This window comes from Pradoshia sp. TA40_28, from assembly GCF_059694525.1.
The window spans coordinates 1-57,671 of sequence record NZ_JCATZO010000006.1; the positions used below are offsets into that span (position 1 = coordinate 1).

The following is a 57,671-nucleotide window of genomic DNA, read 5'->3' on the forward strand; positions in this document are numbered from 1 at the left end:
CCGGTAAATTTAATTCTTCAATATCATTTTTCTGCTGGTGAGTTAAATCGCGTCCAGCTGAACCAAATTCAGTCTGATACAACCCTTTTTTCTGAATTCTTTTTAATATTTCACTTTCTTCCATGTCAATATGCTCTGCTAAAACCCTTGCTGTTTCTTCTTTATCTACCACATGCTTGGGCTTTTTCGGATTTTCTGTTATAGAAGAATCAAGAAGAGCAATCAGTTTATAGGTGGATGTATCCCTTGCAAGGACCTCTCCGTTTTTGTCAACGATTGTACCTCTTTGTGCTGATAATGTGCGGGTAACTTCATATTTATCCTGCGCTTTTGCTGCGAGCTCCTGCCCCCCTGCAACACCTGTATACTGGATGTACAAAAAGCGGAAAAATACTACACAAAAAAGCAGCCCAAATATTATAAATAAAAGTGCTGCTCCCCTATTACGGCTTTTTTTATTACTCATTAATCTTGCACTACCTTAACATTTTTATCTCTTAGCGTTAATCCCAATTCTTTCGCTTTTTCCCAGATTCGGTCATATGTACTTAACTCGCTAACTTGATCAGCATAATCTTTATTTGCCTTTTCTTGATTCTCTATTTTACTTTCAAGGGCAATAATTTCGTTATTGGTTGAGTAAATATTTGCTTGTGCAGAGACTATTTTTACAGCGAAGAAAGCGATAAACAAAGAGAATGTTAAATAAAGAACCTTCTCACCAATCGTTATGCCGCCTTTTACCTTAACCTTCTTTGTCTTTGCTCCTGCATGACGTTGCTGTTCCTGCTGAAGTTTTCTTGCTAAACTACTCAAGTTTATCCCCTCCCATAAATGGTATCTAACATTTCTATTTTATCTTTTCTGCCACTCTCAACTTAGCTGAGCGCGCTCTTTTATTTTCTTCTAATTCTTCCTCACTTGGTACTATCGGCTTTCTCGTAATCAGCTTTAATTCAGGCTCATATTCTTTTGGTATTACCGGTAACCCGTGCGGTAATGGAGGTAATTCCGATTGTTCTTTAAAAAAGCTTTTGCATATACGATCTTCCAATGAATGGAATGTAATAACGGAAATTCTGCCGCCCTTATTAAGTAGTGGAAGCACTTTTTCCAAAGACACTTCAAAAACTCTAAGTTCATCATTTACCGCGATTCGTATAGCCTGAAAAATTCGTTTTGCGGGATGTCCGCCTTTTCTCCTTGCCGGAGCAGGAATAGCATCTTTAATTATATCTACCAAGTCAAACGTTGTGCGAATTGGCTCAATCTCCCTGGCTTGTTCAATTTTCCTGGCAATTTGTTTAGAAAACTTTTCCTCGCCATATTTAAAGAAGATTCTAACCAAGTCTTCATATTTCCAGCTATTCACTACATCATAGGCTGATAAGGGAGAAGATTGATCCATTCTCATGTCAAGCTGTGCATCATGATTATAGCTGAAGCCTCTCTCCGGGGTATCAAACTGCGGAGATGAAACACCCAAATCATATAGTATTCCGTCTATTTTTGTAATACCGATTTCAGCAAGTTTTTCATCCAAATGAACAAAGTTGCTATTGATTAATGTTACCTTGTCCATGTATGGCTCAAGTTTCTTTTCAGCATGTTTTAAGGCAGTTTCATCCTGATCAAACGCTATTAATCTTCCTTGGTCAGATAAAGATTTAGCGATTAATTCACTGTGTCCTGCGCCTCCAAGGGTACAATCCACATAAATTCCGTCAGGTTTTATATTCAGCCCATCTACAGCTTCTTTTAATAGTACAGTCGTATGATTAAACATTTCTTCACCTTCCTGAAAGGAAGTATGCGCATTAAATATCAAAACCAATCATATTTTCAGCAATCTCTGAGAAAGATTCTTCGGAGTTCGAGAAATATTCTTCCCATATTGATTTACTCCATATTTCTATCCGGTTAGATACTCCTAAAACCACGCATTCTTTTTCCAATTTTCCATAGTTTAAAAGTGGTCCCGGGATGTTCACACGTCCCTGTTTATCAAGTTCACATTCAGTCGCACCTGAAAAAAAGAAACGGGTAAATGCTCTTGCATCCTTCTTTGTAAGTGGAAGGCCTTTTAGCTTTTCTTCAAGTTGAGACCATTCATCCAGCGGATATCCAAACAAACATTGATCAAGGCCGCGCGTAATGACAAACATATCTCCTAAACTTTCACGAAATTTAGATGGTATGATGATGCGTCCTTTTGAATCAATCGAATGATGGTATTCACCCATGAACATGTCCTTCACCCCACTTCTCCAATTTAGAGTACCACATCCCCCCACTTTTCACCACAATTTATACAAAAAAACTTTAATATTCGAATAAAATATCAGCTGAACAGAACAAAGTTTTCCAGAGGTCCAAAGGACAGAAAAAAAACTGCCTATTTAAGACAGTTTTTTAGAAATATTATTATCTAGTTTTTTAGTTGCTGATTCCATACACAGGACCCTTTTCGAGTCCGTATATATTGTCAAACCGGGCGAATTATTTCTTTTCTTCTTATCTATTTTTTATATAAATACGACATAATGTGAACCATCAAATTCGAGTGATTCCGCCAAAAGACTTTCTACCCATGATGTCCCATAGTGATTGAAAAAGTCAAACGGATTAAGAATTCTTTCCTGAAGACCACCTGACGGATGGAGCCTATTTTCGACACGATTATATTTTACAATCGTTTCTTCATTTTTTCTTTCTAAATGGCTCTCCACCTTTTTCTGCATAAATAAAAGCTGGTCCTTAATTATCTGGCGATTTTTTTCGAAAAGAGGCTCTAATCCTTTATCGAAATTAACCGCTTTATGTTGCCAGGTAAGATGGTCTTTTTCTAGATTTTTTATTATACTTCTATATGTATCTGGAGCCTGTTTATACAAATCATGCAGATACTTTTCCTTCTCGTCAGTACAACCTGTTTTTAATACTTTTTCTAAAGAAAGATTAAGTTCTTCTAATAACCTCTCCAAATTCCCTTCCAAAAGAGTAAAGGATAGTCGCGGCCATATTGGGGGCATCTTTTCTCCAATCATATTGAACGCAGGCTTAATTTCACTCCAGTAAGCAATCTCACCGGGTCCGGCTATAAATCCTAATACCGGAAAGAGTTTTTCTTGCAGAAGCGGCCGAGACACAACATTCGTACTGAAATATTCTGGATGCTGTGAAAGTAATCGATCCAGCTCAATTTGGGATAATTTAATCCCGCTTCCCTTCCCAACTAAATCACTCGTACCTTCTTCCCGTTCCAGCAGCAATCGATTAGCAGTGGTAGGTTCGTAATAAAACAGATTTGTACATCGTTCATCCAGCTCAATAATGGGATTGTATCCCTTTTCCTTCAAAAGACTTTGCTGTTTAATTACAGACCTGCTGATTTCGGTTTCAAAAATAATCTGCTGATAGAGTGGGCCGGCCAGCTTTCTAAAATCGGGATCACCTGAATCTACCAACAAGAGGCCTTGATCTTTAAACAAGTCGTTAATTAGGAAAGCAAAAAAATCTGTAAACGTTTCGGATTTTTCAAGCGCTTTTTCTGCCCAATCCATCAATTCATTCGTATGCTCTGTTTCTCCCCATAGAGAAAACACATCTTCCAGCCATTTTTTTGCTGTACCAGACTCCAATACCATATCAGATATCATTTTTTTCGATAAAGGTTTATCCGGATAGACAATTCTTTTTAATTCTGAGCCTTCTTCAGCGTAAACATGATTTACTTCCGGAAAATCATGGTCCTCACCAGCAATCCAAAAAACAGGGACGACCGTTTTATTTAATCGTTCACTCTGTTCCTTTGCCAGCTTTATAATTGAGATAATCTTATGAATTGAATACAACGGACCGGTCAATAAACCCGCTTGCTGACCTCCTACTATAACGAGAGCATCCTCACGCAAAGCATTGATATTTTCTTTAACTCGCTCTGATAATCCATATTTACTCATGAAAGACTGAATATAGGATGCCATTTCCATTCGTGGATAAGTCCGTTCCTCCAGCCAATCAACCCGATTTTGTATATGGCTCTCATTCTTCCAATCATACTCTGTAAAAGATTTATTTATTTCTCCTTTGATATAGTCTGATGCAAAACTATTCAAAGCAGGAATATTCATTTTTATGTATTCCATCAAGGCTGTCTCCTTTTGAACAAATTCATATAACAGTATATCATTCCCTTCGATGCCTTAAAAACCTATTGCACTCACCTATATAAAAACATTAACAATTCTCTCTGCAATCCCAATAAAAACCAATAAAAAATAACCGATTGAGAATAGTAAAAAAGAGGCTCTCCAAAAGCTTGTGAAAACTCTTTTTAAATTAATCTCTTCCCTTACTTTATAATGCATAAACAAGACAACTGACGCTAATAAAATAAGGATAATCATAATAATCCAAAGATATGAACGTTCAAAAAGGGCAATGACAGCATAATGAACTGCCATAATCAGAAAAAGCGTCGTAATATCTGCAGATAGCCTCACTGCTTTTTTGTTATTTTTAAATTTCTGGCGTGATAGGGTATACACTGCCATATACACAATTACCGGCATGATCACACAAGCAGCAATAAGTCCTGCTAGTAAACTGTCCAATCAAATCTCCCCGCTTTCTTCCATTCCACGTATCATCGTATACAGCAGCTGACATTGAGGTGAAGGAAGACCATGTTTCTTAGCTTCCCGAATGCAATACCCTAGTATTGTGTCTATTTCTGTTTTTCTGCCTAACTCAAGATCCCTTAACATAGAAGATTTATTCTTTGCTGTATGATCACATATTACGGAAATTTTTTTTAGATATGCTTGATGCTCCGCCCGTGGAATTATAAGTGAATCACAAACCTCACGGCAAATGGATTCCATCAACTTAACATAATATATATTTTTTATTAATTCTCCATTACAAACTCGCAAGACACTTGTAAGAGGGTTGATCACAGAATTAACAATTAATTTTTCAATGTGAATGGGCCTAATATCCGGTATCACCTGGACTGGAAAGTCATCCACATCCAATGTTTCTATACCTTGGAATTCAGTTCCTTTAAAGAGACCTATTTTTATCGTACCCTTTCCGGTATGGCGAACAGTATAATCATTTTTCCGAAGAGCACCATGCTCAATAATACCGGTATAAATACTGGAAACCTGCATTTCAGGTAAATAATTAAAATGATCCATTCCGTTTTGCAGAAAGACCACAACAGCTGCATTCTCTTCCAGGATAGGCAATAGCTCCAAAATAGCAGACTGCTTTACGGTAAGGAGAATAACATCCTGATTCCGAATGGAATGCGCTGATTTTTCCATACACACAGCAGAAATATAATTATAATGATACTCGTAAGAGTCAGCAATCAGGGTAATTCCTTTTTCATTAATTTCTTTAGCTTGTCTTTGTGTATGTGTAAAAATCGTAATTTGATGATGACTACTTAGCTTTGCAGCTACTAATAATCCGACCGATCCGCCACCTATTATTCCAATTTTCATGGTATCCTCCAAGTACCTTTTGCAATAATTGTAACAAAAGGACAGTATGATGAAAAGATTACAAATCTCTGTTTTCTTCTTTATAGGTGTAAATGATTAAAAAATAGGATTTTTCAAAAAACTCAGCTATAATGGCAATATAAGTTAATTTTTTTCACGTACATATAAGGGGGATATGACATGAGTGTAAAGGTTGAAAAACTACTTGTTAATTATCGTACGCTTGAAGAATTCAAGAAGTTTAAAGAATATGGTTTACAAGAATTATCCATGTTCGAAGACTTACAGGCCAATCTAATAGAAGATAACAGCGAATCACCTTTTTATGGCATCTACTTTGGGGATAAATTAGTTGCCAGAATGAGCCTTTACAAAATCGATGCTAAGTATGATAAATATTTCGATCCACCTCAGGAATATTATGAAATATGGAAGCTCGAAGTCTTACCGGATTATCAGAAAAAAGGCTATGGCTCGTTATTGGTTCAATTCGCAAAAAATCTCGGTCTGCCGATTAAAACCAACCCAAGAGTACATTCACGTAATTTTTGGGAAAAACAAGGCTTCGAACATGTAGAGTATGATATGGAAAGAGACTTGGGCGAAAATCCACTTATCTGGCAGCCTAGTAAAAACTAATATATGTAGAAGAGCTTTCTATTTGAGAAAGCTTTTTTCTTATTTAAAATCAACAATAGAAGCATACCTCATAAGGCATGCTTCTAAAAAAATCTTCATTTTTCCTCCGATAATTGACGTGCACGATTCAGCAAATCAAGCAACCCATGATAATCCTTTTCCATTTGTTTAAATCGAATTTCCAATGTATCTCTCTCTTGAACCAAGTAATCTGTATGCTTTTTTAATTCTGAATACTCCTTAAGCAATTCCTCCGATGACTGGAATGATTGTTCTTCCAACCTACTTTTTAAATTGATTAAGTAAGCAATAACCCTTTCTAAAGACAGGCTGAGTTCGGCATCTTCATTTTTTTCGGCAGGTTTATGCGTCTCCTGATGTGGCAGTTCTGTTTTTAATTCAAGAGTGTCTATCGTTTTCTTCAAGTCCTTTCTTGCTTTTTTAGCTAACTCTATCCCTTCTAAATATTGTTTACGAACATATGAATTCCATCTAAACCCGCACGCAGCTGACGTTCTCGATAACCCTTTGCCGACTTCTTCAAACGCTTTCAATTGTGTGCTTCCCTCACGAATATGGCGTAATACTACCTCCGCCAAATAGACATCCTCGTCCTGCGACCACCCATCCTGCCTGGAGCCTGTCATCCTCTATTCCTCCCATCATGCAATCATAATATTTATTCATATGCATCTGGTAGGAAAGATAGAATAAAACAAGATTCTATTAACGCAATAATTGATTTTACTTTATCCCTTTTCTTTAAATCGTTTTACAGCTTCCATATGTGTTGGTAATACCCATAATTCTGAACATCGTTTAATTTCTTCCTGCATCCTTACGTGTAAATCAGAGGCCTTTCTTTTGCGAACCACGATCTCTTTATAAGCCATTAGTGCTTGAATATCATTCTTTATAATAGACTCAACTAGCGGGGTCATGATTTCCTCGTTTATTTCTGGCATGATGCTATTCACAAAGCCATGAGTATATGCCTCATTCACAGAAAATCTCTTTCCTGACATTAACCATTCCATTCCGATCCCTTCTGGTACCTTTTCCAGTAAAAGCTCTCCGCCTCCCCAACCGGTTGTAATCCCCTGCTGAATTTGAATAAAACCAATTACTGTCCCTTTCTTCGCATATCGAAAATCACATGCTGTAGCCAGTTCCAATCCGCCGCCAACAGCAGGTCCATTCAAAAAGGCAAAAACAGGCTTAGGCAAAGTAGCTATTTTATATAAGATATCTCCCATACAAGACAACATTTGCAAAGCATCCAGTTGGTTATCAAGTAGATGGAATTCTTTCAGATCACCACCAGAGCAAAAAACGTCACCTGCTCCAGTTATCACTAACGCTTTAAGGTTTACATCTTTTTTCACCCGTTCAATGGCTTTATCTAATATATTCATTACCTCAAAATTAATAGCATTTTTAACCTCGGGGCGATTCAACGTGACCAGTAAATAGTTCCCCTTTATCTCCCATTTCTCTTCATTGCGCATGATTATCTCCCCCTACAAACAAAAAGAACACAGGTTTCCCTGTGTTCTCCCGAGTTGATTATTTATTTACAACTTCTTTTCCTTTGTATGTTCCACATGCTTTACAGATACGGTGTGATAATTTCATTTCACCGCAGTTTGGGCATTCAACCATACCAGGGACTTGAAGTTTGAAATGCGTACGACGCAATCTCTTTCTAGTTTTCGAAGTTCTTCTGAAAGGTACAGCCATGTTTTACACCTCCTTAAAAAAACGATGGTTCTATGGAAGACTTATGTAGTCTTTCATTTTTCACTGTTATCATCATTGTTGTCAAAAAAATGGGCCAACTTTGCCAGTCTTGGGTCAACCTTTTTAACTTGCTGGTCTTCTGAAATCAATTCCCAGTCATCTCCAGCTTGCGGGGCACCGTTAACAGGTTGATCCGTATCACAAAATACCTGCAATGGAATTTCAGTGATAATGATTTCTTTGACTACCGGCGTAAGATCCACTACATCTCCCTCAGCCACATGATATTCTCCATCCTCTGTAACCATACCTTCATACTGATTAAAAAGATAGGTCTCTGTTGTTTGTACATCAATTGGGAATGGGACATCGACCAGGGTTCTTGAACATGGTAATGTTAATGTACCTGATATTTTCAGATGAAAAGTAACTCGATTGGAACTCAAGTCTGCCTTTCCAAATACACGAATTGGTGAAATATCACGAATTTGTGGATCTGTTTCTTTTAGTTCAGATAAATCTGCTGTCTCATCTACATTAAACCCATTATCGCGAATTTTGTGCAGTTGTGGAATTGTCCATTTCATATTATATCACCTCAAGGCAACAAAGGTAATTATAGCTTTGGTAAATTCATTTGTCAATGTTTTTTCTTTACAGCCATATGTGATACCCTTATGCAAATTTTAAGCACTTGTCCACTTATTTTACCCGAATTATGTAGTTTTGAAAACAGAATAAATTCGAGTACCTATTTTTTCGTTCACTTGCTTCCTGATAACTCCATCATTTACTATTAATAAAACAACCATTTATAGGAGGTGGATTATGTGAATGCTTTGGGACTTGTTGTGGAATATAATCCTTTTCATAATGGACACTTATACCATTTACAACAATCTAAATCTATTACAAATGCTGACGTGACCATCGGCGTAATGAGCGGTAATTTTTTGCAGCGCGGCGAGCCTGCCCTCGTGGATAAATGGTCTAGGACTGCGATGGCATTGAAGGCAGGAATTGACCTAATTATTGAGCTTCCATTCGTTCATGCCGTCCAAAAAGCCGAATATTTCGCTGAAGCAGCTATTCTTCTATTGGAAGAAATCGGCTGTAAATCAGTTTGTTTCGGCAGCGAACAAGGCGAAATTGAACCTTTTATACATACATACACGATTATCGAGGAAAATTTAGACACTGTTGACCAACGGATTCAGTATTACAGCAAGGAAGGGTACAGCTATCCAAAGGCTGCTTCTCTGGCCTATAGAGAATTACAAACCCGGTATCCCGCTATGCTATCATTGGACCAGCCTAATAATATCCTTGGCTACCAATATGTATCCGCAATCTTAAAACATAACTTATCAATCGAGCCAGTGACAATTAAACGGACAGGGTCCGGATATCACGATCCCATTCTAATGCCCGGTAAGATTGCGAGTGCAACTGGCATCAGAAAAGAATTAATGGAAAATCGCAATCTGGACGCCATCTCACCCTATGTTCCTGAAACAACCTTTAAACTGTTGAAAGACTATATGATACGGCAAAGAATCCTTCACAATTGGGAGCTTTATTGGCCATTTTTAAAGGTTAAATTGATTACAACACCACCTGACACTCTGGCGCAAATATACGAAATGAAAGAAGGTCTGCAAAATCGATTAATTGAGGCAGCAGAACGTGCTGGTACTTTCGCGGAATTCATGTCACTCATTAAAACGAAGCGATATACCTGGACGAGATTACAAAGAATTCTCACCTACACTCTTTTAAACTTTACAAAAACAGAGATGCCTCAAAGCCTATTTCCGCCATATATACGCGTGTTAGGTTTCAACTCTGCCGGACAACAATATTTAAAGAGCATAAAAAAGGATAAAGGAAATCTTTTAGTTTCCCGCCTTGCTGCCTGTCAAAACCCTATAATTGAAATTGACAAGCGGGCTGCCATCGTTCATGCCGCTGTTCTTCCTCCTGAGTTTTCTATCATGGCTCAGAAACGTGAATTTATGGCACCAATTGTCTTGTCAAATTAAAAAAGAAAAGCCATCGATTCAAGTATGAATCAATGGCTTTTTCTTTTATTCAGCTTATTTTACTTCCATACCTTTCAAATAATTCAATGCATCATCTATTGTATCTACAGGGACAATGGTCATATCTGTACCAATTTCTTTTGCCGTTTTTATAGCCATTTGGTAATCGGATTCTTTAGCACCCTCTTGGTTCGGTGCAAAGAATATATCTGCATCTGCAGAATCAGCCGCTACAACTTTCTGATCTACACCTCCGATTGGACCGACTGTTCCGTCATCAGAAATCGTTCCTGTTCCTGCAATTTTCTTTCCTCTTGTGTAATCTTCTTCTGTTAGTTGATTAAATATTTCAAGTGAAAACATTAGCCCCGCTGATGGCCCACCAATACTATCAGCGTTTATCTCGATATCCCTGTCTGTTTTGACGCTTCGATCTTCAACCAATGTGATACCCACACCAACTTTTCCAGTTTCCTCAAGTAGCTTCAATTGTAGCGTTTTTTCAATGATTTTTTCATCACGCTTAATTTCTAATTTCACTTGATCCCCTGCCTTTTTCGAGGATACGTATTCTATGAAAAATTCACTTGACTTAATATTTTTTCCATCGACTTTAATAATTCGATCTCCAGGATTCAATACACCGTCCGCAGGTTTACCCTCAGCAATCTGCAACACGTATATTCCTTCTAATTTAACTTCGGCTTGATAGCCTGCTTTTTTGTATCCATTCAGTATAGCGGATGTCTGGGAATCATCCATCAGTTTTAGTTGCCTAACCGTATATTCTTCATCGGTTTCGTCCTCGCTCCTGATTTGGTCCAGTTTATAAATTTTATGATAATCAGCAAATTTAGCCCACGCATATGTATAAATATTCGCCCTGCCCATCCGGACCGTTGTCAGCATAAAAGAACCCTCTGCTTTTGTTCCGTTTTCGACCTCAACAAATTGCTCCAACGTTTCCGCAGATCCGGGGGTCGAGACATAATAAGGCAATTTATAAAAGGACGCAAGCATTGCCAGCAGTAGGACTGCTATCCCAATTTTGCCTAAATTGAACTTACGCTTCATCTATATTTTTCTCCTTCCAATGCTGTATGGCCTTTTTAATCTCCGGCAGCCTTTTTTTCGCTTCTTGTTCCCCCATCATAATAATTTCCTGTATGTTTGTAAATGCTCGCGAACTATAGATTTCAACCGGGGGCTGAATCATGACATCCGCATCAATCCCTTTCATTTTGACAATCTCCATTTGCAGAATATCTAAACTTTTAGAAATTACATCATAGATCGATTGAATCTCTGTATCTCCCTTTGTAGCAGAAACATCGCTTGCAATAACAATATCCGCACCCATTTCTTTCACAACCGAAACCGGAACTCGATCCACTACGCCCCCATCTACGAGTAATTTCCCGTTGATTCGTTTCGGTACGAATACACCGGGAATAGAGATACTGGCTCTTACTGCCTCATAAACCGGTCCATCCGTGAAAACAACCCTCTCTCCTCTTTCTATATCGGTGGCCACAACAGCCAAAGGGATTCCAAGGTCCTCCAGATTTTGATTCTTTGTAAACAAGCGAATATATTCTTCTATCCTTTTACCAGCTACAAATCCCAATCTCGGTACAGTCAGATCCATAAAGTATTTCCGCTTAAATTGCAAAGAAACTTTTTGTAATAATTCAAGATCTGAGCCACTTGCATAAAAGCAACCAATTAACGCCCCCATACTGCTGCCCGCTATATAATCAATTTCTATCCCTTCGCTGATTAACACTTTCAATATACCGATATGCGCAAACCCTCTAGCTCCGCCAGAACCCAGTGCCAATCCAATTTTCGGTTTCATTCCAAATGACACTCCTTTTTGCAAACTGATTCTATGCATGCCCCGTTAACCGGAGTCTTAGTTCTAAACTATTTTTCTTTGAGTATATTTTGATAATGGGGACAACCCAGTCACATCAAAACCTTTTACTATTTTACTAAATATATTTTAGCATTTGCTCATTTACTACGCTTAAATTTCATAAGGGAAGGGATTTAATTTGAATAAATCAATTATAAAATCAGCACTATTAGCGTTGATTGCAGTGATAATGGCATTAGCCTTAATATTGATGCCTCAGGAATCCTTTGAAGCCTCTGTTCGGGGTTTGAATATTTGGCTTGACATTGTTTTTCCTTCCTTATTACCTTTTTTAATCATCGCTGAAATGTTGATTGCATTCGGTGTAGTAAAATTACTGGGTGTTTTTTTAGAGCCGCTCATGCGCCCCTTATTTAAAGTGCCTGGAGTAGGCGGATTTGTCTGGGCAATGGGCCTTGCATCCGGCAATCCCTCCGGGGCGAAATTAACGGCCAGGCTGCGTGATGAAGGACAGCTAACTAGGATAGAAGCTGAACGATTAGTGTCATTCACCAGTTCATCGAACCCGTTATTTATTTTCGGAGCTGTATCTGTCGGTTTTTTTAATAACGCTAAGCTGGGAATACTGCTAGGATTGACTCATTATGCAGCAAATATATGTGTTGGGCTAATTATGAGATTCTACGGAAGAAAAGAAGAAAAGAATCAATTAGAACGTACTAAAAAAGAAATAACTATCTTTCCAATCATGACAGCTCTAAAGAGCATGCATCACACCCGCCTAAATGACAAACGTCCAATAGGAAAAATATTAGGAGATGCCGTTAACTCATCCATTCAGACACTTTTGATGATTGGTGGGTTTATTATTATCTTTTCTGTTATTAATAAACTATTGTTTCATTTACATATTACTGGCTTTTTCGCTTCCATTGTTAACAGTCTTTTCTACACTCTTCATATCCCGTCATCACTAAGCATCCCGTTTATTTCAGGGTTATTTGAAATTACATTAGGATCACAACTAACGAGTGAGGCTGTTGGTGCCACCTTATTGCCGCAAGCAATCATTGTCAGCGCTTTACTCGCATTTGGAGGATTTAGCATACAGGCTCAGGTCGCCAGTATTTTAGCCGAAACCGATATACGGTTTAAACCATTTTTTATTGCACGCCTACTCCATACTATTTTTGCAGCCATCCTTACATTAATTTTGTGGAAACCCATATATTTGAGGTTATCCACATCAGAAAACACATCTGTTTCTCAGTTTGTCTTCTCCATGGAAACACACGGATTATCTAATACGATTATAAATTTCTTCGTCAACTATGGTGCCTTAATCACGATTGGATCTTTGGCGGGATACACGATTTTATTATATATACAGTACAGAAAATCTCGATAAGTAAAAAAGCCAATCTCTAAGGATTGGCTTTTTCCCAATGTCATTATTCAGCCATCTTTCTACTCAGTCGCTCTTGAACACATTTAGGAACAAGTTCTGATATATCGCCACCATACTTTGCTACTTCTTTGACGATTGAAGAACTCAAAAAGGAATATTGATTATTTGTCATAATAAAAAACGTTTCAATTTGATCATTTAATAAACGATTCATAGAAGTAATTTGCATCTCGTATTCAAAGTCAGAAACAGCCCTTAAACCACGGATAACCGCATTCGCATTTTTTTCCTTTGCATAATCTACGAGCAACCCCTGAAAACTGTCCACCTTGACATTAGGTATATGGGCAGTTGCTTCTTCAATGATTTGAACTCTTTCCTCTACCGTAAATAAAGATTTCTTAGCGGAATTATGGAGGACCCCGACATATAATTCATCAAATATCTTTGCTCCTCTTTGGATAATATCCAGGTGTCCATTTGTGATGGGATCAAAACTTCCAGGACAAACAGCTATTTTCTTCACACTACTCCCCCCAATCCTTGTAATTAGTAGTTATCTCTCGAAAAAGGACACGACAGTAATTCCATACTTCTCTGTACGAAACTTTGTAAACCCGCCAATTTGTTCAGGAAGAGTTACTTCTTCTCCATGTTCACAAATAATCATCCCATTTTCCATCAATAATTCAGCATTTTCAATTTCCTCAATGAGAGCCGGGATGATGTTAGCTATTTTATATGGAGGATCCATAAAAATAAGATCAAATTTCTTATTTCTCTTACCGAGAGCTTTTAATGACCGCATCGCATCACTTCTGTGGACCTCTGCCTGGTTATCCATTTTACATGCCGTAATGTTTGTTTTAATGATTTGTATGGCTTTAGGATCCTTATCAACAAATACTCCTCTATCCATCCCTCGGCTCAACGCTTCTAGCCCAAGTGAACCGCTTCCTGAAAATAGATCAAGAACCTCTCCGCCTTCAAAATAAGGGCCTACAATATTAAATAAGGATTCTTTTACTTTGTCTGTAGTTGGCCGGGTCGTCATGCCCGGAACAGCCTTTAATGGTCTTCCTTTACAAGTACCTGAAATGACTCGCATAATAATCTGTCACCAAATTTCATATGTATTCAACTTTCTAAGATATCCTACCATAAAAATTCTTGTTTTCACAAATTGAAATCAAATTTCTTCTATTCATGAATAGTTCGATTTGTTTTGGCCATACTACTATCAACAACATCTTCAGAGGTGTTGTTGCCAACCGCGGAGAAGACTTACGTTTCCCCATAAGTTCTTCCTCCGGTTTCTCCTCTCCCTTTGCCTTCTGCCTTCTTAACGAAGGTATAGAAGGACCCTGCGATGAATGTCGCAGGGCTTTTTTATTTTATTCGTATCTTTTTTAAAGCTACCAAAAATTAATAGGAGAGCTTTATCACCGTTTTCTTACATATAACTAACTTCCCCGATAACCTGGCAGGATAATGTGGTACACTAAACCATATTGTTATACAGGAGGAAACTCGGAATGAATCAACGTTTTATCGAACTTGGCCCAGGATATTCTGATCTTTATGAGCTATTAGAATTAGCAAAAGCTAATCATTCTCGAATGAATTATTTTTTATGCTTACAATCAGAGAGTTCAAAAGGTAAGGTCATGTCATTTGTATTAGTCATGAAGAAATCAAGCTATGGTGACTTCATCCCAATCTATATTTGCAGGGAGGGAATTCCTGTATTAAAGAATAAACCAAGCAAGCGTTATGAATTATTTGAACAGGCTGCCAAAGACCAGAACAAAGAGGTTATATCGATGGAGGTCAGACATTCATCCACATTTGCTGATGCCGAGCTATACTATCAATATTTAATCGGTATACTTCGTATGAACCGTTTCTTACCCCCATTGCAATAAAAAAACCGGACCCATAAGGATCCGGTTTTTTAAATACCTATTTTATATTCTTCCTTTTCCTTCTCATGCTTTTTACTCTCAAATTCTGTTTTGATAAAAGGTTTTTGAGATACGTCTATTTTTTTGACAAAAGCATAGGAAGATAATTTTTCCGAAACAGCATCTATTTCGTCCATATTCACATATAATACAGCATATTTTAATTTGCGGGAAACATAATGCAGATTGCCAGTTTTACGCAATGTTTTCACTTGTTTTAGACTATGCAGCCATACAATCAGGCTTTGCCTTTCTACAAACATATACATACCCCTTTAGGATGCAATTTATATTTAGTGTACCATATTTTCAAAAGGTGTATCAATATTTAGTGAGAGAAGAACTAGGACCCAGTACTCCATTACGTGAGAGTTGTACCTATACCCGTTTATTTTTCAACAGATCGTTTAATTCCTGAGGTTGAGATAGACACTCTCACCAATATAGGCACATATCCTAACAAAGTTCTAACTGAGATGTAGTTAGGATCTCTCTTAGAATGAAGTCGCAGCTTATTCGTCCTTAATGAAAATGGTATTACTTTGAAAAATAGAAAATCTCTCTATTACAAAAGAAAAGGCAATCCCGATAAAACGGGATTGCCTTTTGTCTATACCGTTACGAACATCCACAGCTTCCCCCGGTGCCACATCCTCCACTGCAGGAGGATTCAAAGAACGGATTCCCTGTCGGTACTTTTATATGAGGAGATACTGAATGGCCAATAAGCATACTAATCTCATCCAGTAGTTGCTGCAAGTTTGTTTCAGCTTGTTTATATTCAATTACAGATGGGTGAAGGTCCATTTCTCTTTTAGCCTCACGGATTGCTTTTGAAATAGTTCGGTAATCAGGATGGTATCTCCCAAAACGCTGAACTTCCTCATAAGCATCCTTTAACGAATTAAAGGCATGTATTTTTTTCTGTGCAACCTGGTCCTTCTTCATCTGATTAAGACTTAAGTAGTATTGCTGAGCTATATCTGAATTCATTATTTCTTTAGCCAATTGTTCAGCATGATCAATGATTTGAACTGTTTCAACAGTAGCAAGCATGAAAATACTCACCTCCAACCATATCATACCATGTAAATCCCGAGGATGCTATAACTAGGGATAATATCCTTCCATTTTCAGGAACCTTTTTTTATGCTTGTCCTCTCTATATGGATAAGTAGACGAAGTAATTCGCTGCTGTGCTTGGCTACTTCATCTACCCCCACAGAATGTCCGCATCATTCATTACCGCTATTCATTGTTTGAAACATCGAAACCATCATAGATGCCATTTGAACACTGTTCGAAAGCTGATGAACCCGGTCTGGGATAGATTTTTTAAAAAAGTACTTCGCTTCCGTATCAAATAAGGCAAAATCCTGCGGATTTCTACATAACCGTCTATACCAGATTGGCTGTTGTCTTAAAAAGCTCAATAAGTCTTTATCAGCTTCGATCAATTCATAGATATCTTGTCTCAAATCCTCACTCCCGATCTTTATGAGCTAATCTTGTCTAAATCTGAAAGGATGATTATTTTGGACGGGAGGTGATGTTTTTTCTGTTTGTCCGGAAGATTGAAATTGAGAGATAACACCTTGAATTGCCCCTAACACTTTACTTATATTTCCAATTTGGTTTTGAATTTGATCTGGATCCATTTTTTTTAATTGATTAAGAAGCTGAGAAACAAACTCTCCCTTTTCTATTTTTTTATCCTCTTCCCCGCCTTTTTTTTCACCTTTATATTCGTTCCACACCTCATCCTCTTCTCCCAGTAAAGACCAATCTTCATAAATTTCTTGCCAAGTTTTCTTACCCATCCTTACATCTTTAACGATTTTTGGATTATCCTTAAGAAAATGCTTGAAATCCTGTACAGAAGGATGCAACTTGGAGTCATCCATATACCCTCACCTCATCACATGACATACGCCTAGGATAGTATATGTTTCCAGGAACCGATAAGTGAAGATTCTTATCAAAAAAATCAACTGACATAGGAGAGTTAGCAGGAAAAGTTTTTAACCAACCAGTACATAGGAACTGGTATGGTAACAGGTTGATTTTTATAAATTTATATTTCCTCATCAGATTGTTGACTATAGGACTAGTAGGTCGCTTACATTCTTTTCTTTTTGACTCCATTGGCCAAGGTATAATCACCGTTCCTCTAAATGAATAAAACACATGATGTCTCATTTTTTGCATATAAAAAAGAGCAATTGAAGTGAAGTAAGCCTACCTTCTTCATTGCTCTTTTCCAAGTTTAATCATGCAAAGCTACAAAGTTCTGTGTGTAATATTTTTTGTAAACCCCTACACCAAGTCGGGTAAAATCTTCATTTAACATAATATCTCTATGTCCCTTACTATTGAGCCATCCCTCAACTGCCGCAATCGCATCTGTGTATTGGGCAGCTATGTTTTCACCAGCGGAAGAGTAGGAGACACCGCCTTCCTTCAGACGATCGCCAACATCTTTATCTTCTGGAGAGACGTGATCGAAATATTCATTCCTCATCATATCTTCACTGTGCTTAAAGGCTACAGCCGAGATTTTTTCATCATACTCCAGGGGTGCTAAATCAAAGCGGTTTCTTATGATATTTGTCAAATCCAGGATTTGGCGTTGACTGCCTTCCTCTACCAATTCCCATTCTGCATCGGATAATTCTGTAGGTTCGTATAACTCGCCGCGATAAGTAAGTTCATACGGTTTATGCAAAACTAATGTTTCTGCATCCATAAATCGAACACCCGATACCTGACCAAGGATTTTATCCAAATAAACCTGCGCATACATATCACCGAGCTTTATTAGAGGTCGATAATGAAGATCTTCTTCCGATAACTCAAAACGATATTCAGTGTCTTTCCACTTGAGCTCGATATAACTATCCATATTTAATTCCTTATATAGAGATTCCACTGTTTGATCGATAAAGAATGGATATAAATTTATATCATCTGCGGAACTGAATAAGGTCACAATTTTTTTATCTTTTTCGTTTATTCCAAATTGTATATAGTTGCTTAATGTATCATTATAGATCCACCAATTATATCCATAAGCCGAAGGATCAATACGATTGGGCTCTCCATATTCCTCAAGCAATTGATTGCTCGTTTTACCAATCCATTTAGACACACCCTGTTCAGGTCTGGATTTGTTATCCGATAATTCTTTCGTCTTTTCAGATGTTTCTATTGTATTTTCATTAACGGAGTTGTGATCGATAATGGCCGTATTGTCTTTTCCATCATCTTTAACCGTTAGATAGATGCCAACAATCGTAATTAATACTAAACTAAATAATACCCTAAAAACCAATTTCAGAGGTAGTCCCTCCTGTCATTCTTACTGTATATTTTTTTTATTATACCATTAGAATCGGAACAAACCTATCACTTAAATCTAAACAATTATAATTAAGTAAATTATATACATATAGAATATTCATATAATCAGACCAACTTTTCCTTACAAGAAAGAACAATTTATTGCAGATAAGGAAAATTAATACTAAAATTAGATTAGAATTTCCAAAACTTGTTTCAAACTGAATTAGGGCATTTGCTAAAAGGGGATAGGAGGAAATAATATGAGATTTGAAAATACAGGACTTGAGAAATATCAAGTGAACTTAAACAGGCTTGATGAAGTCATGAATGAAAATGGATTGATAAGAGCTGAACAATGGGATTACGAACGTGTTTCCTACGACAAAAAATATGAATTAAAAGATGGTACATTCTATTTGCGCGTCTTTGGATATGCTACTGAAGGGGATGTAGGGGCACATCGAGCAACCATTCAATTAATGACGCCAGTCCTCGGCAAACACTATTACCCTCATGGTGTTGAATACGGAGAGAATGAGCATTTCCCAACATCGCTTCAGAAGCAATGCGAGACTGTTCTCGCAGCTGTTAAAGCTGAGTTAGATATATTCGTAGAAGTGGAATAAAGTATTTAAAGATAAGGCTGCAGGCGGTGACGATGAACCCTGCAGCCTTAACTCATGTGTTTTCTCATTAAGCAATAACAGCCGTCTTCCCTCTCAGGCTCGAATCCATACGTCTTTAATAGCTTTTTAAAATAGAACTGTTTATCTAAAACTTCTGTTTTCACTATTTCTGTAGTACCTAGTTTTTTAAAATAATAGAGAAGACCTTCCAAAACTTCAGACGCATACTCCTTTTCTTTTCTTTCATCTATAAAATTCAATGAAAAGGTTAAAGTTCCCCTTCTTGCAGGGTTTCCTTCAACCTCTAATTCACCAATAAATTGTTGATGTTTTAAATCAATAATAAAACAGATCCACAAACCTGCATCTACTTCCACTTCAAACAATTCAATTAAAAGCGGAAGTATACCTTTAATTCGATCAGATGGGAAACGTTCAGGAACCATTACGGGGGATACTCTTTTAAAATCTGCGGGGTATAAAATAAGTGATTTTGCCAATGATATAGAGCAAGGGATGATTAGAATTCGACTGGTCCTAATTTGTTTCATGATCACACCACCTCCGAATAATTGCATTATAGAATAGGGATACATAGATGTAGCTTATATAGCTCCTTAGACATTACCCTGGGCCTATCAAAATCTCAATCAACCTTCCCTACCCCCAATAAAAAAAAAGCCGTCTCTAATTCTATGAGACGACCTGTTTTATCTATGCACCTTTTATTTTCACGAACCCATAATCGCTTTAAAAACACTCGTGGTTTTTCCACCATGGTAAATAACATATAACAATAAATAGACAGTGACACCAGCTACAGAGTTAATCATCCATATGACACTCGTTACAGGAGCTATTTTTCGATGTTTCTCAATTTTCCCTTTATAGCCATAATATAGACTAATAATACCCATTACCGCTCCAATAGTTGCCAGGGTAATATGTGAGATTAGGAAAATCGTATAATATATTTTTATCGAATCGGGTCCCCCGAAAGCAGTGTTTCCTATAAACAATGTTCTGCTTGCATAAATAATAAAGAACATAATGGCAAAAATCGCTGCCCAAAACATAAATTTTTGATGAATCTCTATATTGCCTTTTTTAACTTGCCATACTCCAAAACCTACAAGAATAGCACTGATTACGATACATGCTGTACTGATTGTAGGCAGCAGGGGTAATGAACTGCTCATAATAGTAGAACCTCTCTTTACTAATTCTGTTAACTCTTCAATTGTAAAATATTATATTTGAAAACTCAAATTTTACTATAAAGTTCACTAAAGTTTCAATATTTACTTATTAATTTCCTAAATGCGGATTAGCTTCCATGAAACGTTTTGTCTCTGCATCTGCTTTTTGAGTATCATCTTTATACCAATTAAAGAAGGTAAACGCTAAGATGATTCCATAAACGATTTCCTGGATGATTTTCATAATGACACCGCCTGTTTGCTGATCTTCAACAACCGGCATGTTTATAAACATTTGAGGACCACTTAAATCAAGTCCGGATAAAGTACCAACCGGAACACACAGTTTCATGGCTTCCATCCAGACTGCTGGATCTGCATAAGTTGCATACATCGGCACCTTTGAAAAAATGATGAGCGCACAGGCTGGTGTAATTAATATTCCATTTGCAAATATATATCCAATTTTCTTCAATCCTGATAATCGTTGGCTCTCTTCTATTTTATTTACCAAATGCCACCACATAAAGAGTGAGGAAATAAACAGAACGGCTGTAAATAGACCATGAAGCAGCATATTAACTTTTACAACATCAAAAATGGATGGGACATGGTAAAAAGAAAACAGTCCATTAAAGAAAATCAGCGTTATCAATGGTTGTGTTATGAGGATAAACCATTTTTTAAATACAAATTTCTTTAATAACCAGTCCGGTATTCCCAATAGAAAAAACGGAGGTATAACCAAAAATAAAAATGCCATTTGAATCATATGAATCGTAAAAGAAAGATGCCCCAATAAATCTACTGGTGAACCTTTAATCACATATATAAGACTCATGGCTACAGTGAAATACACAGCCTCTTTCCCTTTGAATCGGTCACCCGCTTTATAATAAGTAATATAAAAATAGACGGCTACGATCAAAATTGTCACGAGAAGTAAGTACGGACTCCACAAGGCCCTAAATCCAAACATATCTAAATTCAATTCTCTCACCTCTTAATTAGATGTCCTGCCTCTATTATTGTTTTAAGAAAAATGGTCTCTGAATCTATCATTTAATCTTTTAGCACGGTTAATCTTAAATATTGATATTTATTCCTGACCTTTACTTTCAGCGGACGGTCCGGAGCCTCCCCTTTCTAAAAAGGAATCTTTAGGCCACCCACTACGATCAACCAAGTTTATCAAATCAACAATGAACTTTAATAAAGCCAATCTTTTAAAAAAAATCGGCTTAACAAGTTAAGCCGATCCCATCTTAAATCCACACAATCAATACAAACGCAAGAATAGTAGTTACACCAATAAGCAATCCGGTATACATAAATCCTGCCATTGTTCCGTGTCCTTTTTTATTCATATGCATAAAATAATAGAGTTGAAAAATGACCTGAATTACTGCAAGTAATAAGATGAATGGTAATACAAACCATCTGGAAAACCCATCATAACCTACTGCAAAGAACGCAATTAAAGTTAAGAAGATCATCATGATAAATGTAATAACCTGCATCTTCATATCTTCCGCATTTTTCTTCCGTCTATAGTTAAGTGCTTCCTTACTAAGATGTGTTTTAGGCTGATTTTCCATTTATCTTCACCCCACCATTCCCATTAAGTAAACGACTGTAAAAATGAATACCCAAACTACATCGATAAAATGCCAGTACAGGCTAGCGATATAAAATTTTGGTGCATTATATAGATTTAAGCCACGTTTTGAATTACGAAGCATCAAAGTAATAATCCAGAGTAATCCAAACGTTACGTGTGCTCCATGGAACCCGACCAATGTGTAAAAGGCAGAGCCAAATGCAGAACCTGTAAATGTGTGATGGTATTCGTGTACATAATGGTTAAATTCGTAAATTTCCAATCCCAGGAAGGCAGCTCCCAGTAATACAGTCATTAAAAGCCAAAACTGCATTTGTTTAAAATCATAGTTCCTCATATGATACATCGCATACACACTAGTTAAGGAACTGGTTAAGAGCAGCATGGTAGCAATAAACGCCAACGGCATATCAAACAAATCTTTAGCTAAAGTCATATCCTTATTAGGCGGTACACTATCTTTCAACGCTAAATACGTAGCAAATAATGAAGCAAATAGGACTGTTTCTGCAGCAAGGAAGAGCCAGAACCCTAAAAACTTATGTTTTCCTTCTGCTGTATATTTCTCAGGGTGAGATGGCCATGTTTCTGGTGTAAATTTTTGTTGTGCATCCATTACACCTCAACCCCCTTATCATTTTTGGGATTAGATGAAACTAATTCTTCTTTATGAATATGATATCCATGATCATCTTTGATGGATCGGTAGAGCATAGCTAAGAAAGTGATCAACAATCCAATGATCATAACCGGAACGGTCCATGCTTTATCTGTTGCATTATAGAGTGCACCAAAAGCAGCGATAAATAATCCAAAAGAAATAATGACCGGCAAAATGGAATTATTAGGCATATGGATATCTCCAAGCGGTTCTGCAGGAGTCATCCCATTTCTTCCTTCCACTTTTTCAAGCCACCAGGCATCATATCCACGTACCAGTGGTAATCTTTCAAAGTTGTACTCTGGAGCCGGTGATGAAATGGACCACTCAAGTGTACGTCCATCTTTCCATGGATCATTTCCAACCTTCACGTTTTTAACAGAAGTAACGACAATATTAACCAATAAGATAATGACAGCGACTGCCATCACGAATGCTCCAATAGTAGAAATTAAATTACCAGTCTCCCATCCCTGTCCATCTAAGTAGGTGAACACACGTCTAGGCATTCCCATTAATCCAAGGAAATGTTGAACAAAGAATGTTAAATGGAATCCAATTAAGAATAACCAGAAAGTAATTTTACCTAAAAATTCATTCAACACAGTACCAAATATTTTTGGCCAGTAAAAATGCGTACCTGCCAGTAAAGCCAGTACTACTCCACCTACGATAACATAATGGAAATGGGCAACAACAAAATAACTATCGTGATATTGATAGTCAGCCGGAGCTGCAGCATTCATAATTCCAGTTACTCCACCCATAACAAATGAGGGAATAAAAGCAACAGCATACAACATAGGCGTCGTGAACGTTATTTGTCCTCCCCACATGGTGAACAGCCAGTTAAATATTTTAATTCCAGTTGGTACTGCAATTGCCATTGTTGCTACAGCAAATATAGCATTTGCAACTGGACCAAGACCTACTGTAAACATATGGTGAGCCCAAACCATGAAGCCTAAGAAACCAATCAGAATGGTTGCAAAAACCATGGATGAATAGCCAAATAATCTTTTTCTCGAGAATGTAGGAATAATCTCTGAGAAAATCCCAAATGCAGGGAGAACTAAGATATACACTTCCGGATGTCCAAAAATCCAGAATAAATGCTCCCATATAATCGTATTACCACCTAAAGCCGTTACAAAGAAGCTGGATCCAAACATGCGATCAAACATCATTAATGTTAATCCGACTGTAAGCGGCGGGAAAGCGAATAAAATCAAGGCAGATGCCACGAATGTTGTCCATGTAAAAAGCGGCATACGCATAAACGTCATTCCAGGCGCTCTCATATTAATAATTGTGGCCAGGAAGTTAATTCCCCCAATTAACGATCCCATACCAGATATCTGAAGTCCAAGTATGTAAAAATCTATTCCGTGACTTTCAGAAGCCAACGAAAGAGTTGCATAAGATGTCCACCCGGCATCAGGCGCACCACCCATAAACCAGGATAAGTTCAAAAAGACTCCACCAAAGAAAAATAACCAAAACCCTAATGAATTCAAAAACGGAAATGCTACGTCCCTTGCCCCGATTTGCAGCGGCATGATTGCATTCATAAATCCAAGTAATAAAGGCATGGCTGCAAGGAATATCATCGTTGTTCCATGCATGGTGATAATTTGGTTAAACATTCCACCACTGATAAAATCATTTTCAGGCTTTACAAGCTGTACTCGTATAAACATCGCTTCAAGCCCACCCAGCAAGAAGAAAAAACCTCCTGCAAAGATATAGAGCTTAGCAATTTTCTTATGGTCAACAGTAGTTAAGTAATCCCAGATGACGCTAATAAACCCCTTTTTTTGAGCAATCGTACTCACGTTTTAACCTCCCCTTTGCAAACTAGCAAACTCTTATTTTAGCGATAAGGTTTCCAGGTACATAGTAAGCGCATCAATTTGAGAATCAGATAGCTCTCCGTATGTACCAGTCATTTTGTTTCCTTCTTTAACTGACTCCGGATCCTTCAGCCACTTCTTCACATTTTCTTCATTATTTTCCAAATAACCCGCTACTACTTCACGATCAGCAAAATTGGATAGGTTGGGTGCTAATCGTGCCTGCTCCGGCCGCTGATCATTAGAATCGATTGCATGACATCCGATACAGCTTTTATTAAAGATTTCCTGTCCTTCACTTGCTGTTGCATCGGCTAGTTTTTCTTCTGTATGCTTTGTTTCTTTCATGCTGGCTACCCATTCTTCAAATTCATCCCTTGGTAAGGCTTTCACTTTAAAATCCATCAAGGCATGAGAAGCTCCGCATAGCTCAGCACATTTTCCATAAAAAGTTCTGCCTGCTTCTTCACTTTTTTCATCGTCAAACTCAAGCCAGAAGCTATTTTCACCTTCCGTATTGGTATCAAGCTTTCCTCCAGCTGAAGGAATCCAGAAGGAATGCTTTACATCAGTAGCTTTTAAATTAAAGTAAACCTTTTCATCAGTTGGCACTACAAGTTCTTGTCCTGTCATTATCCCTTCCCCAGGATATTCAAACTCCCACCAGTAGTAATTCGCCCTTACATTTACTGTTAAAGCTGTTGGATTACCATCCTTATCCTTATCATCTTTAGCAGATACGTCGGCAAAATCAAACGTATAATAAATGGTTGGAACTGCAAGAATGATTAATAAAATAATCGGAATGACTGTCCAAAGGATTTCCAACTTATGGTTACCTTCAATTTGTTTAGGGATTGAATTATCTCCCTTTTTACGACGAAATTTTAAAATTGCAAGTACAAATAGAATGACAACGACGATAATGACCAGTACCATAATGGCAGTACTGAGAAGCATTAAATCAAACTGTTTCTTCGCAACCTCTCCTGCTGGATCTAACGCTGATAGATACGGTTTGCCACAACCTGAAAGAATCAGTGTGAAAATAGCAATTAAGGATGCAATGCGCCATTTTTTCATAGCAAATAATTACCCCTCTTTCGTAAAAAATTTCTTCTTTCCAAAGGAACATCTTATATAATCAATTTCTTAAAGAAAGAACCCCCAATGTTAAAACCGATTAATCAGTGAAACAATAACCATTGCGACAAAAGAAATCGTCATATAGTTTAATGAATAAACAAACATCTTATTGGCCCACTTTAAATCCTCTTCTTTTGAAAAATCCTTTTTAAACGAGAATCCTTTTAAAGTTAGGATAAGCCAACCTATATTTAGAACCGTAGCCAATACCACAAAAGAAACCCCGATTGGTTTCAATATAAATGGAATTGGAAACAATAAAACTACCCATATCAACATATGAATCTTCGTTTCTTTAAATCCCTTTATAACAGGCAGCATTGGTATTCCAGCCGCTCTGTATTCTTCTGTCCTTTTCATAGCCAATGCGTAAAAATGCGGAGGCTGCCAGACAAACATTAATAAAAACAATCCCCAAGCTATGGGATGTAATCCAGGATCAACAGCCGCCCACCCGATTAGTGGAGGAATGGCACCCGAAAAACTGCCGATTACAGTATTTGAGACCAATCGTCTTTTTGACCACATGGTATACAGCACTACATAGGCTACTACCCCAATTAGCCCCATTAAAGCTGCCATTGGAGAGGCCATTAATAAAATTAATAACCCAATTATAACCAGTGCCAACCCCATATATAAGACTTTCAAAGGGTTCACTTTACCAGTAACCGTGGGACGGTTCTGAGTACGAGTCATGAATACATCAATATCTCGGTCTATATAATTGTTTAAGCTTCCCGATCCCGCAATAATCATTGCTGCCCCTATAACACCATACAAAACAAGATCAAGATTACCAAGAAAACTTTGATCCGTAAAATAAAGCCCGAGCCAGATTCCTGTAAAAACAGTAATTAAATTTGAATTAACGATACCTACCTTAACCAATACCAAAAAGTCCTTAAATGCTGTTCTGTTCATTTCCTTTTCCACGTCTAGTCCCTTCTGGTTCTCATATGAGGTCTGCGATGCCGGTTTAGGTTTCATGCTGTTACCTCCTATCTGAATAGTAGATTTCAAAACTTTAGTTATCATCCGATATATTCACGTACTAAAATGATTATATTTTGATAGAAAAATTTGCCTACTATATATTTAATCATAAATTACTCTCTTGATGTGACATTTATTTGTCTGATTTTTGTCAAAAGTGTGACCTACCCATTATATAGTGGTAATTTTATCCTGTAAATATGTTTTGTTACATTTTAAGAGTGATAACCTTATTTAACCAATTGAATCCCCATACTATTTCTAACAAACTCTTCCTTAAGTTTCAACTATAAACAATCATATCTGATTACATCATCTCAAAAATTTATAATTTCTTTGACAATTTAGAAACTTTCCTTTGAAATTATTGTCAAAATTATTTATGATATGTTAGTAATGTTTATCAAACTTTGTAATATTTACCTTATTATAAAGGTTCCATTTATTAGGAAACAAATATTTTAGCTTACTATTTTATTAAAATAAAGCAGGTGTTGGATTTACATGCAAAAATCATTGAAATGGTTTGCCGTTATGACAACCTTTGTCATGCTTGTCATCCTAATCGGTGGCGCGCTCGTAACAAAAACAGATTCCGGTATGGGATGCGGACGTTCCTGGCCATTATGTAATGGGGAATTCATTCCTAAAGAGATTACAGCCGCACTTATTATTGAGTTGGCCCATAGACTTTGTACCGGGATTGGAACCTTTATGGTAGTTGGACTTTCCGTATGGTCTTGGAAAGTCATTGGGCATATTCGTGAAACTAAATTTCTCGCTATCCTGTCTGTTTCATTTTTAGTCATTCAGGCATTGATCGGAGCTGCTGCCGTTGTTTGGAGCCAATCTGATTTCGTGCTGGCCCTGCATTTTGGAATATCACTTGTCTCATTTGCGGCAGTCCTTCTCTTAACGCTATTGATTTTTGAAGTGGATAAAAAGTTTGATGCCGACAAATTGACCATATCTAGAAAAATGTCTTTTCACATCATTGCTCTGACTGTTTATTCCTATATTGTCATTTATACAGGTGCATTGGTTCGACACACAGAAGCCAGTCTAGTTTGTCCTGAATGGCCTATGTGTTTCAATGATGATTCGATAATGTCATATAATATGTATCAATGGATACAAATGGGACATCGTGCCGCCGCCGGCCTAATCTTTATCTGGATCTTATATATATTCATCTATACACTTCGCCATTATCGTCATGTCAAAGTTTTATATTGGGGCTGGACTATTTCCCTCATTCTTGTCAGTTTACAGGTTACAGCAGGCGCTTTCATCATCTATACCCGCTTAAACCTCTATGTAGCTCTTTTGCATGCACTACTGATTACTTGTTTATTTGGAGTATTTGCCTATTTTATCCTTCTGGTAACCAGATCTAGGAAGAACGGAGCAACACAAACTTTAAATCAAACAATTAAAAAAACAAGCTAATTAAAACTGTAATCTTAACCCATGCTTTGCACCACTTTTATACAAACTTATTTCATTTCAAAAGAAAAGGAACGGGATATATATTTCCACGCTCCTTCAAACTGTAGACAAATCCCTTAATCTTTTAGGGACCTTGTCTACAGTTTTTTGTTTTCGTTATTCTTTGCTATTTGGTTAAGCTATTTTCTACAGAATGGGCTCGCTTTCCGCGGGAAAGCATCAAGCCTCCTCTCGCTCTGCACTACGGGGTCTAGGGTACGCTTGTTTTTCCCGCAGGAGTCTCTCACATTCTGCAGAAAATAGCATACTGCTTCCTATATGAGTTTCCTCGGTATAAGAAAGGCAACTATTATTTACCAATGTGGTGATGAGTATGTTTACCAAACATACTCAAAGCGCAACGAAACCATTGAACGAGTCTTTGCGGATGCGAAAGAAAAGCATGGAATGGGTTGAACAACTTTAAAGGGACTTAAAAAATTGTCCATGCAGGCGATGCTTACTTTCGCTGCCATGAACTTGAAGAAAATGGCCAATTCGATTTGGGAAGGTCCAAAAATGGCCCAAAAAATAGATGAGGAGCGGTCTATCCCTCGTGAAAAAGCAAAAAAAAAGGGAATTCAAAAATTAGTCCCTTAAGAGCCATTCTGAATTCCTTTTGTCTACAATCTGAAGAGGCTGGGACATAAGTATTTCAGTCAATGATAAATCCGACCTATTAGGTGATATTTTAATAAATATTTCGCCTAATAGGTCGGATTTATATTCGTTTTTTATAGATTGGTTACTTCTGTATACCAACTTAGTGGAATGGAGCGGAAGCCACCGACTCCTGCGGGAAGTAGAGGAAAGGCTGAGACCCCGCAGGCGTAGCCGAGGAGGCTCAGCTTCCTCCCCGCGGAAAGCGAGTGGCTGCAGCGCAATGGAACGAACTTTTCTTCAACTTAACTCTTTAGATATCGTTCGTCTTTTCAGGATCGTTTATAAGTTATGTCCCAGTCTCTTTTTTGTATTGTTTATCTCAATCAAGTTCAATTAGTAAATCGCCTGTTTGAATGGCTTCTCCATCTTCTACAAAAATCTCTTTAATCGTTCCGGCAAATGGAGCCTGAACAGTGGTTTCCATTTTCATTGCTTCTGTAATGATTAAGTGATCGCCTTTTTCTACCTTTTGTCCCGGAACAACCAAAACTTTCATCACTGTTCCCGGCATAGTTGCACCGATATGATTTGGATTAGCATGATCCTGTTTTCTTTTCGATTGAATAAGCGTTTTAACACTTTCATCCTTTACAACCACTTCTCGAGCTTGTCCATTGAGTTCAAAATAAATCATTCTCGTACCGTCCATACGAGGCTCATTAATAGAAATCAATTTAATCATCAATGTTTTTCCCTTTTCAATTTCCACTTCTATTTCTTCCCCTATAGAAAGGCCATAATGGAAAGTTGGGGTATCCAACGCTGATAAATCACCATATTTACTGTTTGATTCTGCATAATCCAAGAAAACTTTTGGATAAAGAGCATAAGCGATTGCATCAAACATATTGACAGGACGTTTGATTTTCTCGAACAATTCTTCTTTTAATTTTATAAAATCGACATCTTCAAGTAGTTCACCTGGCCTTACAGTAATAGGCGTTCTATTCTTCAAGATTACCTTTTGGAGTTCTTGAGGAAAACCACCGTGTGGTTGTCCTAAATAACCACTAAATAATTCAATGACTGAATCTGGGAAATCGATTAAATGGCCTCTCTCTAAAACACTCTCTTCTGTCAAATTATTTTGTATCATAAAGAGCGTCATATCACCTACCACTTTGGAAGAAGGTGTTACTTTAATGATATCACCAAACATCATGTTAACTCGATGATACATATCTTTCACTTCATCCCAGCGTTCACCTAGACCAACCGCTTTCGCTTGCTGCTGAAGGTTGGAGTATTGGCCGCCCGGCATCTCATGAACATATATTTCCGTATGAGGTGATTTCATGCCACTTTCGAAATCAGCGTAGTAATTTCTGACGCCTTCCCAATACTCCGATAACTTTTCAACAGGCTTAATATCAAGTTTAGGCTGCCTTTCGTTACCTTCCAGGGCATAATAAAGTGAATTCAGGCTTGGCTGTGAAGTAAGGCCTGCCATTGAGCCTAGTGCAGTATCAACGATATCGACACCCGCATCAATAGCACGTGCATACTGATAGATTCCATTTCCGCTCGTATCATGTGTATGCAAATGAATCGGTATATCGACCGCATCTTTTAACTCTGATATTAACCGGTAAGCTGCTTCAGGCTTCAACAGTCCTGCCATATCCTTAATAGCTAATATATGTGCTCCCTGTGCCTCTAATTCTTTAGCAAGATTTCGATAGTACTGCACATCATACTTTTGCCTGCTAGGGTCAAGTATATCGCCTGTATAGCATATTGCGGCCTCCGCTATTTTCCCTGTTTGGCGAACCGATTGAATGGCTTTTTCCATTCCCTTAACCCAGTTCAGGCTATCAAAAATACGGAATACATCAATTCCGGCATATGCTGATTTCTCAACAAATTCCTGTATAACATTATCAGGATAATTTTTATAACCGACTGCATTAGATGATCGTAAAAGCATTTGAAATAATACATTCGGGATGTCCTGTCTAAGCATTAACAGCCTTTCCCATGGATCTTCTTTTAAAAATCGGTACGCAACATCAAAGGTTGCCCCTCCCCACATTTCCATAGAAAACAGATTAGGCATCATCTTTGAGGTTGGTTCCGCGATTTCCATTAAATCCTTCGTTCTCACCCTGGTAGCCAAAAGGGACTGATGTGCATCACGGAATGTAGTATCCGTAATTAATACGTTTTTTTGCTCTTTAATCCACTTGGACAATCCCTCTGGCCCCAATTGGTCCAATAATTGTTTTGTTCCAGCTGGTGCTGCAATATGATTATGAGTTTGCGGAACCTTCGACTTATCAAAATTCGGTTTCTCCTTTACACCTATCCCCGGGAACCCATTAACCGTGACATTTGCAATATAATTCAGTATTTTAGTTCCACGGTCTTTTCGATCAGAAAAAACAAAAAGTTCAGGTGTCGAATCGATGAATGAGGTATCATATTGACCTGACTTAAATTGTTCATGTTGAACAACATTTTCAAGGAAAGGAATATTGGTTTTAATTCCCCTAATTCTGAATTCCCTTAAATTACGCAGCATCTTTGCTGCAGCTTGATCAAATTGAGCAGCATGAGTTGAAACTTTAACAAGCAGGGAGTCATAATACGGTGTGATAACTGATCCGTGATAGGCATTACCAGCATCCAAACGTACACCAAATCCGCCGCCTGATCGATAAGCCGCAATTCTCCCCGTATCCGGCATAAAATGATTTAATGGATCCTCAGTAGTCACCCTCGCTTGAATGGCATATCCATTCATATGTATATTTTCTTGTTTTGGGATATTCAATGGATCATCATGCAGACTATGGCCTTCTGAGATTTTAATCTGTGATTGAACAATATCAATACCCGTGATCATCTCTGTAATCGTATGTTCGACCTGTACACGGGGATTTACTTCGATAAAGAAAAATTCATCTCCAGAAACAAGAAATTCTACTGTGCCCGCATTAATGTATTTCACGTTATTCATTAATTGGACAGCCGCATGGCAAATCCTTTCTCGCAAAGAATTTGTAATTGAAACACACGGAGCTACTTCCACTACTTTTTGATGGCGGCGCTGAACGGAACAGTCTCTTTCAAATAAATGAACAATGTTTTCTTGACTATCACCAAGTATTTGAACCTCAATATGTTTTGGATTCTCAACGAATCTTTCCACATAAACTTCGTCATTACCAAAAGCAGCTTTCGCTTCTGATTTCGCGCGGGAATAGGCTTCCTCTAGTTCTTGTGGATTGCGAACAATACGCATTCCTCTGCCTCCTCCGCCAAGAGAAGCTTTAATTATAATGGGATACCCATTTCTTTCCCCAAACTTTGCAACCTCTTCCAAGTCTTTAACCGGACCATCGCTCCCCGGAATAATTGGTATACCAGCCAATTTTGCCTGCTCTTTTGCCTTTACTTTATCACCAAACATATCGAGATGCTTTATGGTTGGGCCAATAAAAATAAATCCTTCCTCTTCACATCGTTTAGCAAATTCAATATTCTCGGATAGAAAACCATAGCCAGGATGTATAGCATCCACACCACTCATCTTGGCAATCTCAATAATTCCCTCTATATCTAGATACGCATCGATTGGCTTTTTACCTTCACCAACCAAATATGCTTCATCTGCTTTATATCGATGATAGGATTTATAATCTTCTTTTGAATAAATGGCAACCGTTTTAATATCTAACTCATTACAAGCACGAAAAATACGAATCGCAATTTCGCCACGATTGGCAGCCAAAACTTTATTAATTTTTTTCATGTTCAGCACCTCACCATTCTTGATAATTATGTAAATATAGTAATTTAATATAAAAATAATGAGCAAGAACCATGTCCTTACTCACCATTTATATGAAATTTGTTAATCCATAGCGTGTTGTAACTCTTGTTTATTGGGTTCTTTTTTATAGGTCGCATGATATCTCGTCATCATAGAAACATTGACCAATATCCCGGCTGAAATTAAAAGGACAAACAAGGATGAGCCACCATAGCTGATAAATGGTAAAGTAACCCCTGTAATTGGTATTAAACCAATTACTCCTCCTAAGTTAATCAGCGCTTGAATTCCAATCATACTGGAAATCCCCGCTGCAAGCATACTACCAAAGGGATCATCTGATTTAATCGCTATATGAATTCCTTTTAATACAATTGTAGCTAAACAAATCAGGACAAATCCCACACCTATAAGTCCTAGCTCCTCCGAAATAACCGACATAATAAAATCAGTGTGTGGCTCAGGCAAATACCCATACTTTTGTGTACTCTGACCAAATCCCACACCCGTAACACCGCCATTTCCGATAGCTACATACGAATTGACAAGCTGGTACCCTTCATACTTCTCACTCGAAAACGGGTCCAGGAATCCAACAAAACGCTCGAGCCTTTTCGGTGTGAAAATTTTGTCTTTAAAGAGAAAAATCAATGGTGCTGCAACTACGATTGCTCCTACTAAAATAGAAATCAACTTCGTAAAGCTCTTCCAGTTCATTCCAGAGCATATAATAACTGTACATGAACTTGTAAAAATGATGAAAGCTGTCCCGATATCAGGCTGCAAGACAATCAATCCACAGATGATTATCAAAAATAATAACGGTGGTACAACACCTTTATTGAAAACATTTATATATTTTTGCTTATTCGAATAGACCGCGCTTAAATAAATAATCATTCCCAATTTAATAAACTCTGAAGGCTGCAGACTCCCTAGTGCACCGAGCTTAAACCAACTTTCTGCATTTCCAGCGGTATGGCCAATAAAGTTCAGAGCAACAAGGGCAACAATCGAACCTGAGACTATAGTAATCAAAACTTTCTTATTCTTATATACAGGATAAGGTAAGCTGGCTATAGCGAAAAACATGACAAATCCGAAGATTACATGCCTAAATTGTTTTATGTAGAAAAAATCGCTTGGATATCCAAATCTTGTCACAGCTGTTACCATACTGGCACTGTAAACCATAACAAGTCCAAAAATGCTCAAAACGATAATGACAGCTATGAGAGTAAAATCATACGATTTTAAAATACGCTTTATCATAAAGATCTCCTTGCCTCGAATTTCGTTCCAAAAAAATATCGTTTTTTAAAAATTATATAAAGAAAAACAAAAAAACTCAAACAATTTCGGCATCGTTTGAGTTTCGACTGCTACTTATTTTCTCAAAGAAGCATCATGAAGAGTAGAGAGTTCTTTTTCAAGGAATCCCAATAATTCTTTACCGTCTCTTTCTTCTATCAATCCCAATCGAACGGCAAAGTCAATTTCTCTGGAAAGACCAAACATTTGGGTATCTAAAACCTCTTCATATAACGGACATTGAGGCATAGTCAAATTGTCCATTTGCACCTTTATTAGTTTAAATATTTTATCAGCGTCAGCCTTTAACAATGCGTAGGCCTTTTCTTGATGATTGACAAGGATATCGGATGTCAATGTGCAACCCCCCATTATGGCCCAATGAACCAATCTATTATAAAATTTTACCCTTAAAATCATAAAATTGCAAGAATAGGTAATGACAAGAAGGTTAGTTTTTCAAAAAAAGATAGCCTTCAAAGCAGCGAATTACTGTACAAGCTCCTCTGGCAGCTATAAGATTAAAAATGGAAAGGAGTGACAATTATGAAGGATATTCTACAAGTAAAAGGAAATGTAAAGTTTCCGATCTACATCGATCCAGGCACATGGATTTTTGATGACAGAAAGTTTGATCTTGATGGCTGGCATCCAGAACTAAATCAAGATGATACAAACGAACAGGAGACATATTTAAAACAAGTTTCCTCACAATGGGATAAAGAAATTATTGAAGGTGCTTCTCCGCCTCCGCGTGAGCCTGTCAGAAAAATGAAGAAACAGGAACTCATGGAAAGCAGCTTTGGGATTGTCTTAAAGCCATTTTTCCTAAATGCCGAACCTGAAAGTAATTCAACAACTATTATTATACATACGGAAGAATCTGATTTTGTTTATCCATTTGAGGAAGCGTTTCAATTAGTAGCAGGCTTCTCCATTAAAGGGCGGCCCATCAAAGAGGATGAAGGAGGCCCTATTTACATTTACCATGGGGATGGTTCCAATAGGCAAACCCCAATTAAAAACGTAACAGGTTTTACGATTCAATAGGGGTTATTGGGAGCGGGACATCATTTGTCCGGCTCCCGTTTCATAACTAACCGTAAAATAGAGTATCGTTTAGTGAGGCAAATGAAGTGTAAGCAACTGATTTTAGTCCACCTCTGATAATTATATAGCGATTTATAAAATTGTTCTTAGTCTATTTTTACAATAAATCAGCCGCCAATTGAGCTAAACCGGACCGCTCTCCTTTCACTAAATTCACATGGCCGGCGATGGCTTCATTCTTAAACTTTTCCAGAACATACGTCAGTCCATTATTCCATTCATCTAAATATGGATGATCAATTTGGGCAGGGTCCCCAACGAGAATAATTTTACTGCGTTCACCCACACGTGTCAGAATCGTTTTTACTTCATGTTTAGTAAGATTCTGAGCTTCATCCATAATAATAAAACTATCCGGCAAACTGCGTCCTCTTATATACGTTAACGCTTCCACCTCAATGGAATGAAGTCCAGCAAGGATTGAATCCAACTCCCCTGGTTTCTTTGTGTTAAATAAAAATTCAAGATTATCATAGATTGGCTGCATCCACGGACGTAATTTTTCTTCTTTTTCACCCGGAAGAAACCCTAAGTCCTTCCCCATTGGTACAATTGGCCTTGCAACTAGTAATTTATTATAATCTCCTAAATCCTCCGTTTGCAGCAACCCTGATGCCAGTGCCAATAATGTTTTCCCAGTTCCTGCTTTTCCTGTCAAGGTGACTAATTGGATGTCACTTCTTAACAATAACTCGATGGCCATATGCTGTTGCACATTTCGCGGCTTTATCCCCCATATGTGTTCCTGGTTATATCGCAGCTTTTTTATCTTTTTGTCATGGCCACTTATCATACCCAAAGCAGATAGTGAACTTATTTCTGCAGACTTTAAAATGACAAATTGATTCAAAAAAGTAGGATTCGTTTGATCTGCAGGGATGGCGATTTCTCCCTTTGAATAAAAATCGTTCATGACCTCACGAGAAACAAAAATTTCGATAAATCCAGCATACATCTGATTTTCATGAATAACACGGTCACTTAAAAAATCCTCTGCCAAAAGTCCAAGTACATCAGCTTTTACCCGCATCAAGATATCTTTACTTACAAGTATTACATTCCGTCCATTTTCTTTGACCTGTTCTTCCATAGACAAATTTTTTGCAATGGCCAATATACGATTATCATTTGTCTTTTCCGCAAAATATTCCGCTACGTTTCGAGGGGAACGATGATTCATCTCAATTCTTAAATTCCCGCCATTAGATAAAGGAATTTTATGATGGAGTTTCCCTTTTGAACGCAATTGATCAATAAGCCTGGAAACATAGCGGGCATTTTTCCCTACTTCATCCAAGTTGCGTTTCTTAGAATCAAGTTCCTCCAATACCACTGCGGGAATAACTACCTCATTGTCCTGGAATGAATAAATCGACATTGGATCCTGCAATAATACATTCGTATCTAGAACATAGATTTTACTCAATATATATCCTCCTGGCCATGGTTTCATTTATTCTTCCTAGCTTGTTAGATATGTTTTTTTATCATTTAGAATTTCAGTACCAAACATAAGCAGGTCACATTCTTGCTCTAGATTTTAATCTGCTTTTAGCTAAGTGAAATTCTCGTATAAGCAGGACAATCTGATGCTCAAATATATGTATTTACATACAAAAATAGAAGAAAACAACACATTAACTTAAAAATGTTTATAGATTCTTAGGAATGAATACTAAAAACACCCAAGCTTACCTTTCCAATTAATCTCCAAGCACCCATCCCTTCTAAGAACGTGTGTATCGATGATTCTAATATGGTATAATTACCATACATGCAATAGATTGGGGTGTGTTTTCATGCGAGTTAAATGTGTAATCTGTGATAAAATCGAATCAATTGAAGATGAAACGCTAATGGCCAAACGGCTCAGAAATCGTCCAATTCATACATATATGTGTCAGGAATGCAGTAAACGTATCGAAGAACGAACAAATGAAAGAAAGAGCACAGGTAATTTCAGAATCTATCGAACCATAAAAGAGGATGAGACATGGTAAGGGTAGGGTAATACTACATCGGTCTTCATTTAGGATTGAATGCTAGCTTTCAACTCCCTAACAAATAAACAAAAAAACAGAGAAGATGCATGCATCTTCTCTGTTTTTTTATTCTAATGGATAATTACGGTAATGTTCAGGGTTTTGGAGGATTTGATTTAACATTACCTCAACCATATCCTCCGGAAACCTAAACTCCTTAACAGCCCCTTCTACTTTATAAGAGACTGTATACCATTCATCACTTTTTTTATAGCTATAGTCTGTTAATCCAAACTTCTCCTGCAAGGTATGTTCAAACCAGAGGACTGTTTCATTCGCTGCGGTATCTTCAGGCCGGTGATCCATAACAACTTTTATCGTTAACCAATTATAGATTGCATCCTGAACAGAGTTCATTTGAACACCTCTTATTCCGCTTTGACCTCGTTTTTCATTTCCTTATGGAGCCTATATTTGTATAATCCGAGAAAAACAGCAGCGACTACTAGTACTTCTGCTAACGGAAGGAATAGCGCTAAAAAGGTTAAGAAACTGCAGCCAAGAGCCATAATTGCATAAACAACAATGCTTTGACCAAGGCTTAATTTTCTGGCAAACCCAAGCTTATAAACAATCCCGCAAAGTACTACAATCGTCAAATAAAGAGCCCATACCCCTATTCGTGAATACTCTGGGTCTCCTATCCGATACAATTCTGCAAAGAACGGCAGGTTATTTGTAATATCCACTATAAAACGCTCCCTCTCCCCAAAGGTAATGGTTTATTCAGCGAATTTCTTTTTCTTAGATGCTTTCTCACGTTCGTTTTTGTCGAGGATCTTTTTACGTAAACGAATCGATTCTGGTGTTACTTCGCAGTATTCATCATCATTTAAGTATTCCAATGCTTCTTCAAGTGACATGATTCTAGGTTTTTTCATGGTAACAGTATTATCTTTTGTAGCAGAACGAACATTCGTCTGTTGTTTAGCACGAACGATATTGACAGTTAAGTCATTTTCACGGTTATGTTCCCCAACAATCATACCTTCATAAATTTCAGTACCCGGTTCAACAAAAATAACACCGCGGTCTTCAATTTGAATGATACCGTATTGAGTAGCTTTACCAGTCTCTATGGATACAAGCACACCTTGTCTTCTTCCACCAACTTGACCTGATTGCATTGGTTGATAAGAATCAAATGTGTGGTTCAAAATACCATATCCACGTGTTAGGGTTAAGAATTCAGTTGTATACCCGATTAATCCACGGGAAGGAACATTGAATACTAGACGCACTTGCCCACTTCCGTTATTAACCATATCAAGCATTTCGCCTTTTCTTTCACCTAATGATTCCATGATGGCACCTGTGTATTCTTCAGGAATATCAACTTGCACGCGTTCCACAGGTTCACATTTAACACCATCAATTACACGGATAATTACTTCAGGCTTAGATACTTGAAGCTCATACCCTTCACGGCGCATATTTTCAATAAGAATGGATAAGTGTAACTCACCGCGTCCGGAAACAATCCAAGCATCCGGAGAATCAGTAGGGTCCACACGCAAACTTACATCTGTTTGTAGCTGGCTCATTAACCGTTCTTCTATTTTACGGGAAGTAACCCATTTACCTTCTCTACCTGCAAATGGACTGTTGTTTACAACAAATGTCATTTGTAATGTAGGCTCATCTATACGTAAAACTGGAAGTGGTTCCTGAGCATCAACTGGGCAAACCGTTTCCCCAACGTTGATGTCTTCCATACCGCTGACAGCAATCAAATCACCCGGTAATGCTTCTTCAACTTCCACTCGTTTCAATCCTTGGAAGCCGAATATTTTAGTTACACGGAAATTCTTCGCCGTTCCATCAAGTTTCATTAGGGATACTTGTTGGCCGACTTTCATTGTGCCACGGAACACACGTCCGATTCCAATTCTTCCTAAATAATCACTATAATCAAGTAAAGCAACCTGGAATTGCAACGGCTCTTCACGATTGTCTACAGGGGATGGAATATTTTCTACGATAGATTCGAATAAACACTCCATATTTTCTTCCTGATCAGCCACATCAGGGCTTAAAGAAGCCGTACCATTAATTGCTGATGCATAAACAACAGGGAATTCCAATTGTTCTTCCGTTGCATCCAATTCAATAAATAAATCAATTACTTCATCAATTACTTCTGCCGGACGGGCAAAATCACGGTCAATTTTGTTTACAACAACAATTGGCGTAAGTTTTTGCTCTAATGCTTTTTTCAGTACAAAACGCGTTTGCGGCATGCAGCCTTCATACGCATCAACGATTAATAGAACACCGTCAACCATTTTCATGATACGTTCTACTTCTCCGCCGAAATCTGCGTGTCCAGGTGTATCTAAAATGTTAATACGTGTATCTTTATAGTTAACGGCAGTATTTTTAGCTAAAATGGTAATACCGCGCTCTCTTTCAAGATCATTTGAATCCATTGCTCTTTCGGCAACTTGTTCATTAGAACGGAATGTACCTGCTTGTTTTAACAATTGGTCAACCAAAGTTGTTTTACCATGGTCAACGTGAGCGATAATCGCTATATTTTTGACGTCGTTTCTGTATTGCAAACTATTTCAACTCCCAGATTTTATGCATATCGTAATCAACCTTTTCATTATACCATACTGAAACTAGAAAGCTTCTATCGTATTGTGTACAATGAATATGAAGATTGGGGTGATCTACATATGAATATTAAAATTATATTTTTACTGCTAGCAGTTCTCGCTGTGGCAAGTTTATGCGGAATTGCTATATCCATCGCTGAAGGCAGTGTATTGGCCATCTCCATGTGCTTAGTAGTTTTTATCGGCATTATGGGCAGCGGCTTTACACTAAAAAAACGTTGGAGCGAAAAACTATAAGCAGCTTTAACTAAAAAATTTTATCGCAATATTATGTTTTATGCAACAAAAAAGCATCATACTCTGATGCTTTTTCACTTTTATGGTCTTTTGGATGATAAATACTCTTCAATAATTACTCTATGCAAAGCTGGCGTTCCCACCAATAATGAACTCTTTTTAAGAAAATGGATAGGATTTCCTTCTAAATCTGTCACTTTTCCACCCAACTCTTCAACGAGTACGGCTCCACCCGCAAAATCCCAAGGCGCTAATCTCATAGATATATAAGCGTTCATTCTACCCGTAGCAACATACGCTATCTCAAGGGCAGCTGATCCATATGATCGTGTACCCCTTACATCTTTAACCAGTCTTCCCATTAAATTTTTATCAATTTTTTTATTATCCGTCAGCCAAATTGGATTTAAACCAATGATGGATTCAAGGAGTGGTACTTCCTTTATCTTTGGAATCTCTTTGTCATTAAGGAAAGCTCCTTCTCCTTTAATACAGTGATACAATTCATCATGAACAACATCATATATAAGTCCAATTTGGCCAATACCATCTTCTATTATACCTATTGAGATGGCAAAGTTTCTTTGCTGATGAACAAAATTCATTGTTCCATCGATTGGATCAATAATCCACACAACACCATCCAATGACTGCATATCATGGCCTGATCCTTCTTCTCCAAGGATTTGATGAGAAGGAAAATGTTTCGCTATTTTTTCTTTAAAAAACTGTTCTATTTCCGTATCCATATTTGTTACTAAATCGTTTACATTGGATTTCGTGTTAATATCTAAAATCGATTCAAATGAATCGATTATTTTTGCTCCTGCCTCTTTAACCCATTGAACCGCCATATCATGAATGTTATGAAGATTTGTCATTTCTCCCACCCCAATTAAAAATCTTTCTTTTAGTATGTATATAAATTCCAGTTTAATCCTAAAAGATTTAAATAACAAGAAAAGACGAACATCTTGAACGAGAACATGCAGTTCGCCTTAATCATTGTGAAATTCACCCAAACTACAAATAATATTAAAGTGCTTTTAAGCGTAAAAGTTCTTTTCGGATTCTCTCAAGCTTTTGTTTTGAACGACTTTTCTGTTTTTCATCCTCATGCTCCATTGCCTCAAATAAGGTAGCCAATTCATAATCAAGTTCCATTCTCAGAACAGCTTTCCGATGTTTCTCTACTTCTTGGGCTTTCAATTTGTGATTAACTACCTGTTTCATAAAAATCCTCTCCTTGAAAATATTTTAAGAAAATTCAGAAATCTAATGATATTTTTTACTATATTATGTTCTTAATGAATTATTGCAACCAAAATAGACAAGCGCCCAATTCTTTATGCATTATGTTATTTATCCTTCTCATCCTTATGCTAAAATAAGATTGAATAGGAGGTAAGAATATGATAATAAAAGGTTTTACAGATGAAGACTTTAATGTGTTTACAATAGATGGCCTCGACCAACGAATGGACGCAATCAAAACCATAATACGCCCCAAATTTGAAACATTGAGTCAAATTTTCACAGAAGAATTATCTGTTTTAACAAAGGATCCAATGTATCCGCATATTGCAAAGCATGCTCGCCGTACGATTAACCCACCTAATGATACCTGGATATCATTTTCATCTAATCCACGAGGTTATAAAATGCAGCCTCATTTTCAGATTGGTCTGTGGGAAACCCATTTATTTATCTGGTATGCTGTAATTTATGAAGCTAAAGATAAAGAGAAAAAAGGTCAACGACTGGCCAGCCAAACTGAATCGATAAAAGATCTTATTCCTTCTGACTATGTTTGGTCTCTTGATCACATGAAACCAGATGTGATTCCTCATAGTACACTATCATTAGATAACTTGAACGATATGTTTAATCGTTTACAGTCCGTAAAGAAAGCTGAACTATTATGTGGGTATCAAATACCTCGTGAAGAAGCGGTTAAGCTCTCCGGCGATCAATTAGTTGAGATCATCCGTGATGTATTTGTACATTTAATACCCCTGTACAATGTCTAATAAACTCGAAAAAAACATTAACCCACTTTAGCACTATGCAAAGCGGGTTAATGTTTTTTACTTCATTTTTATAAAAGCTTCAGCTGAATTGTTTTTAGCTCTTTTAATTGCTTGATATGCAGAGTATCCACTCACTTCTTCAAACTCATTGCATACTTTCTTTTCCTCGGATTTAGATGGAACAATCTGCTTAAATTCATTGTAGTGTTTCATCAATTGATCCCTATCCATTCCTTGTTCATAAACTTTTTCGATTGCTTGAAAAAACGCAATAACTTTTACGATTTCGTCAGTTGACCATTCAAAATCAATTGGATATTGATAATCCATATGTATCACCTCTTATGTTGTAATTGTTTGCCAACGTTCCCTTACAAGTTCCGCTTCTGCTAGCATTCTACTGAATAATTGTTTTACTGTAGGCTCATCCTTAATTATACCAACAACTTGTCCCGCCCATCCGAAACCAGCTTCTGAATCTCCATTATATACAAATGCTTTATTTCTTTCACCACTAATATAATTCTTTAATTCCTCATATGTATGTTTAGTATTCTCCATCCCAATGATAATATCCGTTTAAGGACTATGTAAAGCATGCCTAGGAGCACCCAATCTCTTTTTAATTACTACCGTATCTTTTTTTAGAACTATCTATGATCAATTGTTTATAAGCAGCATGAGCAAGCCTGCATTCTTTTGTGGCAACGAATCTTATTCCAATCTCAATACCTTCTGCGCCGAGGGCCATTGTGGCCATCCAACCTCTGCCATCCCAATCCCTCCGACTGCGATAACCGGTATCTAACTTCCTTTTACTTCAGCAATCTTTATCATTAATTTACCATATATTCCAAATGAACGAAGAGTGATAAAGAAAAAAGACAACCCTAAAAAATCAAAGGGTTGTCATAACTTAAGTTTATTCTTATAGTTCTTGAAATTAAGATAGATAGTTGAAATGAACTGGTTATTGGACCACGTCTACTCTTGCTCACAACTGTTGCAATCAGTGCATGTTGCATACAATACTGTTACTTTTTCATCTTCATAGTGCTCAATTGTATTGTTGCATCCTGTACATACGATTGTACCCATTCATTTCATCTCCTTTGCTAAATGTAAACACCTTCCATGAAAGCGTTTTTATTCCATAAATTAATAATAGTATAACTCAATTAATATTTCAAGCCTAAATTGTATAACACATTAAAAATATTAGGTTTAATTATCTTCAAATATTTCCCTTATGGAATAAGATGACTAAATAGACCTCTGTTTTTGCTTCTTTTACTTTCCTTCTATAAAACTCATATTTTTCCCTCTCTTTTAAAATGAAAATTAAGCAAAAAGCATATACTAGAAGACCGATTTCATTCGTTTTTCTGAATATCCATTTTCAGGAAAAGCAAACGAATAAAAAATAAATTCATTCAGGGAGGTTATTATGTCTTTATCAACATTTATAAAAATAAAGGACGGATCGTTAAAAAAGGATATCTCGATTGAGGATATTAAAGAATTAATCAATCAGTATAAACGCTCCCTCTCTCAGACTTCCAAACAATTAGCATGGGATTATCACAAACACACCTTTCCTTATGTCTTGAAAGAAACGGATGAAGGCAAATCACAATGGTTTTACTTGCACTCCGAGGAGAAAGATTATCATATTATGGCGATTGGTGTTGACTATGAACATTCAGAAGCACCTGAGGGCATAAAGAAAAGAACTCCTTATATCCAAATCAACTTATCTAAGCACTCAACAAATGGAGATAAATCAAAAGCGAATGAATTAGCCAAATTCTTATCCAAAAAATTAAAAGGAGAGCTCCATTTATTTAACGGAAGGATAATCCATTATAATCTAATAAAATAACTGCTATTAAGATTACCTAACTCTCATTTCACGATAAAAATCACGTTTTGGCAGGTTAACGGCTCATACATTCTATGATGCAACAAACTCTCTAAAACACTAAGCATTTCCGCTTAACCAGACCAGATATATATAAAGAAAAAGCAGCCAACAGGATCGTGGCTGCAAATTTTTATATAGGATGCAAATTTTTAAAAAGACTTAATTTCGCGAGAATTAACTATTGTATACCCTTGTGCCCGTAAGCCTTCAATTAACTCAGGCAAAGCTTCTTTAGTCCATTTACGGTCATGGAGAAGTAAGTTTGCTCCAGGATATAACTCTTTACTGGTGAGCATTATTTTTACCAAGGCATCTTTATTCTGATATTGTTTTTCCCAATCATATCCAATGGTCCAGTTCATTAACTGCATATTTTCATCCTTGGCAATTTGCTTGGAGAAATCTGTATTCGCTCCAAATGGTGCCCTAAAGAATCTCGGCCGTTCACCGGTTATCTCTTCGACCATATCATTCACCTTAATGATTTCTTCTCTTTGTTTCTCTTCATCTAAATCCGGAAGAGAAGCATGGCTATATGTATGGTTTCCAATTTCAAAGCCCATATCATATATTTGTTTTAACACCCTTTTTTTATCATCTGATTCCAGAAAGCGTCCATTCACAAAAAATATAGCAGATGCATCCATTTCTTTTAATTTGTTTGCCATCTCTAGACTGTACTGATCTGGTGCATCATCAATGGTGAGCAGTGCAATTTTTTTATTTCCTCCATCAATGGGTTCAATCTTCCAATTCGTTTGATTAACTTGATAGATTGGAGTAACTTGTTCTGATGGTTTCACTGTCTCTTTGACGAATCCTTCCTTCATTTCCGCTTTATTATTTACAGGCTTTGTAACTTGTTCTGATGGCACAGCTTCAGAGCTTTTCTTTGGCTTATCTTCTGCTAAATTATCCTCATTGCCGCACCCGGAAAGTAAAAGGATGGCCGCTAACAATCCTATTCCAAATTTCATGAAATTCCACCTTTCGATAATAATTACTATTTTCTACCTATATTTTACCACTATCTCTCGACATAATAAAACACCCCCTCTCCAAATGGAGAAGGGGTGTGAACACTTATTTTAGTTATTAAATGATGTGGATCGGGCTTCCCATCGCAACTTCAGCTGCTTCCATTGTGATTTCTCCCAATGTAGGGTGAGCGTGAATTGTCATTGCAATATCTTCAGCAGTCATACCTGCTTCGATTGCAAGGCCAAGCTCAGCGATCATGTCAGAAGCACCAGGGCCAGCAATTTGCGCACCTATTACTAGTCCATCTTCTTTACGTGTAATTAACTTCATGAATCCTTCAGCAGCATTCAAGGCTAAAGCACGTCCATTTGCAGCAAATGGGAATTTAGAAGCAACGATATCTAAACCTTCATCTTTACCTTGTTGCTCAGTATAACCCACTGTAGCAAGTTCAGGCTCAGAGAATACCACTGCTGGAATTCCAAGATAATCGATTTCTGCAGCATGACCGGAAATAACTTCAGCCGCAATCTTACCTTCGTAAGAAGCTTTATGAGCTAATTGAGGTCCAGAAATGATATCGCCAATTGCAAAAATGTTATTTACAGATGTACGGCATTGTTTATCAGTTTTAATGAAGCCTCTTTCATCTAATTCAATACCAACTTGTTCTAAACCAAGTTCATCTGTATTCGGTTTTCTACCAACTGTTACTAATAGATACTCAGCTTCAACTTTTTTATCTTCGCCTTTTTCTTCATAAGTAACCACTACGCCATTTTCTGTCTCTTCAACGCCTTTAGCTTTAACTTTAGTGAAGATATCAACATCTTTCTTCTTCAAGTTACGTTTAACGATAGAAGACATTGGTTTTTCAAATGCAGCTAAAATTTCATCCATACCTTCTAAAATGGTTACTTTAGTACCGAAGTTAGCATATACAGAACCTAGCTCAACACCAATTACGCCGCCACCGATGATAGCCATGCTCTCTGGAATATGATCAAGGTTTAAAGCACCAGTTGAATGGATAACACGATCAGAATATTTGAAAGCAGGTAATTCGATCGGTCTTGAACCAGTTGCAATAATAGCGTTTTTGAATGTATACGTTTGAGCGCTATTTTCAGTCATAACGCGGATGTTATTAGCATCTACAAAGTAAGCTTCACCTTTAACGATATCCACTTTGTTACCTTTAAGTAATCCGCCAACACCGCTTGTTAATTTGTCTACTACAGTACCTTTCCAGGCTTGAACTTTAGAGAAATCTACTTTTACGTTTTCCGCAGTAATACCAAGATCTTCAGAATGTTTGGCATCATGATAACGATGTCCTGCTGTGATTAACGCTTTGGATGGAATACATCCAACGTTCAAACATACACCGCCAAGGTTTCCTTTTTCGACGATTGTTACTTTTTGTCCAAGCTGAGCAGCACGGATTGCCGCTACGTATCCTCCCGGACCAGCACCAATTACTATAGTATCTGTTTCAATTGGGAAATCTCCAACTACCATGTCTTATCCCTCCATTAATAATAATTCTGGGTCATTTAATAGGCGTTTAATATGATTTAAAGCATTTTGGCCAGTAGCTCCGTCAATCATACGGTGGTCAAAGCTTAAAGATAATGATAATACTGGTGCAGCTACAATTTCACCATCACGTACGATTGGCTTTTCAGCAATACGGCCGATACCAAGGATCGCAACTTCTGGATGGTTGATAACAGGTGTGAACCATTGTCCGCCAGCAGAACCGATATTGGAAATCGTGCAAGAAGCACCTTTCATTTCGTTAGCAGCTAATTTCCCATCACGAGCTTTTCCAGCAAGTGTGTTGATTTCGTTAGAGATAGCAAACATAGATTTACGATCTGCATCTTTAACTACAGGTACAAGAAGTCCTTTTTCAGTATCAGCTGCAATACCGATATTGTAATAATGTTTATGGATAATTTCTTGTGTTGCATCATCAAGAGATGTATTTAATGCTGGGAACTCTCTTAATGCACTTGTCAAAGCTTTTACAACATAAGGAAGGAACGTTAATTTAACGCCTTTTTCAGCTGCAACTTCTTTGAATTTCTTTCTGTGAGCAACCAATTTAGTCACATCTACTTCGTCCATTAATGTAACGTGTGGTGCAGTGTGTTTAGAGTTAACCATTGCTTTAGAAATAGCTTTACGGATTCCACTCATTTTTTCACGAGTTTCAGGATATTCTCCTTCTGGAATAGCAGTCGCAGCTGGCTTAGCAGCTGGCTCTGTAGCTGTTTCTTTAACAGGCGCACTTTCTTGTCCACCGTTCATAAACGCTTGGATATCTTCTTTCAATACACGTCCATTTTTACCTGTACCTGTAACTTTGTGAATATCTACGCCGTTTTCTCTTGCAAATTTTCTTACAGATGGCATAGCGATGACACGATCATTAGAAGTTTCTTCCGTTTGCGGTTGAGAACCTGCACCAGTTGGATTATCTGAGTTTGCTGGAGCAGCTGCCTCTTTCTTAAGATCTTGTCCGCTTTCTAATGTAGACTGAACTTGAGCTTCTGTTTTTTCTTCCCCATGCTCGTCACCTTTAAATTGTACATCTTCATAGCCTGGTGCATCAAATGTTACAAGAACATCGCCCACAACCGCTACAGTACCTTCTTCAACTAATACTTCTTGAACAGTACCTTCTACTGGAGATGGGATTTCAACAACAGATTTGTCATTTTGTACTTCACAAAGTACGTCATCCTCTTGTACTTTATCACCTGGTTTAATAAACCATTTTACGATTTCACCTTCGTGTATACCTTCGCCGATATCCGGGAGTTTAAATTTAAAAGCCATAGCTTTTCATCCTCCTCTTTCTTTTCAGTTTTTAAAGTTATGTTGTGTTAGTCAGGAAATGCCACAAGAGCATTTCCTATTATGTTAAAATTCTAAAACTTTTTTTGCAGTTTCAAGTATATCTTTATGATTTGGCAACCATACAGGCTCAGCTTGAGAGAATGCAAATACTGTATCAGGTGCAGTTACACGCAATACTGGTGCTTCCAGACTAAGAATGGCACGGTCATTAATTTCAGCAACAACCTGTGCAGCAATACCTGCTTGTTTTTGTGCTTCTTGAACGACAATTGCGCGTCCTGTTTTTTCAACAGATGCAATAATAGTCTCAATATCAAGCGGGCTGATTGTTCTTAAATCAACTACTTCAGCAGAAACGCCTTCTTTTTCAAGTTGCTCTGCAGCTTTAATAGATTCTTGAACCATTGCACCATAAGTAATAATCGAAAGATCTGTACCTTCTCTTTTCACATCAGCTTTACCAAGTGGAATTGTATATTCGCCTTCTGGCACTTCTTGACGGAATGAACGGTACAATTTCATGTGTTCCAAGAAAATAACCGGATCGTTATCACGGATTGATGAGATTAATAAACCTTTCGCATCGTAAGGTGTTGATGGGATGACAACTTTTACACCTGGAGTTTGAGCCATTAAACCTTCAAGGCTGTCAGCATGCATCTCTGGTGTATGAACACCGCCACCAAAAGGTGAACGAATAGTGATCGGTGAAGTATATGAACCACCGGAACGGTATCTCATACGAGCCATTTGACCTGCAATGGAGTCCATAACTTCAAATACGAAGCCGAAAAATTGAATTTCAGGAACAGGACGGAATCCTTGTAGACCAAGTCCAATTGCCAATCCACCAATACCAGATTCAGCTAAAGGAGTGTCAAAGATGCGGTCTTCTCCAAATTCCTCTTGTAATCCTTCAGTAGCACGGAAGACACCACCGTTTACTCCTACGTCCTCACCAAAAACGAGAACTTTAGGATCATTACGCATTTCAGTACGCAATGCATCAGTGATGGCTTGAATCATCGTCATTTGGGCCATGGCTTATTTCGACTCCTTTTCTTTGTAAATTTCATATTGTTCTTCAAGGTTGTATGGAAGTTCTTCATACATATTCATGATTAAATCAGTTACTTTTTGTTTTGGCGTATTATCCGCTTCTTTAATAGCAACTTTAATATCTTCTTTTGCTTGTTCGATTACTTCATTTTCTTTCTCTTCACTCCACAATCCTTTTCCTTCAAGGAATTTACGGAAGCGAACAAGTGGATCTTTCTTTTCCCACTCATTATCAAGATCAGCTGTACGGTAACGTGTTGGATCGTCACCAGCCATTGTATGTGGACCATAACGGTAAGTTAAAGTTTCGATTAATGTAGGGCCTTCTCCGTTGATTGCTCTTTCACGTGCATCTTTAACAGCTGCATATACAGCCAATGGATCCATACCATCTACTTGAATACCAGGGATACCGGCAGCCAATGCTTTTTGTGCAATTGTTTTCGCAGCAGATTGTTTTTCAACTGGCGTAGAAATCGCAAAACGGTTATTCTGAACAATAAAGATTGCAGGAGCTTTAAATGCACCAGCAAAGTTAATTCCTTCATAGAAATCACCTTGAGAAGAACCACCGTCACCTGTATATGTAATCGCAACGGATTTCGCACCTTTTTTCTTCATACCAAGAGCAACACCGGCACATTGTACATATTGTGCACCAATGATGATTTGTGGTGAAATCACATTAACATCTTCAGGAATTTGGTTACCTGCAAAATGACCACGAGAGAACAAGAATGCTTGTGTCAATGGCAGTCCGTGCCAAATCATTTGTGGAACGTCACGATAACCAGGTAAAATGAAATCTTCTTTTTCCAAAGCGAATTGAGATGCCAATTGTGAAGCTTCTTGTCCAGCTGTTGGAGCATAGAAACCAAGACGACCTTGTCTATTCAAAGAGATAGAGCGTTGATCAAGAATACGAGTGTAAACCATTCTTCTCATTAATTCTTGAAGCTGTTCGTCGCTTAATTCAGGCATTGCTGATTTATTTACGACTTCTCCCTCTTCATTTAAAATTTGTAAAGTTTTGAACTGGTCGCTTACGCTTTCCAACTGCTTCTCTGCCTCAAAAAGGACTTTTTGTTGTTTAGAAGCCATAGGATTCACATCTTCCTTTCTATAAATGGTAAATATTCCATCTTTATATTATCATAATACCAGTTTTCCACATCTAACCATTAGAGAACTGTATTAGTTTTCTTTTGATAAAAAGTAGTACAACTGTATCAACGGTTACAGTTTACACGATTTAAATATTAGCCGTCAACTTAAAAGCTTTAAAGTATGTAAACATTTTCACAAACTTTACACAATACAAAACTGTTATATATTAATATGTTTTTATATTAATACAGAACGTGTAAGAAACCGCTTACTATAATGCGCTCTCTGTACTATAATCCCCCAAATTATTACGGACAAAACAATTGAAAGCACCAAGCACACAATAGAATAAATTGCATAAAACTAATAACCATTTCTAAATGATAATAAATATAATCATAAACGATACTTGATAAAAATCAATGGAGTTATTTACCTTAACAAAACCTACCAAAACTTTATCAACGCTTGGATTTCCAAAGAAAAAAGCCATCACTCTGGATGGCTCTTTTCTTGCTCTGAATCAACATCTAGTTTCGCACTTTTATAAAAAGCAATCTTTTTTTCGTTATATTGGTTCGTTAAATCATTGAATGTTTGATTTGATTTCATCAATGAATCATACGTTTCATTAATGGATTTAATCTTTTCTTCCAATTCATCTTTAGTTACATCCTCTTTCTTAAAGAGATTGTACAAATCATTTTCCTGCGTAAGACTCTTTGTATAATATTTATACAATTGATCATACTCATCAAACCTGCTTGTCATAAGATCCTTTAAATCCTTCGCTTCTGTTTGTAAAGATGCATCTTCCAATTTTTCTATTTGTCCATCCAAGTCTTTGAAGCGTTCTTTCGCTTTATCAATTGCAGCCTTTTCTTCCTTCATTAATTCTTGCCTTTTTTCTATCCCTTTGATTGCATCGTTAGACAAAATTTTGATTTCGTCCATTTCTTTCATTCCTAATTTTATGATTTTACCGTACAACTCATTATCTTCTTCTTCCAGCTTTTGAAGTGGCTTCTGTTGCTTTTCAAAGTCTTTTTCAATTGCTGCTACCTCTTCTAGCGTCTCATAAATATTCTCTTCCGGAGTACTTTTATTTAGACATCCTGTTAACGCAATCATTAACACGATTACCCCTGAAAGAATAGAGAACTTTTTAACATACTTCACAATAAACACTCCCATCCATTCCAACTTTACTATATCGAAATGGAAATATTTTGACAACACAAACAACCTAATCAGAAGAATTAATACCCATATAGGCTATTTTGTAATCTAAACAAGTTTAAAATCTTATTCCTAAACATATTAATCGATCTTAACCATTCAGGTTTCTTAACTGCTTTTTCAGGAAACAGGGTTATAAAATAATTTACATGTATGGTAAGATTGATGATGTCTTAATTAACTTTTTATTCAGGGTTTGATAGACTATATAGATAAATAAATGGATTGTTTTATGAGGTGAAATAATGATTACAATGGATGATATTATTAGAGAAGGACATCCGACGCTCCGAAAAAGAGCAGAGGAAGTACAAATTCCCCCTACAAAAGAGGACAAGGAGATTCTCAAAAGCTTAATGGAATATGTTCAAAACAGCCAGAACCCGGAAATAGCCGAAAAATATGGTTTGCGTGCTGGAGTAGGCTTAGCAGCTCCTCAAATTAATATTTCAAAAAGAATGATTGCCATTCACGCTACAGATGATAAAAATAAACTCCATAGCTATTGCCTCTTCAACCCAAAGATCATAAGCCATTCTGTTCAGAAAGCTTATTTAACAGCTGGAGAAGGATGTTTATCAGTCGATCGTTCCATACCTGGTTATGTACCTCGATACAATAAAGTGAAAGTACATGCCTATAATCTGGATGGAGAAGAAATTACTCTAAGATTAAGCGGTATGATGGCTATTATTATTCAGCATGAAATTGATCATTTAAACGGTGTTATGTTTTATGATCATATAAATCCTAAAGATCCATATGGCCATTTAGATAATGCTGTTGCCATTGATAAATAAAAACCGGTGAATATTCACCGGTTTTTATATGAGTTTTAATTCCTTTAATCCGTAATAGATTCCATCTGAATCGACATCTTTTGTAATAAAATCGGCTTCTTTTTTTAATATAGCCGCGCCGTTCCCCATAACTACACCTGTACCGGCCGCCTTTATCATTTCAAGATCATTCAATCCGTCTCCAAAAGCATAAACTTCATCCATTGAAAAACCTTTACGCTTAATCACATGTTCAATCCCTTTTGCCTTTGAACCGCCACTTGGTACAACATCCATTGAATATGGATGCCAGCGTATAAACTGAAGCTCCGGATAGTTTCCTTCATAAAGTGCTGTATGGTGTTCTTCACAAAATAACAACGCTTGGTATATTTCGTTATTCTTATAAAAGTCCACTTTCTCTTCAGGATGTGGAAAATGAAGAGTTCCCAAACTTTCTTCTATAAATGGATTGTGCACTGCATTAGCTTTCATCGTTTTTTCATTCATATAGACCATGGAATGCCCATTCGACTGACTGTCCCCTGTTAATTGTTCTAATTGAGATGGAGACAGTGGATTTTTATAAATCATTTCCTGTTCAAAGACGACATATTGACCATTAAAGCTGACAAAAGAATCTATCTCAAGTTCATCAAGAAGATGGCTGAACATAAAAGGTGCTCTCCCCGTTGCAATCGCAACATAGGTCCCATTTTTTTTCAGTAAATGGATCGCTTCCTTTGTAGAATCCGGTAATTTTTTTTCTGAATCCAAAAGTGTACCATCGATATCAAAAAATACAATTTTACCCATAATCATTTCCTCCCAGATGCGCAATACTATCTATATTAACAAATCATTCTTACCAACCATACTATCACAATAGACACCAAACCATTGCACGACAAATCTTCTTAGCCTAAAAGAAAAGCTCAGATTTGCCCTCTTCTTTGTAATCACTTATACAACCTAATAGAATTTTGCCGTTTATTCGGTGGCAAATTTCTACTTTTTCGACGGGAGTCATACTATTGTTAATAAATTACAATATAAGCTTATGCATACAAGCATATACTACATAGGAGTAGACAAAATAAATTTATTTTCAGAAAAGGGACTTACATTTAGCCAAGTATGTTTACCAAACGCGTAATAACCATTAAAATAAAAATAAAGGAGATGGTCAGCCATGTTAAAAAAGCTCAAAAAAAGGCTTCTTAAACAATGGAAAGACCTCATGGGCAGAAAATCAATTGCATAATTTTTTGAAAAGCCCTTCAAATATCCTTGCGGAGGGCTTATTCTATACGGTAAAGTAGATTACAGTCCTATTAGTGCAAGATGTTTAAACATGCAAATGTTAGGATATTTTCTTATAATAGAATTATTGAACGTTTTTATATTTACAGAAACACTAACTATCAATAGATAAGGTGGCCTGGTTGTTGCTCCTTGCCACCTCTTTATTTATAAATTTCACAAGAGTAAGTTAGGAGAGATTTACATGGTTTTTAAAGTTTTTTTTCAAGAAAATGCAGGTGAGACACCCGTTCGCGAAAATACTAAATCAGTATACGTTGAAGGGAACTCAGAAAGAGATGTTCGTCAAAAGTTGAAAAGCCTTCCATACAATGTTGAATTTGTTCAAGTTCTTAAAGATGAATATCTGGAATTTGAAAAAAGAAATCCGGATTTTCGTATTATGGAGATCGACTAATATATGAAATTTGTCAAAAACGACCAAACAGCTGTTTTCGCCCTCGGAGGGCTAGGCGAAATCGGCAAAAACACATACGGCATTCAATTCCAGGATGAAATCATTCTAATTGATGCCGGAATTAAGTTTCCGGAGGACGAATTGCTTGGAATTGACTATGTCATTCCTGATTATTCCTATCTCGTGAAAAATGCGGACAAGATCAAAGGTTTATTCATAACCCATGGACACGAAGATCATATTGGCGGGATCCCTTATTTGCTCAAGCAAGTGAATATTCCCCTTTATGGCGGTAAACTTGCTATTGGTTTAGTGAAGAAAAAATTAGAAGAGCACGGTTTACTGAGACAAGCCATTATCCATGAGATTAAAGAAGATGATTTAATTAAGTTCCGGAAAACTTCCGTCACTTTTTACCGTACTACTCACAGTATTCCAGATGCATTCGGGATTGTGGTAAAAACTCCACAGGGGAATATCGTACATACCGGTGATTTTAAGTTTGATTTCACACCGGTTGGAGAACCTGCCAATTTAACTAAAATGGCTGAAATCGGCAAAGAAGGCGTGCTTTGCCTTCTCTCAGACAGTACGAATAGCGAAATTCCTAATTTCACTATGTCTGAGCGCAAAGTAGGCGAAAGTATACATGATATATTCCGAAAAGTAGAAGGACGCATTATTTTCGCTACCTTTGCTTCAAATATTCATCGCCTGCAACAAGTTACAGAAGCAGCCGTACAAAACAACCGGAAAGTTGCTGTTTTTGGGCGCAGCATGGAAAATGCTATTGAGATAGGTCTTCAACTCGGCTATATCACAGCACCTAAAGAGACGTTTATTGATACACATCAACTAAACAGATTACCAGCAAACGAAGTAACAATCCTGTGTACAGGTTCACAAGGTGAGCCAATGGCCGCCTTATCCAGAATTGCAAATGGTACTCATAGACAGATTCAAATTAATCCTGGTGACACGGTTGTATTCTCTTCATCGCCTATTCCAGGAAACACAGTCAGTGTTTCACGTACAATTAATATGTTATTCCGTGCAGGAGCAGATGTCATTCATGGTCCTTTAAGCAATATTCATACATCCGGCCACGGTGGACAAGAAGAACAAAAATTAATGCTTCGACTAATGAAGCCTAAGTTCTTTATGCCAATTCACGGAGAATACCGTATGCAACGGACACATGTGCAAACAGCTGTGGATTGCGGAGTAAAAGAAGAAAATTGCTTCATTATGGATAATGGAGAAGTTCTCGCACTTACCCAGGATAGCGCTACAGTTGCCGGAAAGGTGCCTTCAGGGAATGTTTATATAGATGGAAGCGGAGTCGGGGACATTGGCAACATCGTCTTACGTGACCGTCGCATTCTATCTGAAGAAGGCCTTGTGATTGTAGTCGTAAGCATTAATATGAAAGAATTCAAAATTGCTGCCGGTCCAGATATCATTTCTCGCGGATTTGTCTATATGCGTGAATCAGGAGATTTGATTAACGAAGCCCAGCACCTGATCACACAGCATTTGAACAAGATCATGGCACGCAAAACTACACAGTGGTCTGAAATTAAAAACCAAGTGACAGATACATTGGGACCTTTCTTATACGAAAGGACAAAACGTCGTCCAATGATACTGCCTATTATAATGGAAGTGTAACAAACAAAAGAGCGAGTCCCTTTAAAAGGTGGGACTCGCTCTTTTCATTCTTCTTTTGTTCGAAATAGCATTTTATTAATCAACAATATAAACGGGATAAGCAGCACTAACCCAAAAAGCAATAAACTGCTTAAGGTTATCCATAAATAACGGCCATTAAATGAATCCAATGTAATAAATGGATCCAGAATATATGGAAGATGTGATATCCCATATCCGAAGAAAGCAAATAAAAATTGAAGTAACACAAATATAAAAGCTAAACCATGCCTTTTATTTTGAATAATTAAATATAATGCCGCGATAAAACAAAATAAAGATATGGCAAAAATCCACCAAATATCTAAGCCATTATTAAAATGCCGTAAATTATGGCCCCTGAGTGAAATCGTAGCTAAAACAACCGCAATCATAGTAGGAACACTCCAGAATAGAGCATATCCCCTAACCGTCAAACTAGCTTCCTTATCTTTTAACTTTTCCTTATAATACAGCAAGAATACTGCGCTTATAAATAAGACACTTACAATAGCCAGAAATACGACGCTCCAGGAGTAAGGGCTCAAGAATAATTTTTTGGCGAGCAAATATACTTGCTCCCCTTCCCTTTTAATAAAGCCTCCTTCTGATATCGTAAGTCCTATTGATAAAGAGGCTGGAATGAGGATACCCGTCGAAACGTATATGAATAAAAAAGACCAACTTGTTTTATTCCCTTGTTTGTACATGAAATGGGCAAAAAATCTGATAAGAACCAACAATAAAACAATTAACCCCGGTATAACTAGTGCCCTTCCAAAGTAATATAAGGTCGCCGGAAAAAATGCCATTAACCCTGCCACAAAGAAAACGAAGAAAACTATGGTAATATGCCAAAGCCTTGAATCATAATGACCTTTCCATTTAGAAATTCCCACCTGCTTTCCTTTAAAACGTCCATAATAGGTAAAAAAACCTACTCCAAACTCAATGGAAGCGATAATGACATATACATAAAGGAAGGACCATAATATCGTTATTGTCAGCAATTCAAAGCTCAAGATTACGACACCTCCTTTTTTATAGTTTAAACTCTATAGAATTATTTAGCGTACAAAAAGCGATCTTTCATGTATACCTCACCATGAAAGATACTTTTGTTAGCCCGTTGACAGTTTTAATCATAAGACTCTTGGATATAAAGGTGTATCGGATCTAACAATTTCTCACATATGCTAAATGATACATAATATGGTCCAAGGTATACAGTATTTACAATCGAACTTTTTGGAAAAATTCAAACGAATATAAAAGTTGCTATCACCTGCGTTTATTATAAACCTGAATAGACTAGTATGAAGGATACTCATGAGCACTTCTTCATAGGAAAATTCAAATGACTCTTTAATGATACCCTCTACTATCTCATTTTTCAAAATACTTTAAGTACTTAATATGATATGAATTATTCTAAAAACAAAGAATAGGTAAGAGCTCTACCAATACTCTTAATGATCTATAGCTTCACCCTTCTATCAAAATACGTGTAAGACTATTATGTCTTTTTGAACATTTTACCTTTCACTTGGCAAACCCTTGAACTTCCTATAAGGTATATCTATATTATTCTATGATGATAGGAAAAGAATGTATATACATTCCTATGATATCAAGATTATAGTATACCAAAAAAATAGGATCTACCATACAAGAACACTTCTGCTTATAAGAGGTAGTTAGGAGAAAGGATTGGTTTAATGGATCAGATGACGGTAATGGGTTTCAAATTTTCAGATTTAAAATGGGAAGGCTGGCTTTTTGATATTGGCATTTTGGCTCTAAAAATCTTTATATTTTATTTAATCTATAAAGTAGTCCGAGCATGTACCTTTAAAGTCATTGAAACGATTTTCTCTCGCATGCAGGCGAAGGAACATCTTTCAGATAATCGCACTAAAACATTGGAATCCTTAACAAAAAACGCTTTTGGATATGTTTTTATATTTATCTTAATTGTTACCATCCTGGAAATGTTCCAAATTGATGTTACTGCAATCCTTGCCGGTGCTGGAATCGTTGGCTTAGCGGTTGGTTTTGGAGCGCAGGGTTTAGTGAGTGATGTAGTAACAGGCTTTTTTATCCTCTTAGAAAAACAAATTGATGTTGGCGATGAAGTGACAATAGGAGTTATTAACGGCGTTGTAGAGGTAGTAGGACTTAAAACAATCCAAATAAGAGGTTTTGATGGCAGTCTTCACTTCATCCCAAATCGACAGGTTGCCATATTAAGTAATCATTCACGCGGTGCCATGCGTGCTATGGTGGAGATAAAACTTAAAGCAGAGGATAATTTAGAAGAAATTACAAAAGCCATAAAAGAAATATGCCATTCATTGGCTGAAAAAGATGATGATATCCTTATGGGACCAGAAATT

The 57,671-nt window shown here is 37.1% G+C and carries 63 protein-coding genes and 2 pseudogenes (1 of these 65 running past the window's edge); 16 read left to right on the forward strand and 49 right to left on the reverse strand.

Annotated features, from left to right (window positions below; translation table 11 throughout):
* The 7 genes and pseudogenes from AC58NB_RS09265 to AC58NB_RS09295 form a co-directional block, all read right to left on the reverse strand.
* Positions 1-379: pseudogene (locus AC58NB_RS09265) on the reverse strand (penicillin-binding protein); the annotation flags it as partial.
* Positions 380-465: 86 nt separating this feature from the next.
* A complete protein-coding gene (gene ftsL / locus AC58NB_RS09270) occupies positions 466-816 on the reverse strand; it encodes a cell division protein FtsL (RefSeq protein WP_497426549.1) in 351 nt (116 codons plus the stop codon).
* A gap of 34 nt (positions 817-850) precedes the next feature.
* The gene (gene rsmH / locus AC58NB_RS09275) at positions 851-1,786 is read right to left on the reverse strand and encodes a 16S rRNA (cytosine(1402)-N(4))-methyltransferase RsmH (protein WP_497426793.1); all 936 of its coding nucleotides are present in this window, start codon (positions 1,784-1,786) and stop codon (positions 851-853) included.
* Positions 1,787-1,817: 31 nt separating this feature from the next.
* A complete protein-coding gene (gene mraZ / locus AC58NB_RS09280) occupies positions 1,818-2,249 on the reverse strand; it encodes a division/cell wall cluster transcriptional repressor MraZ (protein ID WP_497426794.1) in 432 nt (143 codons plus the stop codon).
* Between the two features lie 276 nt (positions 2,250-2,525).
* On the reverse strand, positions 2,526-4,148 hold the full coding sequence (gene bshC, locus AC58NB_RS09285; RefSeq protein WP_497426550.1) for a bacillithiol biosynthesis cysteine-adding enzyme BshC: 1,623 nt from the start codon (positions 4,146-4,148) through the stop codon (positions 2,526-2,528).
* Between the two features lie 78 nt (positions 4,149-4,226).
* Complete coding sequence (locus tag AC58NB_RS09290; protein ID WP_497426551.1) at positions 4,227-4,616, reverse strand: DUF3397 domain-containing protein; 390 nt, start codon at positions 4,614-4,616, stop codon at positions 4,227-4,229.
* Complete coding sequence (locus tag AC58NB_RS09295) at positions 4,617-5,516, reverse strand: 2-dehydropantoate 2-reductase (protein ID WP_497426552.1); 900 nt, start codon at positions 5,514-5,516, stop codon at positions 4,617-4,619.
* A gap of 180 nt (positions 5,517-5,696) precedes the next feature.
* On the opposite strand from AC58NB_RS09295, the gene AC58NB_RS09300 reads away from it, so the two are divergent.
* Positions 5,697-6,155 (forward strand): N-acetyltransferase, encoded by a 459-nt coding sequence (locus tag AC58NB_RS09300; RefSeq protein WP_497426553.1) that lies wholly within the window; start codon positions 5,697-5,699, stop codon positions 6,153-6,155.
* A gap of 95 nt (positions 6,156-6,250) precedes the next feature.
* Here AC58NB_RS09300 and AC58NB_RS09305 read toward each other — a convergent pair whose 3' ends face one another.
* From AC58NB_RS09305 to AC58NB_RS09320, 4 genes are all read right to left on the reverse strand, one after another.
* On the reverse strand, positions 6,251-6,802 hold the full coding sequence (locus AC58NB_RS09305) for an RsfA family transcriptional regulator (RefSeq protein ID WP_497426554.1): 552 nt from the start codon (positions 6,800-6,802) through the stop codon (positions 6,251-6,253).
* Between the two features lie 102 nt (positions 6,803-6,904).
* Positions 6,905-7,663, reverse strand: a complete 759-nt coding sequence (locus AC58NB_RS09310) for an enoyl-CoA hydratase/isomerase family protein (RefSeq protein WP_497426555.1) — start codon at positions 7,661-7,663, stop codon at positions 6,905-6,907.
* Between the two features lie 58 nt (positions 7,664-7,721).
* Positions 7,722-7,895, reverse strand: a complete 174-nt coding sequence (rpmF, locus tag AC58NB_RS09315; RefSeq protein ID WP_066100735.1) for a 50S ribosomal protein L32 — start codon at positions 7,893-7,895, stop codon at positions 7,722-7,724.
* A gap of 53 nt (positions 7,896-7,948) precedes the next feature.
* Entirely contained in the window at positions 7,949-8,482 is a 534-nt protein-coding gene (locus AC58NB_RS09320) for a YceD family protein (protein WP_497426556.1), read from the reverse strand.
* Between the two features lie 243 nt (positions 8,483-8,725).
* Between AC58NB_RS09320 and AC58NB_RS09325 the strand changes: the two genes are divergently transcribed.
* Positions 8,726-9,937, forward strand: coding sequence for a nucleotidyltransferase (locus tag AC58NB_RS09325; protein ID WP_497426557.1), 1,212 nt, complete (start codon positions 8,726-8,728; stop codon positions 9,935-9,937).
* Between the two features lie 54 nt (positions 9,938-9,991).
* Here AC58NB_RS09325 and AC58NB_RS09330 read toward each other — a convergent pair whose 3' ends face one another.
* Both AC58NB_RS09330 and AC58NB_RS09335 read right to left on the reverse strand, forming a co-directional pair.
* A complete protein-coding gene (locus tag AC58NB_RS09330) occupies positions 9,992-11,011 on the reverse strand; it encodes a SepM family pheromone-processing serine protease (protein ID WP_497426558.1) in 1,020 nt (339 codons plus the stop codon).
* Positions 11,001-11,795, reverse strand: coding sequence for a patatin-like phospholipase family protein (locus AC58NB_RS09335; RefSeq protein ID WP_497426559.1), 795 nt, complete (start codon positions 11,793-11,795; stop codon positions 11,001-11,003). Before AC58NB_RS09335 ends, AC58NB_RS09330 begins: the two co-directional genes overlap by 11 nt.
* A 199-nt stretch (positions 11,796-11,994) precedes the next feature.
* Between AC58NB_RS09335 and ylbJ the strand changes: the two genes are divergently transcribed.
* Positions 11,995-13,224 carry a sporulation integral membrane protein YlbJ gene (gene ylbJ / locus AC58NB_RS09340; RefSeq protein ID WP_497426560.1) on the forward strand — a complete coding sequence of 410 codons (1,230 nt, stop codon included), beginning with the start codon at positions 11,995-11,997 and terminating at the stop codon, positions 13,222-13,224.
* Positions 13,225-13,267: 43 nt separating this feature from the next.
* Here ylbJ and coaD read toward each other — a convergent pair whose 3' ends face one another.
* A complete protein-coding gene (gene coaD, locus AC58NB_RS09345; protein ID WP_497426561.1) occupies positions 13,268-13,750 on the reverse strand; it encodes a pantetheine-phosphate adenylyltransferase in 483 nt (160 codons plus the stop codon).
* 30 nt (positions 13,751-13,780) lie between these two features.
* A complete protein-coding gene (gene rsmD / locus AC58NB_RS09350; RefSeq protein WP_497426562.1) occupies positions 13,781-14,332 on the reverse strand; it encodes a 16S rRNA (guanine(966)-N(2))-methyltransferase RsmD in 552 nt (183 codons plus the stop codon).
* Between the two features lie 427 nt (positions 14,333-14,759).
* Between rsmD and AC58NB_RS09355 the strand changes: the two genes are divergently transcribed.
* On the forward strand, positions 14,760-15,149 hold the full coding sequence (locus AC58NB_RS09355; protein WP_497426563.1) for a DUF7147 family protein: 390 nt from the start codon (positions 14,760-14,762) through the stop codon (positions 15,147-15,149).
* A gap of 29 nt (positions 15,150-15,178) precedes the next feature.
* On the opposite strand, the gene AC58NB_RS09360 is transcribed toward AC58NB_RS09355, so the two are convergent.
* From AC58NB_RS09360 to AC58NB_RS09380, 5 genes are all read right to left on the reverse strand, one after another.
* On the reverse strand, positions 15,179-15,451 hold the full coding sequence (locus AC58NB_RS09360) for a YlbG family protein (RefSeq protein ID WP_497426564.1): 273 nt from the start codon (positions 15,449-15,451) through the stop codon (positions 15,179-15,181).
* Positions 15,452-15,806: 355 nt separating this feature from the next.
* Complete coding sequence (locus tag AC58NB_RS09365; protein WP_497426795.1) at positions 15,807-16,244, reverse strand: YlbF/YmcA family competence regulator; 438 nt, start codon at positions 16,242-16,244, stop codon at positions 15,807-15,809.
* A 179-nt stretch (positions 16,245-16,423) separates the two neighbouring features.
* Positions 16,424-16,666, reverse strand: a complete 243-nt coding sequence (locus AC58NB_RS09370; RefSeq protein ID WP_497426565.1) for a YlbE-like family protein — start codon at positions 16,664-16,666, stop codon at positions 16,424-16,426.
* A gap of 24 nt (positions 16,667-16,690) precedes the next feature.
* Positions 16,691-17,092: a spore coat protein YlbD gene (ylbD, locus tag AC58NB_RS09375; protein WP_497426566.1), complete on the reverse strand. Its 402-nt coding sequence runs from the start codon at positions 17,090-17,092 to the stop codon at positions 16,691-16,693.
* 362 nt (positions 17,093-17,454) lie between these two features.
* Positions 17,455-18,519: a CAP domain-containing protein gene (locus AC58NB_RS09380; RefSeq protein WP_497426567.1), complete on the reverse strand. Its 1,065-nt coding sequence runs from the start codon at positions 18,517-18,519 to the stop codon at positions 17,455-17,457.
* A gap of 271 nt (positions 18,520-18,790) precedes the next feature.
* Here AC58NB_RS09380 and AC58NB_RS09385 point away from each other — a divergent pair, with 271 nt between their 5' ends.
* Positions 18,791-19,156 (forward strand): YugN family protein, encoded by a 366-nt coding sequence (locus AC58NB_RS09385; RefSeq protein WP_497426568.1) that lies wholly within the window; start codon positions 18,791-18,793, stop codon positions 19,154-19,156.
* Between the two features lie 47 nt (positions 19,157-19,203).
* Here AC58NB_RS09385 and AC58NB_RS09390 read toward each other — a convergent pair whose 3' ends face one another.
* The 8 genes from AC58NB_RS09390 to cyoE form a co-directional block, all read right to left on the reverse strand.
* Entirely contained in the window at positions 19,204-19,707 is a 504-nt protein-coding gene (locus tag AC58NB_RS09390; RefSeq protein ID WP_497426569.1) for a hypothetical protein, read from the reverse strand.
* Between the two features lie 180 nt (positions 19,708-19,887).
* Entirely contained in the window at positions 19,888-20,355 is a 468-nt protein-coding gene (locus tag AC58NB_RS09395; protein ID WP_497426570.1) for a DUF420 domain-containing protein, read from the reverse strand.
* A gap of 109 nt (positions 20,356-20,464) precedes the next feature.
* The gene (gene ctaG / locus AC58NB_RS09400; RefSeq protein WP_497426796.1) at positions 20,465-21,334 is read right to left on the reverse strand and encodes a cytochrome c oxidase assembly factor CtaG; all 870 of its coding nucleotides are present in this window, start codon (positions 21,332-21,334) and stop codon (positions 20,465-20,467) included.
* 286 nt (positions 21,335-21,620) lie between these two features.
* Complete coding sequence (gene ctaF, locus AC58NB_RS09405; protein ID WP_497426571.1) at positions 21,621-21,953, reverse strand: cytochrome c oxidase subunit IVB; 333 nt, start codon at positions 21,951-21,953, stop codon at positions 21,621-21,623.
* Positions 21,954-21,959: 6 nt separating this feature from the next.
* A complete protein-coding gene (locus AC58NB_RS09410; RefSeq protein ID WP_497426572.1) occupies positions 21,960-22,592 on the reverse strand; it encodes a cytochrome (ubi)quinol oxidase subunit III in 633 nt (210 codons plus the stop codon).
* Positions 22,592-24,472, reverse strand: coding sequence for a cytochrome c oxidase subunit I (gene ctaD / locus AC58NB_RS09415; RefSeq protein ID WP_497426573.1), 1,881 nt, complete (start codon positions 24,470-24,472; stop codon positions 22,592-22,594). The genes AC58NB_RS09410 and ctaD overlap by 1 nt, the downstream gene beginning before the upstream one ends.
* Before the next feature lie 33 nt (positions 24,473-24,505).
* Positions 24,506-25,573 (reverse strand): cytochrome c oxidase subunit II, encoded by a 1,068-nt coding sequence (gene coxB, locus AC58NB_RS09420; protein WP_497426574.1) that lies wholly within the window; start codon positions 25,571-25,573, stop codon positions 24,506-24,508.
* Positions 25,574-25,663: 90 nt separating this feature from the next.
* Positions 25,664-26,626 carry a heme o synthase gene (gene cyoE / locus AC58NB_RS09425; protein WP_497426575.1) on the reverse strand — a complete coding sequence of 321 codons (963 nt, stop codon included), beginning with the start codon at positions 26,624-26,626 and terminating at the stop codon, positions 25,664-25,666.
* 510 nt (positions 26,627-27,136) lie between these two features.
* Here cyoE and AC58NB_RS09430 point away from each other — a divergent pair.
* On the forward strand, positions 27,137-28,081 hold the full coding sequence (locus AC58NB_RS09430) for a COX15/CtaA family protein (protein WP_497426576.1): 945 nt from the start codon (positions 27,137-27,139) through the stop codon (positions 28,079-28,081).
* A 387-nt stretch (positions 28,082-28,468) separates the two neighbouring features.
* Positions 28,469-28,720 (forward strand): annotated as a pseudogene (locus AC58NB_RS09435) (transposase); the annotation flags it as partial.
* A gap of 382 nt (positions 28,721-29,102) precedes the next feature.
* Here the strand turns inward: AC58NB_RS09435 and pyc are convergent.
* From pyc to AC58NB_RS09450, 3 genes are all read right to left on the reverse strand, one after another.
* Positions 29,103-32,537, reverse strand: a complete 3,435-nt coding sequence (gene pyc, locus AC58NB_RS09440) for a pyruvate carboxylase (RefSeq protein ID WP_497426577.1) — start codon at positions 32,535-32,537, stop codon at positions 29,103-29,105.
* A gap of 102 nt (positions 32,538-32,639) precedes the next feature.
* Complete coding sequence (locus tag AC58NB_RS09445) at positions 32,640-33,830, reverse strand: FtsW/RodA/SpoVE family cell cycle protein (protein WP_497426578.1); 1,191 nt, start codon at positions 33,828-33,830, stop codon at positions 32,640-32,642.
* A 114-nt stretch (positions 33,831-33,944) separates the two neighbouring features.
* A complete protein-coding gene (locus tag AC58NB_RS09450; protein WP_497426579.1) occupies positions 33,945-34,241 on the reverse strand; it encodes an Fpa/YlaN family protein in 297 nt (98 codons plus the stop codon).
* Between the two features lie 174 nt (positions 34,242-34,415).
* Between AC58NB_RS09450 and AC58NB_RS09455 the strand changes: the two genes are divergently transcribed.
* On the forward strand, positions 34,416-34,919 hold the full coding sequence (locus AC58NB_RS09455; RefSeq protein ID WP_497426580.1) for a peptidyl-prolyl cis-trans isomerase: 504 nt from the start codon (positions 34,416-34,418) through the stop codon (positions 34,917-34,919).
* Between the two features lie 157 nt (positions 34,920-35,076).
* On the opposite strand, the gene AC58NB_RS09460 is transcribed toward AC58NB_RS09455, so the two are convergent.
* A complete protein-coding gene (locus tag AC58NB_RS09460; RefSeq protein WP_497426797.1) occupies positions 35,077-36,408 on the reverse strand; it encodes a PhoH family protein in 1,332 nt (443 codons plus the stop codon).
* Positions 36,409-36,778: 370 nt separating this feature from the next.
* Here AC58NB_RS09460 and AC58NB_RS09465 point away from each other — a divergent pair, with 370 nt between their 5' ends.
* Complete coding sequence (locus AC58NB_RS09465) at positions 36,779-36,979, forward strand: YlaI family protein (RefSeq protein WP_497426581.1); 201 nt, start codon at positions 36,779-36,781, stop codon at positions 36,977-36,979.
* 108 nt (positions 36,980-37,087) lie between these two features.
* Here the strand turns inward: AC58NB_RS09465 and AC58NB_RS09470 are convergent, their stop codons facing one another.
* From AC58NB_RS09470 to typA, 3 genes are read right to left on the reverse strand one after another with little or no spacing between them, the layout of a single operon-like run.
* Positions 37,088-37,378, reverse strand: coding sequence for a hypothetical protein (locus tag AC58NB_RS09470; protein WP_497426582.1), 291 nt, complete (start codon positions 37,376-37,378; stop codon positions 37,088-37,090).
* Between the two features lie 11 nt (positions 37,379-37,389).
* Positions 37,390-37,710 (reverse strand): YlaH-like family protein, encoded by a 321-nt coding sequence (locus AC58NB_RS09475; RefSeq protein ID WP_497426583.1) that lies wholly within the window; start codon positions 37,708-37,710, stop codon positions 37,390-37,392.
* A 33-nt stretch (positions 37,711-37,743) separates the two neighbouring features.
* Positions 37,744-39,582 (reverse strand): translational GTPase TypA, encoded by a 1,839-nt coding sequence (gene typA / locus AC58NB_RS09480; RefSeq protein ID WP_497426584.1) that lies wholly within the window; start codon positions 39,580-39,582, stop codon positions 37,744-37,746.
* 120 nt (positions 39,583-39,702) lie between these two features.
* Here typA and AC58NB_RS09485 point away from each other — a divergent pair, with 120 nt between their 5' ends.
* A complete protein-coding gene (locus AC58NB_RS09485; protein WP_497426585.1) occupies positions 39,703-39,879 on the forward strand; it encodes a DUF5325 family protein in 177 nt (58 codons plus the stop codon).
* 80 nt (positions 39,880-39,959) lie between these two features.
* On the opposite strand, the gene AC58NB_RS09490 is transcribed toward AC58NB_RS09485, so the two are convergent.
* Complete coding sequence (locus tag AC58NB_RS09490) at positions 39,960-40,760, reverse strand: inositol monophosphatase family protein (protein WP_497426586.1); 801 nt, start codon at positions 40,758-40,760, stop codon at positions 39,960-39,962.
* Between the two features lie 154 nt (positions 40,761-40,914).
* On the reverse strand, positions 40,915-41,112 hold the full coding sequence (locus AC58NB_RS09495) for a YkzI domain-containing protein (RefSeq protein ID WP_491076761.1): 198 nt from the start codon (positions 41,110-41,112) through the stop codon (positions 40,915-40,917).
* A gap of 179 nt (positions 41,113-41,291) precedes the next feature.
* Here AC58NB_RS09495 and AC58NB_RS09500 point away from each other — a divergent pair, with 179 nt between their 5' ends.
* Complete coding sequence (locus AC58NB_RS09500; protein ID WP_497426587.1) at positions 41,292-41,909, forward strand: DUF1054 domain-containing protein; 618 nt, start codon at positions 41,292-41,294, stop codon at positions 41,907-41,909.
* A 57-nt stretch (positions 41,910-41,966) separates the two neighbouring features.
* Here AC58NB_RS09500 and AC58NB_RS09505 read toward each other — a convergent pair whose 3' ends face one another.
* The 4 genes from AC58NB_RS09505 to AC58NB_RS09520 all read right to left on the reverse strand — a co-directional run bounded on the left by AC58NB_RS09505 (position 41,967) and on the right by AC58NB_RS09520 (position 43,007).
* On the reverse strand, positions 41,967-42,239 hold the full coding sequence (locus AC58NB_RS09505) for a UPF0223 family protein (protein WP_497426588.1): 273 nt from the start codon (positions 42,237-42,239) through the stop codon (positions 41,967-41,969).
* A 12-nt stretch (positions 42,240-42,251) separates the two neighbouring features.
* Entirely contained in the window at positions 42,252-42,470 is a 219-nt protein-coding gene (locus AC58NB_RS09510) for a hypothetical protein (RefSeq protein ID WP_497426589.1), read from the reverse strand.
* 61 nt (positions 42,471-42,531) lie between these two features.
* Positions 42,532-42,669, reverse strand: coding sequence for a hypothetical protein (locus AC58NB_RS09515; protein WP_497426590.1), 138 nt, complete (start codon positions 42,667-42,669; stop codon positions 42,532-42,534).
* A 224-nt stretch (positions 42,670-42,893) separates the two neighbouring features.
* Positions 42,894-43,007, reverse strand: a complete 114-nt coding sequence (locus tag AC58NB_RS09520) for a GapA-binding peptide SR1P (RefSeq protein WP_497426591.1) — start codon at positions 43,005-43,007, stop codon at positions 42,894-42,896.
* Positions 43,008-43,356: 349 nt separating this feature from the next.
* Here AC58NB_RS09520 and AC58NB_RS09525 point away from each other — a divergent pair, with 349 nt between their 5' ends.
* The gene (locus AC58NB_RS09525) at positions 43,357-43,791 is read left to right on the forward strand and encodes a DUF1885 family protein (protein WP_497426592.1); all 435 of its coding nucleotides are present in this window, start codon (positions 43,357-43,359) and stop codon (positions 43,789-43,791) included.
* A gap of 191 nt (positions 43,792-43,982) precedes the next feature.
* Here the strand turns inward: AC58NB_RS09525 and AC58NB_RS09530 are convergent, their stop codons facing one another.
* The 6 genes from AC58NB_RS09530 to AC58NB_RS09555 all read right to left on the reverse strand — a co-directional run bounded on the left by AC58NB_RS09530 (position 43,983) and on the right by AC58NB_RS09555 (position 51,027).
* Entirely contained in the window at positions 43,983-44,810 is an 828-nt protein-coding gene (locus AC58NB_RS09530) for a polysaccharide deacetylase family protein (RefSeq protein WP_497426593.1), read from the reverse strand.
* A 118-nt stretch (positions 44,811-44,928) separates the two neighbouring features.
* A complete protein-coding gene (gene lpdA, locus AC58NB_RS09535) occupies positions 44,929-46,335 on the reverse strand; it encodes a dihydrolipoyl dehydrogenase (protein ID WP_497426594.1) in 1,407 nt (468 codons plus the stop codon).
* A gap of 3 nt (positions 46,336-46,338) precedes the next feature.
* On the reverse strand, positions 46,339-47,661 hold the full coding sequence (locus tag AC58NB_RS09540; protein WP_497426595.1) for a dihydrolipoamide acetyltransferase family protein: 1,323 nt from the start codon (positions 47,659-47,661) through the stop codon (positions 46,339-46,341).
* A gap of 84 nt (positions 47,662-47,745) precedes the next feature.
* Positions 47,746-48,723, reverse strand: coding sequence for an alpha-ketoacid dehydrogenase subunit beta (locus AC58NB_RS09545; protein WP_497426596.1), 978 nt, complete (start codon positions 48,721-48,723; stop codon positions 47,746-47,748).
* Between the two features lie 3 nt (positions 48,724-48,726).
* The gene (gene pdhA / locus AC58NB_RS09550; protein ID WP_497426597.1) at positions 48,727-49,842 is read right to left on the reverse strand and encodes a pyruvate dehydrogenase (acetyl-transferring) E1 component subunit alpha; all 1,116 of its coding nucleotides are present in this window, start codon (positions 49,840-49,842) and stop codon (positions 48,727-48,729) included.
* A gap of 498 nt (positions 49,843-50,340) precedes the next feature.
* Positions 50,341-51,027 carry a YkyA family protein gene (locus AC58NB_RS09555; protein WP_497426598.1) on the reverse strand — a complete coding sequence of 229 codons (687 nt, stop codon included), beginning with the start codon at positions 51,025-51,027 and terminating at the stop codon, positions 50,341-50,343.
* Positions 51,028-51,332: 305 nt separating this feature from the next.
* Between AC58NB_RS09555 and def the strand changes: the two genes are divergently transcribed.
* Positions 51,333-51,887, forward strand: coding sequence for a peptide deformylase (def, locus tag AC58NB_RS09560; RefSeq protein ID WP_497426599.1), 555 nt, complete (start codon positions 51,333-51,335; stop codon positions 51,885-51,887).
* 24 nt (positions 51,888-51,911) lie between these two features.
* On the opposite strand, the gene AC58NB_RS09565 is transcribed toward def, so the two are convergent.
* Positions 51,912-52,685, reverse strand: a complete 774-nt coding sequence (locus tag AC58NB_RS09565; protein ID WP_497426798.1) for a Cof-type HAD-IIB family hydrolase — start codon at positions 52,683-52,685, stop codon at positions 51,912-51,914.
* Positions 52,686-53,373: 688 nt separating this feature from the next.
* On the opposite strand from AC58NB_RS09565, the gene AC58NB_RS09570 reads away from it, so the two are divergent.
* The gene (locus AC58NB_RS09570) at positions 53,374-53,586 is read left to right on the forward strand and encodes a DNA-dependent RNA polymerase subunit epsilon (protein WP_497426600.1); all 213 of its coding nucleotides are present in this window, start codon (positions 53,374-53,376) and stop codon (positions 53,584-53,586) included.
* 3 nt (positions 53,587-53,589) lie between these two features.
* Positions 53,590-55,257 carry a ribonuclease J1 gene (rnjA, locus tag AC58NB_RS09575; RefSeq protein ID WP_497426601.1) on the forward strand — a complete coding sequence of 556 codons (1,668 nt, stop codon included), beginning with the start codon at positions 53,590-53,592 and terminating at the stop codon, positions 55,255-55,257.
* A gap of 44 nt (positions 55,258-55,301) precedes the next feature.
* Here the strand turns inward: rnjA and AC58NB_RS09580 are convergent, their stop codons facing one another.
* Entirely contained in the window at positions 55,302-56,297 is a 996-nt protein-coding gene (locus AC58NB_RS09580) for a cytochrome d ubiquinol oxidase subunit II (RefSeq protein ID WP_497426602.1), read from the reverse strand.
* A 696-nt stretch (positions 56,298-56,993) separates the two neighbouring features.
* Here AC58NB_RS09580 and AC58NB_RS09585 point away from each other — a divergent pair.
* On the forward strand, positions 56,994-57,671 hold the 5' portion of the coding sequence (locus AC58NB_RS09585) for a mechanosensitive ion channel family protein (protein ID WP_497426603.1). Its footprint extends 159 nt past the window's final position; only the first 678 of its 837 coding nucleotides appear in the window; it begins with the start codon at positions 56,994-56,996; its stop codon lies beyond the right edge, outside the window.

Coding starts and splice junctions, on each gene's coding strand:
- AC58NB_RS09540 (WP_497426595.1), bottom strand. CDS start 47,661: ATGGCTTTTAAATTTAAACTCCCGGATATCGGCGAAGGTATACACGAA.
- rpmF (WP_066100735.1), bottom strand. CDS start 7,895: ATGGCTGTACCTTTCAGAAGAACTTCGAAAACTAGAAAGAGATTGCGT.
- AC58NB_RS09530 (WP_497426593.1), bottom strand. CDS start 44,810: ATGAAATTTGGAATAGGATTGTTAGCGGCCATCCTTTTACTTTCCGGG.
- ctaF (WP_497426571.1), bottom strand. CDS start 21,953: ATGGAAAATCAGCCTAAAACACATCTTAGTAAGGAAGCACTTAACTAT.
- AC58NB_RS09300 (WP_497426553.1), top strand. CDS start 5,697: ATGAGTGTAAAGGTTGAAAAACTACTTGTTAATTATCGTACGCTTGAA.
- AC58NB_RS09305 (WP_497426554.1), bottom strand. CDS start 6,802: ATGACAGGCTCCAGGCAGGATGGGTGGTCGCAGGACGAGGATGTCTAT.
- AC58NB_RS09465 (WP_497426581.1), top strand. CDS start 36,779: ATGCGAGTTAAATGTGTAATCTGTGATAAAATCGAATCAATTGAAGAT.
- AC58NB_RS09510 (WP_497426589.1), bottom strand. CDS start 42,470: ATGGAGAATACTAAACATACATATGAGGAATTAAAGAATTATATTAGT.
- AC58NB_RS09505 (WP_497426588.1), bottom strand. CDS start 42,239: ATGGATTATCAATATCCAATTGATTTTGAATGGTCAACTGACGAAATC.
- AC58NB_RS09410 (WP_497426572.1), bottom strand. CDS start 22,592: ATGGATGCACAACAAAAATTTACACCAGAAACATGGCCATCTCACCCT.
- pdhA (WP_497426597.1), bottom strand. CDS start 49,842: ATGGCTTCTAAACAACAAAAAGTCCTTTTTGAGGCAGAGAAGCAGTTG.
- ctaG (WP_497426796.1), bottom strand. CDS start 21,334: ATGTTTGGATTTAGGGCCTTGTGGAGTCCGTACTTACTTCTCGTGACA.
- AC58NB_RS09495 (WP_491076761.1), bottom strand. CDS start 41,112: ATGAAACAGGTAGTTAATCACAAATTGAAAGCCCAAGAAGTAGAGAAA.
- AC58NB_RS09545 (WP_497426596.1), bottom strand. CDS start 48,723: ATGGCCCAAATGACGATGATTCAAGCCATCACTGATGCATTGCGTACT.
- AC58NB_RS09455 (WP_497426580.1), top strand. CDS start 34,416: ATGAAGGATATTCTACAAGTAAAAGGAAATGTAAAGTTTCCGATCTAC.
- cyoE (WP_497426575.1), bottom strand. CDS start 26,626: ATGAAACCTAAACCGGCATCGCAGACCTCATATGAGAACCAGAAGGGA.
- AC58NB_RS09430 (WP_497426576.1), top strand. CDS start 27,137: ATGCAAAAATCATTGAAATGGTTTGCCGTTATGACAACCTTTGTCATG.
- AC58NB_RS09520 (WP_497426591.1), bottom strand. CDS start 43,007: ATGGGTACAATCGTATGTACAGGATGCAACAATACAATTGAGCACTAT.
- def (WP_497426599.1), top strand. CDS start 51,333: ATGATTACAATGGATGATATTATTAGAGAAGGACATCCGACGCTCCGA.
- AC58NB_RS09320 (WP_497426556.1), bottom strand. CDS start 8,482: ATGAAATGGACAATTCCACAACTGCACAAAATTCGCGATAATGGGTTT.
- AC58NB_RS09525 (WP_497426592.1), top strand. CDS start 43,357: ATGTCTTTATCAACATTTATAAAAATAAAGGACGGATCGTTAAAAAAG.
- bshC (WP_497426550.1), bottom strand. CDS start 4,148: ATGGAATACATAAAAATGAATATTCCTGCTTTGAATAGTTTTGCATCA.
- AC58NB_RS09355 (WP_497426563.1), top strand. CDS start 14,760: ATGAATCAACGTTTTATCGAACTTGGCCCAGGATATTCTGATCTTTAT.
- AC58NB_RS09450 (WP_497426579.1), bottom strand. CDS start 34,241: ATGGGGGGTTGCACATTGACATCCGATATCCTTGTCAATCATCAAGAA.
- AC58NB_RS09365 (WP_497426795.1), bottom strand. CDS start 16,244: ATGCTTGCTACTGTTGAAACAGTTCAAATCATTGATCATGCTGAACAA.
- rnjA (WP_497426601.1), top strand. CDS start 53,590: ATGAAATTTGTCAAAAACGACCAAACAGCTGTTTTCGCCCTCGGAGGG.
- AC58NB_RS09330 (WP_497426558.1), bottom strand. CDS start 11,011: ATGAAGCGTAAGTTCAATTTAGGCAAAATTGGGATAGCAGTCCTACTG.
- AC58NB_RS09360 (WP_497426564.1), bottom strand. CDS start 15,451: ATGTTTGTAGAAAGGCAAAGCCTGATTGTATGGCTGCATAGTCTAAAA.
- AC58NB_RS09515 (WP_497426590.1), bottom strand. CDS start 42,669: ATGGCCACAATGGCCCTCGGCGCAGAAGGTATTGAGATTGGAATAAGA.
- mraZ (WP_497426794.1), bottom strand. CDS start 2,249: ATGTTCATGGGTGAATACCATCATTCGATTGATTCAAAAGGACGCATC.
- rsmD (WP_497426562.1), bottom strand. CDS start 14,332: ATGCGAGTCATTTCAGGTACTTGTAAAGGAAGACCATTAAAGGCTGTT.
- AC58NB_RS09335 (WP_497426559.1), bottom strand. CDS start 11,795: ATGAAACCGAAAATTGGATTGGCACTGGGTTCTGGCGGAGCTAGAGGG.
- AC58NB_RS09385 (WP_497426568.1), top strand. CDS start 18,791: ATGAGATTTGAAAATACAGGACTTGAGAAATATCAAGTGAACTTAAAC.
- ylbD (WP_497426566.1), bottom strand. CDS start 17,092: ATGGATGACTCCAAGTTGCATCCTTCTGTACAGGATTTCAAGCATTTT.
- AC58NB_RS09500 (WP_497426587.1), top strand. CDS start 41,292: ATGATAATAAAAGGTTTTACAGATGAAGACTTTAATGTGTTTACAATA.
- AC58NB_RS09395 (WP_497426570.1), bottom strand. CDS start 20,355: ATGAGCAGTTCATTACCCCTGCTGCCTACAATCAGTACAGCATGTATC.
- AC58NB_RS09295 (WP_497426552.1), bottom strand. CDS start 5,516: ATGAAAATTGGAATAATAGGTGGCGGATCGGTCGGATTATTAGTAGCT.
- AC58NB_RS09310 (WP_497426555.1), bottom strand. CDS start 7,663: ATGCGCAATGAAGAGAAATGGGAGATAAAGGGGAACTATTTACTGGTC.
- AC58NB_RS09470 (WP_497426582.1), bottom strand. CDS start 37,378: ATGAACTCTGTTCAGGATGCAATCTATAATTGGTTAACGATAAAAGTT.
- AC58NB_RS09485 (WP_497426585.1), top strand. CDS start 39,703: ATGAATATTAAAATTATATTTTTACTGCTAGCAGTTCTCGCTGTGGCA.
- rsmH (WP_497426793.1), bottom strand. CDS start 1,786: ATGTTTAATCATACGACTGTACTATTAAAAGAAGCTGTAGATGGGCTG.
- coxB (WP_497426574.1), bottom strand. CDS start 25,573: ATGAAAAAATGGCGCATTGCATCCTTAATTGCTATTTTCACACTGATT.
- AC58NB_RS09490 (WP_497426586.1), bottom strand. CDS start 40,760: ATGACAAATCTTCATAACATTCATGATATGGCGGTTCAATGGGTTAAA.
- AC58NB_RS09445 (WP_497426578.1), bottom strand. CDS start 33,830: ATGATAAAGCGTATTTTAAAATCGTATGATTTTACTCTCATAGCTGTC.
- pyc (WP_497426577.1), bottom strand. CDS start 32,537: ATGAAAAAAATTAATAAAGTTTTGGCTGCCAATCGTGGCGAAATTGCG.
- lpdA (WP_497426594.1), bottom strand. CDS start 46,335: ATGGTAGTTGGAGATTTCCCAATTGAAACAGATACTATAGTAATTGGT.
- AC58NB_RS09570 (WP_497426600.1), top strand. CDS start 53,374: ATGGTTTTTAAAGTTTTTTTTCAAGAAAATGCAGGTGAGACACCCGTT.
- AC58NB_RS09390 (WP_497426569.1), bottom strand. CDS start 19,707: ATGAAACAAATTAGGACCAGTCGAATTCTAATCATCCCTTGCTCTATA.